63 protein-coding genes (2 of these 63 running past the window's edge) are annotated in these 54,869 nt (G+C 71.0%); 54 read left to right on the forward strand and 9 right to left on the reverse strand.

Translation table 11 applies throughout. The annotated features are described in order from the left end of the window. From rpoB to K353_RS19705, 10 genes are all read left to right on the forward strand, one after another. A protein-coding gene (gene rpoB / locus K353_RS19660; RefSeq protein WP_100837803.1) for a DNA-directed RNA polymerase subunit beta crosses the window boundary here: on the forward strand, positions 1-246 show its final stretch. 3,228 nt of this gene lie to the left of the window's left edge; 246 of the gene's 3,474 nt are visible here — the last part of the coding sequence; its start codon lies off the left edge, out of view; it ends in the stop codon at positions 244-246. Positions 247-345: 99 nt separating this feature from the next. Further along, the gene (locus K353_RS19665) at positions 346-4,239 is read left to right on the forward strand and encodes a DNA-directed RNA polymerase subunit beta' (protein WP_111554899.1); all 3,894 of its coding nucleotides are present in this window, start codon (positions 346-348) and stop codon (positions 4,237-4,239) included. 167 nt (positions 4,240-4,406) lie between these two features. Next, positions 4,407-5,075 carry a hypothetical protein gene (locus K353_RS19670; protein ID WP_111554900.1) on the forward strand — a complete coding sequence of 223 codons (669 nt, stop codon included), beginning with the start codon at positions 4,407-4,409 and terminating at the stop codon, positions 5,073-5,075. Between the two features lie 103 nt (positions 5,076-5,178). Further along, the gene (locus tag K353_RS19675; protein ID WP_111554901.1) at positions 5,179-6,633 is read left to right on the forward strand and encodes a WGR domain-containing protein; all 1,455 of its coding nucleotides are present in this window, start codon (positions 5,179-5,181) and stop codon (positions 6,631-6,633) included. A gap of 92 nt (positions 6,634-6,725) precedes the next feature. Further along, entirely contained in the window at positions 6,726-7,913 is a 1,188-nt protein-coding gene (locus tag K353_RS19680; RefSeq protein ID WP_111554902.1) for a sensor histidine kinase, read from the forward strand. A gap of 56 nt (positions 7,914-7,969) precedes the next feature. Then, on the forward strand, positions 7,970-8,644 hold the full coding sequence (locus K353_RS19685) for a response regulator transcription factor (protein ID WP_111554903.1): 675 nt from the start codon (positions 7,970-7,972) through the stop codon (positions 8,642-8,644). Between the two features lie 135 nt (positions 8,645-8,779). Further along, entirely contained in the window at positions 8,780-9,361 is a 582-nt protein-coding gene (locus K353_RS34425; RefSeq protein WP_111554904.1) for a hypothetical protein, read from the forward strand. Beyond that, positions 9,358-10,107: a Sir2 family NAD-dependent protein deacetylase gene (locus K353_RS19695; protein ID WP_111554905.1), complete on the forward strand. Its 750-nt coding sequence runs from the start codon at positions 9,358-9,360 to the stop codon at positions 10,105-10,107. Before K353_RS34425 ends, K353_RS19695 begins: the two co-directional genes overlap by 4 nt. An 80-nt stretch (positions 10,108-10,187) precedes the next feature. Then, on the forward strand, positions 10,188-11,426 hold the full coding sequence (locus tag K353_RS19700; protein WP_233533691.1) for a cytochrome P450: 1,239 nt from the start codon (positions 10,188-10,190) through the stop codon (positions 11,424-11,426). Between the two features lie 69 nt (positions 11,427-11,495). Then, complete coding sequence (locus K353_RS19705; RefSeq protein ID WP_111554993.1) at positions 11,496-12,470, forward strand: ADP-ribosylglycohydrolase family protein; 975 nt, start codon at positions 11,496-11,498, stop codon at positions 12,468-12,470. Between the two features lie 40 nt (positions 12,471-12,510). Here K353_RS19705 and K353_RS19710 read toward each other — a convergent pair whose 3' ends face one another. The 4 genes from K353_RS19710 to K353_RS19725 all read right to left on the reverse strand — a co-directional run bounded on the left by K353_RS19710 (position 12,511) and on the right by K353_RS19725 (position 17,549). Further along, positions 12,511-13,668 (reverse strand): ADP-ribosylglycohydrolase family protein, encoded by a 1,158-nt coding sequence (locus K353_RS19710; RefSeq protein ID WP_111554906.1) that lies wholly within the window; start codon positions 13,666-13,668, stop codon positions 12,511-12,513. A 34-nt stretch (positions 13,669-13,702) separates the two neighbouring features. Next, positions 13,703-15,019 carry a DUF2786 domain-containing protein gene (locus K353_RS19715; RefSeq protein WP_111554907.1) on the reverse strand — a complete coding sequence of 439 codons (1,317 nt, stop codon included), beginning with the start codon at positions 15,017-15,019 and terminating at the stop codon, positions 13,703-13,705. 113 nt (positions 15,020-15,132) lie between these two features. Beyond that, positions 15,133-16,773, reverse strand: a complete 1,641-nt coding sequence (locus tag K353_RS19720) for a transporter (RefSeq protein ID WP_233533692.1) — start codon at positions 16,771-16,773, stop codon at positions 15,133-15,135. After that, positions 16,770-17,549 (reverse strand): ABC transporter ATP-binding protein, encoded by a 780-nt coding sequence (locus tag K353_RS19725; RefSeq protein ID WP_111554908.1) that lies wholly within the window; start codon positions 17,547-17,549, stop codon positions 16,770-16,772. Before K353_RS19725 ends, K353_RS19720 begins: the two co-directional genes overlap by 4 nt. Positions 17,550-17,894: 345 nt before the next feature. Here K353_RS19725 and K353_RS19730 point away from each other — a divergent pair, with 345 nt between their 5' ends. From K353_RS19730 to tuf, 5 genes are all read left to right on the forward strand, one after another. Continuing rightward, on the forward strand, positions 17,895-18,371 hold the full coding sequence (locus tag K353_RS19730) for a DUF1707 and DUF4190 domain-containing protein (protein WP_111554909.1): 477 nt from the start codon (positions 17,895-17,897) through the stop codon (positions 18,369-18,371). Positions 18,372-18,724: 353 nt separating this feature from the next. Next, entirely contained in the window at positions 18,725-19,096 is a 372-nt protein-coding gene (rpsL, locus tag K353_RS19735) for a 30S ribosomal protein S12 (protein ID WP_014144289.1), read from the forward strand. Positions 19,097-19,098: 2 nt separating this feature from the next. Continuing rightward, positions 19,099-19,569 carry a 30S ribosomal protein S7 gene (gene rpsG, locus K353_RS19740; protein ID WP_030457432.1) on the forward strand — a complete coding sequence of 157 codons (471 nt, stop codon included), beginning with the start codon at positions 19,099-19,101 and terminating at the stop codon, positions 19,567-19,569. A gap of 39 nt (positions 19,570-19,608) precedes the next feature. Next, the gene (fusA, locus tag K353_RS19745) at positions 19,609-21,714 is read left to right on the forward strand and encodes an elongation factor G (RefSeq protein WP_111554910.1); all 2,106 of its coding nucleotides are present in this window, start codon (positions 19,609-19,611) and stop codon (positions 21,712-21,714) included. Positions 21,715-21,919: 205 nt separating this feature from the next. Then, positions 21,920-23,113: an elongation factor Tu gene (gene tuf / locus K353_RS19750; protein ID WP_100837820.1), complete on the forward strand. Its 1,194-nt coding sequence runs from the start codon at positions 21,920-21,922 to the stop codon at positions 23,111-23,113. Between the two features lie 283 nt (positions 23,114-23,396). Here the strand turns inward: tuf and K353_RS19755 are convergent, their stop codons facing one another. The 5 genes from K353_RS19755 to rfbA all read right to left on the reverse strand — a co-directional run bounded on the left by K353_RS19755 (position 23,397) and on the right by rfbA (position 28,121). Next, positions 23,397-24,653: an acyltransferase gene (locus tag K353_RS19755; RefSeq protein WP_111554911.1), complete on the reverse strand. Its 1,257-nt coding sequence runs from the start codon at positions 24,651-24,653 to the stop codon at positions 23,397-23,399. 77 nt (positions 24,654-24,730) lie between these two features. Beyond that, positions 24,731-25,678 (reverse strand): NAD(P)-dependent oxidoreductase, encoded by a 948-nt coding sequence (locus K353_RS19760; RefSeq protein WP_111554912.1) that lies wholly within the window; start codon positions 25,676-25,678, stop codon positions 24,731-24,733. Positions 25,679-25,714: 36 nt separating this feature from the next. Then, a complete protein-coding gene (locus tag K353_RS19765) occupies positions 25,715-26,611 on the reverse strand; it encodes a glycosyltransferase family 2 protein (RefSeq protein WP_111554913.1) in 897 nt (298 codons plus the stop codon). A 38-nt stretch (positions 26,612-26,649) separates the two neighbouring features. Beyond that, positions 26,650-27,249 (reverse strand): dTDP-4-dehydrorhamnose 3,5-epimerase family protein, encoded by a 600-nt coding sequence (locus K353_RS19770; RefSeq protein ID WP_111554914.1) that lies wholly within the window; start codon positions 27,247-27,249, stop codon positions 26,650-26,652. Continuing rightward, positions 27,249-28,121, reverse strand: coding sequence for a glucose-1-phosphate thymidylyltransferase RfbA (rfbA, locus tag K353_RS19775; RefSeq protein ID WP_111554915.1), 873 nt, complete (start codon positions 28,119-28,121; stop codon positions 27,249-27,251). The genes K353_RS19770 and rfbA overlap by 1 nt, the downstream gene beginning before the upstream one ends. A gap of 113 nt (positions 28,122-28,234) precedes the next feature. Between rfbA and rfbB the strand changes: the two genes are divergently transcribed. The 39 genes from rfbB to K353_RS19970 all read left to right on the forward strand — a co-directional run. Beyond that, complete coding sequence (gene rfbB, locus K353_RS19780; RefSeq protein WP_111554916.1) at positions 28,235-29,212, forward strand: dTDP-glucose 4,6-dehydratase; 978 nt, start codon at positions 28,235-28,237, stop codon at positions 29,210-29,212. Positions 29,213-29,340: 128 nt separating this feature from the next. Beyond that, positions 29,341-30,549: a lipopolysaccharide biosynthesis protein gene (locus tag K353_RS19785; protein ID WP_199528175.1), complete on the forward strand. Its 1,209-nt coding sequence runs from the start codon at positions 29,341-29,343 to the stop codon at positions 30,547-30,549. Positions 30,550-30,624: 75 nt separating this feature from the next. Then, positions 30,625-31,314 (forward strand): glycosyltransferase family 2 protein, encoded by a 690-nt coding sequence (locus tag K353_RS19790; protein ID WP_111554917.1) that lies wholly within the window; start codon positions 30,625-30,627, stop codon positions 31,312-31,314. Then, positions 31,311-31,700 (forward strand): DUF2304 domain-containing protein, encoded by a 390-nt coding sequence (locus tag K353_RS19795; protein ID WP_111554918.1) that lies wholly within the window; start codon positions 31,311-31,313, stop codon positions 31,698-31,700. Before K353_RS19790 ends, K353_RS19795 begins: the two co-directional genes overlap by 4 nt. 30 nt (positions 31,701-31,730) lie before the next feature. Next, the gene (locus K353_RS19800; RefSeq protein ID WP_146616515.1) at positions 31,731-33,386 is read left to right on the forward strand and encodes a hypothetical protein; all 1,656 of its coding nucleotides are present in this window, start codon (positions 31,731-31,733) and stop codon (positions 33,384-33,386) included. 250 nt (positions 33,387-33,636) lie between these two features. Next, positions 33,637-35,547 (forward strand): hypothetical protein, encoded by a 1,911-nt coding sequence (locus K353_RS19805; protein WP_146616516.1) that lies wholly within the window; start codon positions 33,637-33,639, stop codon positions 35,545-35,547. A 426-nt stretch (positions 35,548-35,973) separates the two neighbouring features. Then, positions 35,974-36,282, forward strand: a complete 309-nt coding sequence (gene rpsJ, locus K353_RS19810; protein ID WP_012785157.1) for a 30S ribosomal protein S10 — start codon at positions 35,974-35,976, stop codon at positions 36,280-36,282. 14 nt (positions 36,283-36,296) lie between these two features. Continuing rightward, positions 36,297-36,944 carry a 50S ribosomal protein L3 gene (rplC, locus tag K353_RS19815; RefSeq protein ID WP_111554921.1) on the forward strand — a complete coding sequence of 216 codons (648 nt, stop codon included), beginning with the start codon at positions 36,297-36,299 and terminating at the stop codon, positions 36,942-36,944. A gap of 5 nt (positions 36,945-36,949) precedes the next feature. Further along, the gene (rplD, locus tag K353_RS19820; protein WP_100837831.1) at positions 36,950-37,627 is read left to right on the forward strand and encodes a 50S ribosomal protein L4; all 678 of its coding nucleotides are present in this window, start codon (positions 36,950-36,952) and stop codon (positions 37,625-37,627) included. Further along, positions 37,627-37,944 (forward strand): 50S ribosomal protein L23, encoded by a 318-nt coding sequence (gene rplW, locus K353_RS19825; protein ID WP_099899929.1) that lies wholly within the window; start codon positions 37,627-37,629, stop codon positions 37,942-37,944. Before rplD ends, rplW begins: the two co-directional genes overlap by 1 nt. Before the next feature lie 44 nt (positions 37,945-37,988). Further along, positions 37,989-38,825 carry a 50S ribosomal protein L2 gene (gene rplB / locus K353_RS19830; protein ID WP_111554922.1) on the forward strand — a complete coding sequence of 279 codons (837 nt, stop codon included), beginning with the start codon at positions 37,989-37,991 and terminating at the stop codon, positions 38,823-38,825. Positions 38,826-38,836: 11 nt separating this feature from the next. Continuing rightward, positions 38,837-39,118, forward strand: a complete 282-nt coding sequence (gene rpsS / locus K353_RS19835; RefSeq protein WP_014136283.1) for a 30S ribosomal protein S19 — start codon at positions 38,837-38,839, stop codon at positions 39,116-39,118. A 59-nt stretch (positions 39,119-39,177) separates the two neighbouring features. Then, positions 39,178-39,525: a 50S ribosomal protein L22 gene (gene rplV / locus K353_RS19840; RefSeq protein ID WP_099899927.1), complete on the forward strand. Its 348-nt coding sequence runs from the start codon at positions 39,178-39,180 to the stop codon at positions 39,523-39,525. Further along, positions 39,525-40,361 (forward strand): 30S ribosomal protein S3, encoded by an 837-nt coding sequence (gene rpsC, locus K353_RS19845; protein ID WP_100837833.1) that lies wholly within the window; start codon positions 39,525-39,527, stop codon positions 40,359-40,361. The genes rplV and rpsC overlap by 1 nt, the downstream gene beginning before the upstream one ends. Positions 40,362-40,366: 5 nt before the next feature. Further along, positions 40,367-40,786: a 50S ribosomal protein L16 gene (gene rplP, locus K353_RS19850; protein ID WP_030457415.1), complete on the forward strand. Its 420-nt coding sequence runs from the start codon at positions 40,367-40,369 to the stop codon at positions 40,784-40,786. Continuing rightward, on the forward strand, positions 40,786-41,010 hold the full coding sequence (gene rpmC, locus K353_RS19855) for a 50S ribosomal protein L29 (protein ID WP_014136279.1): 225 nt from the start codon (positions 40,786-40,788) through the stop codon (positions 41,008-41,010). The genes rplP and rpmC overlap by 1 nt, the downstream gene beginning before the upstream one ends. Beyond that, the gene (rpsQ, locus tag K353_RS19860) at positions 41,010-41,282 is read left to right on the forward strand and encodes a 30S ribosomal protein S17 (RefSeq protein ID WP_014136278.1); all 273 of its coding nucleotides are present in this window, start codon (positions 41,010-41,012) and stop codon (positions 41,280-41,282) included. The genes rpmC and rpsQ overlap by 1 nt, the downstream gene beginning before the upstream one ends. Positions 41,283-41,384: 102 nt before the next feature. Next, positions 41,385-41,756, forward strand: coding sequence for a 50S ribosomal protein L14 (rplN, locus tag K353_RS19865; protein ID WP_030300391.1), 372 nt, complete (start codon positions 41,385-41,387; stop codon positions 41,754-41,756). 15 nt (positions 41,757-41,771) lie between these two features. After that, positions 41,772-42,083, forward strand: coding sequence for a 50S ribosomal protein L24 (gene rplX, locus K353_RS19870; protein ID WP_033214113.1), 312 nt, complete (start codon positions 41,772-41,774; stop codon positions 42,081-42,083). Beyond that, positions 42,083-42,652 carry a 50S ribosomal protein L5 gene (gene rplE, locus K353_RS19875; protein WP_030457412.1) on the forward strand — a complete coding sequence of 190 codons (570 nt, stop codon included), beginning with the start codon at positions 42,083-42,085 and terminating at the stop codon, positions 42,650-42,652. Before rplX ends, rplE begins: the two co-directional genes overlap by 1 nt. Positions 42,653-42,655: 3 nt before the next feature. After that, positions 42,656-42,841 (forward strand): type Z 30S ribosomal protein S14, encoded by a 186-nt coding sequence (locus tag K353_RS19880; RefSeq protein ID WP_008747480.1) that lies wholly within the window; start codon positions 42,656-42,658, stop codon positions 42,839-42,841. Between the two features lie 268 nt (positions 42,842-43,109). Next, complete coding sequence (gene rpsH / locus K353_RS19885) at positions 43,110-43,517, forward strand: 30S ribosomal protein S8 (RefSeq protein WP_100837834.1); 408 nt, start codon at positions 43,110-43,112, stop codon at positions 43,515-43,517. A 22-nt stretch (positions 43,518-43,539) separates the two neighbouring features. Then, positions 43,540-44,079 carry a 50S ribosomal protein L6 gene (gene rplF, locus K353_RS19890; protein WP_100837835.1) on the forward strand — a complete coding sequence of 180 codons (540 nt, stop codon included), beginning with the start codon at positions 43,540-43,542 and terminating at the stop codon, positions 44,077-44,079. A gap of 3 nt (positions 44,080-44,082) precedes the next feature. Then, complete coding sequence (rplR, locus tag K353_RS19895) at positions 44,083-44,466, forward strand: 50S ribosomal protein L18 (RefSeq protein ID WP_014136272.1); 384 nt, start codon at positions 44,083-44,085, stop codon at positions 44,464-44,466. Positions 44,467-44,514: 48 nt separating this feature from the next. Beyond that, complete coding sequence (gene rpsE, locus K353_RS19900; RefSeq protein ID WP_014136271.1) at positions 44,515-45,135, forward strand: 30S ribosomal protein S5; 621 nt, start codon at positions 44,515-44,517, stop codon at positions 45,133-45,135. Continuing rightward, a complete protein-coding gene (gene rpmD / locus K353_RS19905) occupies positions 45,135-45,317 on the forward strand; it encodes a 50S ribosomal protein L30 (RefSeq protein WP_014136270.1) in 183 nt (60 codons plus the stop codon). Before rpsE ends, rpmD begins: the two co-directional genes overlap by 1 nt. Before the next feature lie 2 nt (positions 45,318-45,319). Further along, on the forward strand, positions 45,320-45,772 hold the full coding sequence (rplO, locus tag K353_RS19910) for a 50S ribosomal protein L15 (protein WP_370447625.1): 453 nt from the start codon (positions 45,320-45,322) through the stop codon (positions 45,770-45,772). 261 nt (positions 45,773-46,033) lie between these two features. Further along, a complete protein-coding gene (secY, locus tag K353_RS19915) occupies positions 46,034-47,341 on the forward strand; it encodes a preprotein translocase subunit SecY (protein ID WP_111554924.1) in 1,308 nt (435 codons plus the stop codon). After that, positions 47,341-48,000, forward strand: coding sequence for an adenylate kinase (locus tag K353_RS19920; protein WP_111554925.1), 660 nt, complete (start codon positions 47,341-47,343; stop codon positions 47,998-48,000). The genes secY and K353_RS19920 overlap by 1 nt, the downstream gene beginning before the upstream one ends. 115 nt (positions 48,001-48,115) lie before the next feature. Then, positions 48,116-48,952: a type I methionyl aminopeptidase gene (gene map / locus K353_RS19925; RefSeq protein ID WP_111554995.1), complete on the forward strand. Its 837-nt coding sequence runs from the start codon at positions 48,116-48,118 to the stop codon at positions 48,950-48,952. 124 nt (positions 48,953-49,076) lie between these two features. After that, a complete protein-coding gene (mscL, locus tag K353_RS19930; RefSeq protein ID WP_111554926.1) occupies positions 49,077-49,511 on the forward strand; it encodes a large conductance mechanosensitive channel protein MscL in 435 nt (144 codons plus the stop codon). Between the two features lie 192 nt (positions 49,512-49,703). Next, a complete protein-coding gene (gene infA / locus K353_RS19935) occupies positions 49,704-49,925 on the forward strand; it encodes a translation initiation factor IF-1 (protein ID WP_003956442.1) in 222 nt (73 codons plus the stop codon). A 35-nt stretch (positions 49,926-49,960) separates the two neighbouring features. Then, entirely contained in the window at positions 49,961-50,074 is a 114-nt protein-coding gene (rpmJ, locus tag K353_RS19940; RefSeq protein WP_003956441.1) for a 50S ribosomal protein L36, read from the forward strand. Positions 50,075-50,252: 178 nt separating this feature from the next. Next, on the forward strand, positions 50,253-50,633 hold the full coding sequence (gene rpsM / locus K353_RS19945; RefSeq protein ID WP_033250918.1) for a 30S ribosomal protein S13: 381 nt from the start codon (positions 50,253-50,255) through the stop codon (positions 50,631-50,633). A gap of 72 nt (positions 50,634-50,705) precedes the next feature. Continuing rightward, positions 50,706-51,113 carry a 30S ribosomal protein S11 gene (rpsK, locus tag K353_RS19950; RefSeq protein WP_014136257.1) on the forward strand — a complete coding sequence of 136 codons (408 nt, stop codon included), beginning with the start codon at positions 50,706-50,708 and terminating at the stop codon, positions 51,111-51,113. Between the two features lie 133 nt (positions 51,114-51,246). Next, positions 51,247-52,269 (forward strand): DNA-directed RNA polymerase subunit alpha, encoded by a 1,023-nt coding sequence (locus K353_RS19955; protein WP_030457404.1) that lies wholly within the window; start codon positions 51,247-51,249, stop codon positions 52,267-52,269. Between the two features lie 128 nt (positions 52,270-52,397). Next, complete coding sequence (gene rplQ, locus K353_RS19960; protein ID WP_100837840.1) at positions 52,398-52,898, forward strand: 50S ribosomal protein L17; 501 nt, start codon at positions 52,398-52,400, stop codon at positions 52,896-52,898. Positions 52,899-52,988: 90 nt separating this feature from the next. Then, a complete protein-coding gene (gene truA, locus K353_RS19965; protein WP_233533693.1) occupies positions 52,989-53,963 on the forward strand; it encodes a tRNA pseudouridine(38-40) synthase TruA in 975 nt (324 codons plus the stop codon). A 41-nt stretch (positions 53,964-54,004) separates the two neighbouring features. Next, positions 54,005-54,869, forward strand: partial view of an ABC-F family ATP-binding cassette domain-containing protein gene (locus K353_RS19970; RefSeq protein WP_111554927.1) — the 5' portion only. 794 nt of this gene lie beyond the right edge of the window; only the first 865 of its 1,659 coding nucleotides appear in the window; the start codon lies at positions 54,005-54,007; its stop codon lies beyond the right edge, outside the window.

The raw sequence follows: 54,869 nt of genomic DNA on the forward strand, positions 1-54,869 counted from the left end.
GTCCTGGGCCGCGTGAAGGTCTACGAGGCGATCGTCAAGGGCGAGAACATCCCCGAGCCCGGCATTCCCGAGTCCTTCAAGGTCCTCATCAAGGAAATGCAGTCGCTCTGCCTCAACGTGGAGGTGCTGTCCTCGGACGGCCAGTCCATCGAGATGCGCGACAGCGACGAGGACGTGTTCCGCGCCGCCGAGGAGCTCGGCATTGACCTGTCCCGGCGCGAGCCGAGCAGCGTCGAAGAGGTCTGACGGAGGTCGGGCCGACCCCTAGTCCGGGTCGGCCCGCCCCCAGGCCCCCCTCAGACCAACAGACAGACTCTCGAATCACGAAAGAGGGCTTGACGACCAGTGCTTGACGTCAACTTCTTCGACGAGCTCCGCATCGGACTGGCCACCGCCGACGACATCCGCCAGTGGTCGCACGGCGAGGTGAAGAAGCCGGAGACCATCAACTACCGCACGCTGAAGCCGGAAAAGGACGGCCTCTTCTGCGAGAAGATCTTCGGTCCCACCCGGGACTGGGAGTGCTACTGCGGCAAGTACAAGCGCGTCCGCTTCAAGGGCATCATCTGTGAGCGCTGCGGCGTCGAGGTGACCCGCGCCAAGGTGCGCCGCGAGCGGATGGGCCACATCGAGCTGGCCGCCCCGGTCACCCACATCTGGTACTTCAAGGGCGTCCCGTCGCGCCTGGGCTACCTGCTCGACCTGGCGCCGAAGGACCTCGAGAAGGTCATCTACTTCGCCGCCTACATGATCACCTGGGTGGACGACGAGCGCCGCCAGCGCGACCTCCCGTCCCTGGAGGCGCACGTCTCGGTCGAGCGCCAGCAGATCGAGAACCGGCGCGACAGCGACCTGGAGGCCCGGGCCAAGAAGGCCGAGTCCGACCTGGCCGAGCTGGAGGCCGAGGGCGCCAAGGCCGACGTGCGCCGCAAGGTGCGCGAGGGCGCCGAGCGCGAGATGAAGCAGCTGCGCGACCGCACGCAGCGCGAGATCGACCGCCTCGACGAGGTCTGGACCCGGTTCAAGAACCTCAAGGTCCAGGACCTGGAGGGCGACGAGCTGCTCTACCGCGAGCTGCGCGACCGCTTCGGCACCTACTTCTCCGGCTCGATGGGCGCCGCGGCCCTCAAGGACCGCCTGGAGTCCTTCGACCTGGGCGAGGAGGCCGAGCGCCTCCGCGAGATCATCCGCACCGGCAAGGGCCAGAAGAAGACCCGCGCGCTCAAGCGCCTCAAGGTCGTCTCCGCCTTCCTGCAGACCAGCAACAAGCCCAAGGGCATGGTGCTCGACTGCGTCCCGGTGATCCCGCCGGACCTGCGCCCGATGGTCCAGCTCGACGGTGGCCGCTTCGCCACCTCCGACCTGAACGACCTGTACCGCCGCGTCATCAACCGCAACAACCGCCTGAAGCGGCTCCTCGACCTCGGCGCGCCCGAGATCATCGTGAACAACGAGAAGCGCATGCTCCAGGAGGCCGTCGACGCGCTCTTCGACAACGGCCGCCGCGGCCGCCCGGTCACGGGCCCCGGCAACCGTCCGCTGAAGTCGCTGTCCGACATGCTCAAGGGCAAGCAGGGCCGCTTCCGGCAGAACCTGCTCGGCAAGCGCGTCGACTACTCGGCCCGTTCGGTCATCGTCGTCGGCCCGCAGCTCAAGCTGCACCAGTGCGGCCTGCCCAAGGCCATGGCGCTGGAGCTCTTCAAGCCGTTCGTGATGAAGCGCCTGGTCGACCTGAACCACGCGCAGAACATCAAGTCGGCCAAGCGCATGGTCGAGCGCGCCCGCCCCGTGGTGTGGGACGTCCTCGAAGAGGTCATCGCCGAGCACCCGGTGCTGCTGAACCGCGCGCCCACCCTGCACCGCCTCGGCATCCAGGCCTTCGAGCCGCAGCTGGTCGAGGGCAAGGCCATCCAGATCCACCCGCTCGTCTGCACCGCGTTCAACGCGGACTTCGACGGCGACCAGATGGCCGTGCACCTGCCGCTGTCCGCGGAGGCGCAGGCCGAGGCCCGCATCCTGATGCTGTCCTCGAACAACATCCTGAAGCCGGCCGACGGCCGCCCCGTCACCATGCCGACCCAGGACATGGTGCTGGGCCTGTTCTTCCTCACCTCGGACCGCGAGGAGGTCAAGGGCAAGGGCCGTTCCTTCTCCTCGACCGCCGAGGCGATCATGGCCTTCGACGCCCGCGAGCTGGACGTCCAGGCCCCGATCGACCTGCGCCTGGCCGGCGGCACCGTGCCGCCGCGCGGCTGGACCCCGCCGGTGGACGAGGACGGGCAGCCCGCCTGGACCGAGGGCGAGCCGTTCCGGATCACCACCACCCTGGGCCGCGCGCTCTTCAACGAGCTGCTGCCCGAGGACTACCCGTTCGTCGACTACGAGGTCGGCAAGAAGCAGCTCTCGGCGATCGTCAACGACCTCGCCGAGCGCTACCCGAAGGTCGTCGTCGCCGCGGCGCTCGACAACCTGAAGGCGGCCGGCTTCCACTGGTCGACCCGTTCCGGTGTCACCGTCTCGATCTCGGACGTCATCGTCCCGCCGAGCAAGCCCGCCATCCTGGAGGGCTACGAGGCGCAGGCGGAGAAGGTCCAGAAGCAGTACGAGCGCGGTCTGATCACCGACAACGAGCGCAAGTCCGAGCTGGTCGGCATCTGGACCCGCGCGACCAACGAGGTCGCCGACGCGATGGCCGCGAACTTCCCGAAGACGAACCCCATCTTCATGATGGTCGACTCGGGCGCGCGCGGAAACATGATGCAGATGCGTCAGATCGCCGGTATGCGCGGTCTGGTGTCGAACGCGAAGAACGAGACCATCGCGCGTCCGATCAAGGCCTCGTTCCGTGAGGGCCTGTCCGTGCTGGAGTACTTCATCTCCACCCACGGTGCCCGTAAGGGTCTGGCCGACACCGCGCTGCGCACCGCCGACTCGGGCTACCTGACCCGTCGTCTGGTGGACGTCTCGCAGGACGTGATCATCCGCGAGGAGGACTGCGGCACCGAGCGCGGCCTCAAGCTGTCGATCGGCTCGGTCGGCGCGGACGGCGTGCTGCGCAAGGCCGACGACGTCGAGACCAGCGTCTACGCCCGCATGCTCGCCGAGGACATCACCGTCGACGGCAAGCTGATCGCCACCGCCAACACCGACCTCGGCGACGTCCTGATGGACGAGCTGATCCGGCACGGCGTGAGCTCGGTCAAGGTCCGCTCGATCCTGACCTGCGAGTCCGCGGTCGGCACCTGTGCCTTCTGCTACGGCCGCTCGCTGGCCACCGGCAAGCTGGTCGACATCGGTGAGGCGGTCGGCATCATCGCCGCCCAGTCCATCGGTGAGCCCGGCACCCAGCTGACCATGCGCACCTTCCACACCGGTGGTGTGGCCGGTGACGACATCACCCAGGGTCTGCCGCGTGTCGTCGAGCTCTTCGAGGCCCGCACCCCCAAGGGTGTGGCCCCGATCTCGGAGGCGCAGGGCCGCGTCCGGATCGAGGACACCGAGAAGACCCGCAAGGTCGTCGTCACCCCCGACGACGGCTCGGACGAGATCGCCTACCCGGTCTCCAAGCGCGTCAAGCTGCTGGTCAGCGAGGGCGAGGCGGTCGAGGTCGGCCAGAAGCTGACCGTCGGCGCCACCAACCCGCACGACGTGCTGCGCATCATGGGCCAGCGGGCCGTCCAGATCCACCTGGTCGCCGAGGTCCAGAAGGTCTACAACTCGCAGGGTGTGTCGATCCACGACAAGCACATCGAGATCATCATCCGGCAGATGCTCCGCCGCGTGACGATCATCGAGTCGGGCGACGCGGAGCTGCTGCCGGGCGAGCTGGTCGAGCGCGGCCGCTTCGAGCAGGAGAACCGCCGGGTGGTCTCCGAGGGCGGCCACCCCGCCTCCGGCCGCCCGCAGCTGATGGGCATCACCAAGGCCTCGCTGGCCACCGAGTCCTGGCTGTCGGCCGCCTCCTTCCAGGAGACGACCCGGGTGCTCACCGACGCGGCGATCCACGCCAAGTCGGACCCGCTGCTGGGCCTCAAGGAGAACGTCATCCTCGGCAAGCTCATCCCGGCCGGTACGGGTCTGCCCCGCTACCGCAACATCCGGGTCGAGCCGACCGAGGAGGCCAAGGCCGCGATGTACTCGGCCGTCGGCTACGACGACTACGACCTGTCGCCGTTCGGCGCGGGCTCCGGTCAGGCCGTCCCGCTGGACGACTACGACTACGGCCCGTACACCGGCTGATCCTCCGGTCCCGATCGCAGGGCGGTCACCCCACTCGGGGTGGCCGCCCTGCGGCGTTCCCCCCTAGGGGGATCCCCCGGGGGGAGGAGGCGCCGGAACCACTCTCCGGAGGGAGGCGGCCGGGGGCGGCGGGCCGGGAGACTGGTGGTCGGCGAGAGGAGGCCGCGGTGAAGCGGTTCGTGGGGGCGGCGGCGGTCGTGGGGCTGCTGGCGGTCGGGGCGGTCGGGTGCGGGCCGTGGGACGAGCAGCGCAAGACGGTGTCGTACGAGGTGCCCGGGCAGGTCACCGCGTTGGAGGTGACCGGGGAGGTCGGCGGGATCGAGGTGCGGGCCGGGGACGGGCCGGTGCAGGTGGTGGAGAAGCGCACCTGGCAGGACGAGGAGCCGCGGGCCGACCACGAGCTGAGCGGCGGGGTGCTGAAGCTGACGTACTCCTGCTCGCAGTGCGGGATCGGCTACCAGGTGCGGGTGCCGGCCGGGACGGTGCTGCGGCTGAAGGAGACCACCGGCGGCATCACGCTGCGCGACCTGGCGGGCGACGTCGAGGCGCGGACCGTCACCGGCGGCGTGGAGGCGACCGGGCTGCGCGGTGCGAACGTCACGCTGGAGGCCGTGACGGGCGGCGTCAGCGCCCGGTTCGCGGCGGCGCCGACCCGGGCCGAACTGCGCACCGGGACCGGCGGGGTGGAGCTGACGGTACCCGCCGGCGAGGCGTACACGGTGGACGCGCACGCCTCGGCCGGCGGCACCGAGGTGAGCGTCCCCTCGCAGGCCGGGGCCGGGCACGCGCTGGTCGCCCGGGCGGACACCGGCGGCGTGAAGGTCGCCACCGGCTGATCGCCAACTGTCGGTGCCGGGACGTAGATTGAGGGTGTCGGACGGAGGGCGCAGGCCCCGCCGGCACCCCTCCCGAACTCCGTGCCCGAAAGGGGCGTCGGCCATGTCCGCCACCGTTTCCGCCGACCCGCAGGTGACCTACCTGGAGCTCTCCGAGGACGAGGGGAGCGCCCACAAGTTCTACGAAGTCACGGTCGAGGAAGCCGAGTTGACCATCCGCTACGGCCGGATCGGCGAGCCGGGCACCACCAGGACCACGGTCTGCGCGAGCGCCGAGAAGGCCGCCGCGCAGGCCGCCCGGAAGATCGGCGAGAAGGTCCGCAAGGGCTACGCCCCGGCCGTGCGGGGCGTGCGCCAGCGCCGGTCGGTGACCCGCCGGCAGATCACCTCGACCCGCTCCACCGCCCGCCAGGCCCCGCTGCTGTGGCGCTTCCGCTCCGGCTCGCCCGCGTTCGGGGTGTACGTCGGAGAGGAGCACGCCTGGGTCGGTAACGAGCAGGGCGACGTCTACACGCTCACCACGGACGGCCGGGTCACCGGCCGGTTCGGCCTGCCCGACGGCGTCAAGTGCATCGTCGCCGACGACTGGTGGATCTACGCGGGCTGCGACGACGGCAAGGTGTACGACCTCGGCGGGAAGGTGCCGCGGGTGGCGTACGAGATCGCCCAGGACGTGGACATCTACTGGCTGGACATCCACGACGGCGTGCTCGGCGTCGCCGACGAGCGCGGCGGGCTGACCACCGTCGACCACGAGGACGAGTTCCAGTGGCGGCGCAACGCCCAGGGCTCCTCCGGCTGGATGGTGCGCTGCGACGCCGAGTCGGTCTACCACGGCTGGTCGGCGGGCGTGGCCCGGTACGCCAAGCGCGGCGGCGACCAGCTCTGGCACACCCGCACCAGGGGCGCGGTGCTGTTCGGCTGGCAGGAGCGGGACGAGGTGTTCGCCGGCACCTCGCAGGGCTGGGTGCACCGGCTGCGCAAGGCCGACGGCGCGGAGGTCGCCGCGTACAGGTGCGACGCCTCGGTGTTCTCCTGCGCGGCCTCCCCGGACGGGGAGTTCGTGTTCGCGGGCGACAACCACTCGTCCGTCTACTGCTTCGCCGCCGACGGCACCCGGCTGTGGAAGCTGGGCACCGGCTGCGGCTCGGCGTACAGCATGCAGTACCGCGACGGGCGGCTGTACCTGGTCACCACCGACGGCTCGCTGGCCTGCCTGGACGCCTCCCAGGGCGCCGTGCGGGCCGCCGAGCAGGGCACCCTGCCGGCCACCGCCGAGGTGAGCGGCGCGGGCGTCGAGCGGGTCGCGGCCGGCGCCGAGCTGGAGACCGTCAGCGCCGGCGCGGTGGCCTCCGGGTCCGGCGTCGAGGTGGAGTGCGTGGCCGAGGGCGGCCGGCTGCGGGTCCGGGTGGTCACGCCCGGCTACGACGCGGCGCTGCGGGTGCAGTTCCCCAAGGACGTCCGGGTCGCCGGGGCGCGGTACCTGGTCGCCGAGGTGCGCCGGTCCGAGTCCGGCGGGTTCTACCGCGCCCGCGGGGAGATCAAGCGACTGCTGTGACGTCCCCGGGCGATCGCCCGGGGCGCCCCCCGGCGTTCCGCGGCCGGGAGGCGCGCGCGGCGGCCGGCCGACGATGCGGGAGGATGCGCGGCATGGGGACGCGGGGGACGTGGGGGACGTGGGGGAAGCGGACGGACGGGCTGCTGGCCTGGGGGCGGGCCCGGCCCTGGGCGGTGGACGGGCCGCTGCTGGCGCTCGCCGTCGGCGTCTCGCTCTGGGGGGTGTACACCGACGGGCACCCGGCCGAACGGCAGTGGTGGGCCTACGCGCTGGCGCTGGCCGGGTCGCTGCCGCTGTGGTGGCGCCGCCGCGCCCCGTGGGCGGTGCTGCTGGCCTGCGCGGTGCCCACCTGCACGCTGTCGGTGCTCGCGCACTTCGCGATGCCGCAGATCCAGGTCGCCATGGCGGTCGCCGTCTACACCGTCGCCGACCGCGGCCGGGACTGGCAGCGCGCCGCGCTGCTGGCCTTCACGGTGGTCGGCAACGTGGTCGGCACCCGCTCCTTCGGCGGCATGCTGTTCAGCCTGGTGGTGGCGGTCGGCAGCTTCGTGCTCGGCTCGCTGGTGCGGGAGCTGCGCCGACTGGCCGGCGTCGAGGCCGAACGGGCCCGGCAGGCCGGGCTGCGGGCCGCCAGCGACGCCGCCCGCGCGGTCGCCGAGGAGCGCGCCCGGATCGCCCGCGAGATGCACGACATCCTGGCCCACGCGGTCTCGCTGATGGTCGTGCAGGCCGAGGCCGGGCCGCTGGTGGTGCGCGGCGACCCCGACCGGGCGGTCCGCGCGTTCGACGCCATCGCCGACTCCGGGCGCGACGCGATGGTCCAGCTCCGGCGCTCGCTGGGCGTGCTGAAGGAGGGCGGCGCGGCGCCCGCGCTCGCCCCGCAGCCCCGGCTGGCCGAGCTCGCGGACGTGCTGCAGCGGGTCCGCGACTCCGGGGTGGCGGTCGACGCCGAGATCGAGGAGGCCGGGCCGGCCGAGGTGCAGGCGGCGGCCTTCCGGATCGTCCAGGAGGCGCTCACCAACGTGGTCAAGCACGCCGGCGCCCGGCGGGTCGGCGTCCGGGTCGCGGTCCGCGACGGGGCGCTGCTGGCGGTCGAGGTGGTCGACGACGGCGCGGGCGCGGGGGCGGGGGCGGCGGCCGGGGTCGACGGGCGCTCCGGCGGGCGCGGCCTGCTCTCCATCCGGGAGCGGGCGGCGGCCTGCGGCGGCAGCGCCGAGACCGGGCCCCGACCCGACGGGCCCGGCTACCTGGTGGCCGCCGTGCTGCCGCTCGACGCCTGAGAGCTGCCGCTCGACGGCTGAGAGCTGTCGATCAACACCTGAGAGAGGGACGGAAGTTGACCATACGCGTGGTGATCGCCGACGACCAGGAACTGGTCCGGGCCGGGTTCGGCATGATCCTCGACGCCCAGCCCGACATCGAGGTCGTCGCCGAGGCCGGCGACGGGCGGCAGGCCGTGGAGGCCGTCCGCGCGCACGCCCCCGACGTCCTGCTGCTGGACGTCCGGATGCCCGTCATGGACGGCCTGGAGGCCGCCCGCCGGGTCTGCGCCGAGCACCCCGGCTGCCGGGTCATCATGCTCACCACCTTCGACGTCGACGACTACGTCTTCGACGCGCTGTACGCCGGGGCCAGCGGCTTCCTGCTCAAGGACGTCCGCCGCGACGACCTCGCCCACGCCGTCCGGGTCGTCCACTCCGGCGAGGCGCTGCTCGCCCCGTCCGTCACCCGCCGGGTGATCGGCGAGGTCACCGCCCGCAAGACCGGCGCCGCCCCGGCCGTCGCCCGGCCGCTGCGGCGCCTGCTGGAGTCGCTCACCGCCCGGGAGTCGGAGACCCTGCGGCTGGTCGCCCGGGGCATGTCCAACGCCGAGATCGCCGCCGAACTGGTGGTCAGCGAGCACACCGTGAAGACCCACGTCAGCAACCTGCTGCAGAAGCTCGGCCTGCGCGACCGCGTCCACGCGGTGGTCTTCGCGTACGAGGCGGGGGCGGTCACGGCGGGGGAGTGAGACCCGTCCGCCGCCGTGCCGCGCTCCCCCGGGGGAGGGAGGCCCGGGCATCGCCGTCGCGGGGGAGGCGCGGCGGCGGCCGCCACGGGAGGGTGAGGGGTGTCAGGAAGGCACTCTCACAAGGGGGTTGGGACGATGGTGACGGGACGTCGGGCGCTGGGCTGGGCGGCGGGACTGCTGGCGGTGTACGGGCTGGTGCGGCTGCTGCCGGGCTCGCGCGGGGTGGGCGCCGGCTGGACGGTGGGGCACCTGGCGCTGTTCGCCGGGCTGGCGCTGCTGGGCGCGGGGCTGCCGGAGCTGTGGCGGCTGGGCGGCCGGGACGGGGCGTGGGGCCGGGCCTGGCTCGGCCTCGGCTGGGCCGGGGTGGCGGCCGGCCTGGCGCAGGCCGGGATCGACCTGTACGCGAACGCCGTCTCGGCCGACCGGGCGGCCCGCTCGGCGCTGTTCGACCGGGTGCAGTCGGTGCCGGGCGTGCTGCCGCTGGTGTACACCGTCGTCCCGCTGCTGCTGTACGTCGGCCTGCTCGGGCTGCTGGCCCGCCTGGCGCTCCGCCGGACCGTCCCGTGGTGGAGCCCGGCGCTGGTGCTGCTGGGCACCCTGGCGGCGGGCGCGTCGCTGGACTTCCTGGCGCTCACCGCGGCGCTCTACCTGCTGGCGTTCCGGCCGGTGATAACCGGTGGCCGCGGCGGGCCGCGGGCCGTACCGTCCGGGGCATGAACGGGAAGCGGCCGCTGGTGGCGGTCTTGACGGGGGCGGGCATCTCCACGGACTCGGGCATCCCCGACTACCGGGGCCCGCAGGGCCTCTGGCAGCGGGACCCGAGCGCGCAGGAGCTGGTCACGATCGGCCCGTACCTGGCGAGCACCGAGGTGCGGCGCCGGGCCTGGCTGATGCGGCGGGACGCGGGCGCGATCGGCGCCCGGCCGAACGCCGGGCACCGGGCGCTGGCGGACCTGGAGCGGGCGGGCGTCCCGGTGCGGGTGCTCACCCAGAACGTGGACGGGCTGCACCAGGCGGCCGGCGTCTCCCCGCGCAAGGTGCTCGAACTGCACGGCACGGCCACCGGGGTGCGCTGCGCGGGCTGCGGGGAGTCCGGCCCGATGGCGGCGGCCCTGGCGCGGGTCGCCGCCGGCGAGGACGACCCGGCGTGCGCGCGCTGCGGCGGGGTGCTGCGGCCGTGCACCGTGATGTTCGGCGAGCCGCTGGACGAGCGGGTGCTGGAGCAGGCGGACGCGATCGCCCGGAACTGCCAGGTGTTCCTGGCGGTCGGCAGCTCGCTCCAGGTGCACCCGGCGGCGCTGCTGCCGCGGATCGCGCTGGAGCACGGCGCGCGGCTGATCGTGGTCAACGGCGAGCCCACGCCGTACGACGCGGAGGCGCACGAGGTGGTCCGCACGCCGATCTCGACCGCGCTGCCCGCGCTGGTGGCCCGCCTGGTGGACGGCGACCTGTCCGGGCGCTGAGCCGCCGCCCGGGGCGCCCGGCCCGCCGCGCGGCGGGCCGGGGCCCGTAGCATGGCGGCCCGACGAGCAGGGAGGACCCCGTGGACCCCGTGGACCCCGTGGACCCCGTGGCGGTCGACGCCTTCGACCCGTGGTCGGCCGCGTTCGTGGCGCACCCCTACCCGGCGTACGCCGCGCTGCGCGAGCGGGCGCCCGTCCACCACTACGAACCGACCGGCCAGTGGCTGGTCTCCCGGCACGCCGACGTCAACGCGCTGCTGCGGGACCGGCGGCTCGGCCGCACCCACACGCACCGGTTCACCCACGAGGAGTTCGGGCGGCCCGCGCCGGACCCCGCCCACGAGCCGTTCCACACCCTCAACGACCACGGGCTGCTGGACCTGGAGGGCCCCGACCACGCCCGGATCCGCCGCCTGGTCACCAAGGTCTTCACCCCGCGCACGGTCGAGTCGCTGCGCCCCGCCGTCCGCAGACTGGCCGGCGAACTCGTCGACGGCCTGCTCGCCGAGGGCGGCGGCGACCTGATCGCCCGGGTCGCCGAACCGCTGCCGGTCGCGGTGATCGCCGAGCTGCTGGGCGTCCCCGAGCCGGACCGGCACCTGCTGCGCCCCTGGTCCGCCGACATCACCGGCATGTTCGAATTCCACCCGAGCGCGGAGACGGCCCGCCGCGCCGTCACCGCCAGCATCGAATTCTCTTCCTACCTGAGGGAGTTGATCCGCCGCCGGCGCGCCGACCCGGGCCCCGACCTGATCAGCGCGCTGGCCCTGGCCGCCGAGGACGGGCAGTCGCTCAGCGAGCAGGAGGTGGTCTCCACCTGCGTGCTGCTGCTCAACGCCGGCCACGAGGCCACCGTCAACACCACCGGCAACGGCTGGCTCGCCCTGTTCCGCAACCCCGGCGAACTCGCCCGGCTGCGCGGCGCGGTGGACGCACTGCTGCCCACCGCCGTCGAGGAGCTGATGCGCTACGACACCCCGCTGCAGATGTTCGAACGCTGGGTGCTGGACGACATCGAGGTGGCCGGCACGCACATCCCGCGCGGCGCCGAGGTCGCCCTGCTGTTCGGCTCCGCCAACCACGACCCCGAGCGCTTCACCGACCCCGGACGGCTCGACCTCGGCCGCACCGACAACCCGCACCTCAGCTTCGGCGCCGGAATCCACTTCTGCCTCGGCGCCCCGCTCGCCAGAATGGAACTCACCGAGTCCTACGGCGCACTGCTCCGCAAGGCCCCCGGGCTGACGCTGCGGCGCGAGCCCGACCGGCGCCCCGGCTACGTGATCCGCGGGCTGGAGGAACTGCTGGTCGAGGTCTGAGGGAGAACCCACGGTGCAGGAGGAACCCACGGTGCAGGGGAACGCGCGGTGAAGCGGGCGACCGGGGCGATGCTGGGGCTGGCGATCGGGGACGCGCTCGGCAAGCCCACCGAGTTCCTGGACCTGGACGAGATCGGGCGGATCAGCGCCGACTGGCGCCGCCTCCCGCTCCCGACGAAGGCCGCGGTCACCGACGACACCCAGATGACGCTCGCGCTGGCCCGCGCCCTGCGCGACGCCCTCGCCGAGGGCCCGCTCGTCCCGCCGCGCCTCGAACTCCCGCTGCGCGAGGAGTTCGTGGACTGGTGGCGCTCCCCGGACAACGACCGCGCCCCCGGCATGACCTGCCTGCGCTCCTGCTCCCGGCTCTCCACCGGCCGCCCCTGGCAGGACGCCAGTGACCTCGGCTCCAAGGGCTGCGGCGCGAACATGCGGGTCGCCCCGCTCGGCCTGGTCCGCGAACTGACCGACCGCCAGGTCGCCGGCGCCGCCCGGCTGCAGTCCGGCCTCACCCACGGCCACCCCACCGCGCTGGCCGCCAGCGAGCTCACCGCGTTCACCGTCCGCTGGCTCGTCCAGGGCGTCGAGCCGGCCGAACTCCCGGCCCGGCTGCGCGCCCACGCGCACCGGCAGCGCACCCGCTACGACGAGTTCTGGCTCGGCGACCTCGCCGCCCGGGACCACACCGGCACCCCGGAGCAGTTCACCGCCCGCGGCTGGGACGACTGCCTGGACGCCCTGGACCGGCTCGACGCCGCGCTCGCCGCCCCCGACCTCGACGCCGACCCGTGCGAGCGCACCGGCGCGGGCTGGATCGCCGAGGAGGCCCTCGCCACCGCCCTGCTCTGCTTCCTGCTGCTGCCCGACGACCCGGTCGCCGCCGTCCGCCGCGCCGCGGTCTCCTCCGGCGACTCCGACTCGCTCGCCTGCCTGGCCGGCGCCTTCGCCGGGGCCCGGCACGGCGCGGACGCCTGGCCGCGCGAGTGGACCGACCGGATCGAGTACCGCCGTGAACTGCTGGCCCTCGGCGCGCTCTGGGACTGAACCGCGGGCTCCCCGGCCGCCGCCGGGGAGCGGCTCGGGCTCAGCCGCGCGGCCGGAACCGCGCCCGCTCCGGCCCGCCCGTGGGGGCGGGGGCGGGTATGGCGGCGGGGGCGGGCGCGGCAACGGCGACGGGGGCGGGCCCGGCGGCGGGACCGGGCACCGTCGCGGGCCGCGGGTAGCGGGCGTCCAGGGCCGACCGGTCGCCGCCGGTGGCGGCGGCCGTGCCGGCGGTGACGAGGTCGTCGGCGACCTGGAGGACCACCGCGCGGCCCTCCACCAGGGCGCACCAGTCGGCGGGCAGGCCGGACCGCCCGTGCAGGGCGCCGACCAGGTTGCCGCAGACCGCGCCGGTGGAGTCGCTGTCGCCGGAGTGGTTGACCGACAGCACCAGGGCGGTGCGGGCGTCCGGCCCGGCCAGGGCCGCGTACACGGCCACGGCCAGGCACTCCTCGGCGATCCAGCCCAGCCCGACCCGCTCCACGGCCTCCGCCGTGCCCGGGCCCTCCGCGGCGATCCGGACGGCCCGGCGCAGCGCGTCGCCGGTCTCCGCGCCCAGCCGGTGCGCGTCCAGCCGGGCGAGCACCGCGTCCACGGCCGGGCGCAGCGGCGTCCCGGCGGCGACCCGGTCGACCAGGGCCGCGAACGCGCCCGCCGCGAGGTAGCCGGTGGGGTGGCCGTGGGTCAGCTGCGCGGCCACCGCGGCCTGCCGGAACGCCTCCTCCGGGCCCAGCCCGAGCAGCCCGAACGGGGCCGAGCGCATCACCGCCCCGCAGCCCTTGGAGCCCGGGTTGACCGGGCCGTCCTGGCCGAACGGGGCGGCCGGCCGGTAGGCGGCGGCCACCCCGGTGGTGCAGGCGTTGCCCGGGGCCCGGGAGGCGTACAGGAAGTCCTGGGCGGCCAGCCAGCCGTCGGGGTCGCGCCCCGGCCCGGGCAGCCGCTGGGTGAGGAACCAGCGCCGGTACGCGGCGTGCAGGTCCTCCGGGCGGCCGCCGCGCAGCAGGCCCTCCGCGGTGAACAGGGTCAGCTGGGTGTCGTCGGTGACCTGCCCGCCGAGCCCGGCGTCCGCCAGGTCGGTCAGGCCGTCCGGCCCGAACCGCTCCCGGATCCGCTCCAGCCGCTGGAACTCGATCGGCCAGCCCAGGGCGTCGCCCAGCGCGCCCCCGAGCAGCGCGCCGCGCACCCGGTCGGTGAAATCCATCGGTCCTCCCCCGCCACGGGGTGCCGCCGGCCGGTCAGCGCGCGATGCGCCCCGAACCGCGGTGCAGGGAAGCCCGGTCGGCGGCGGCCCGGCCCTCGACCCAGCCCTCGCCGTCGCTCACCCGCACCCGCTGCGACACCAGTTTGGGGAACATCTTGCCCACCGCGTCGTCGACGGCCTCCGCCCGGGCCGCCAGTACCGGCAGCAGGCCGCCGTCCGGGACGGCCGGCAGCGGCGCGCGGTCCGGGTCGGCGCCGTCCGGGTGCCCGGCCGCGCCCCCGGCCGTGCGCCCGGCCGCGACGTCCTCGCCGGCCTGCGCGGTGGCCCGCTCGGTGGCCTCGGCCAGCCGCTCCCGGATCCGGGCCGCGTACGCCACCAGGAAGGACTGCCGGAACGCCTTGGTCCGGGCCGCGCCGTCCCTGTGCTTGCGGCTGCCCGCCCGGTGCATCGCCGCCGTCGCCTGCACCAGCAGCGAGGTGTACAGCAGCTCCACCGCGTCCAGGTCGGCGTCGAAGCCGACCACCGTGCAGAACCCGAACTCCTTCGCCCACACCACCCGGCACCGGTTCGCCGCCGCCACCGCGTCCAGCAGCATCGTCTTGGGGCCCTCGTACGGGTTGTCCACCCCGATCCGGACCGCCGCCGGGTCGTCCGCCGACCGGCCGCCGCCCGCCGCCAGCAGCGCCTCGTCGATCGAGTGGCGGGCCATCAGCTCCTGCGCCTTCGCGGTCAGCGCCTCCGCCTCGTCCGGGAACCCGGTCGACTCGGCCTTCGCCAGCAGCGCCCGGATCCGCCCCAGCATCCGCGGCTCGTCCGCGCGCGGCGCGCCCGCCCGCGGGGCCGACCGCCCGGGCCCCGGACCCACCGGCTGCACCGGCGGCAGCAGCGCCCAGGCCCGCAGCAGCTCCAGCGCCGCCGTCGCCAGCGCGAACCGGTCCAGCCGGTGCCGGGCCGCGAACTCCGGCAGGTACGCCTCGTCGGACGGCCACCACGGGTGGGCGTCCAGCTCCCGCAACTGCTCGCGCCAGCGCCGGTCCAGCGCCGCCGCCGGGTGCCGCCGGCCCTCCGCCGCGATCAGGTCCACCGCCAGCGCGACCTGCACCGGGCCCAGCTCCCGCCGCGCCACCCGCACCAGGTCGGCCGGCTGCCACCCGGCCGCCCAGCAGCGGCCCACCGCCCGCTCGGCGGCCCCCAGCAGCGCCCGGCTCACCCCCGGCCACCGCTCCGCCGACGCCGCCAGCAGCGACGCCGCCCCGTCCACCACGTACTCCAGCCCCCCGGCCGACGCCCCCGCCACCCGGGCCACCGCCTCCGCCACCAGCTCGTCCACGGGCTGATCGGTGCTGGCCACGGCGGTTCCTGCTTCCTACGAGGGGGCGGGGGAGGGGGAGGGGGACGCCCTCCATGATGCCGGAGCCGATGCCGCAGCCGATGCCGCAGCCGATGCCGCGGCCCGGCGGGCCGTCACCGCTCGATCACCCGGGCGAGGATCTCCGGCGCCCGCTCCACCAGCCGCCCCGAGGCCAGCCGGACGCCCAGCAGGGCCAGGCCCGCCCCGTACAGCACGCCCACCGGCAGCACCGGCCAGGCCGGGTGGTGGCCGTGCAGCAGGAGGGCGAGCAGCGTGCCGAGCGGCAGGCAGAGCACCGCCACGCCGACCATCGAGCCGAAGGCGTTGAGCAGCACCGCGCCGTTCTGGCCGGGCGCCGCGTTGCGCATCGGGTTGCCGTCGGCGGGCAGCGCGTACGGGGCGCGGACGCTGATCACGCAGCCCAGGCCGATCGCGGTGCCGAGCACGGCCAGCGCCAGCCCGAGCGCCGGGGCCAGGCCGCGCCAGTCGCCGGTGAGGGCGGCCACCGGCGGACCGAACAGCAGCAGCACCGGCACCGCGTACGCCAGGACCGCCAGCGCCCGGCCGCGCAGCTCGTCCCGGGCGTCCCGCCGGGTGGCGAGGGTGGCGGCGATCATCCAGAAGCCGGAGCCGTCCGCGCCGAACAGGTTGCCGGCCTGCAGGCCGAGCATCAGCCCGCCGATCGCGATCACGTACACCGAGCCCCAGCCCTGCACCACCGACAGGACCGAGAAGACCGCCGTCATCCCGATGCCGGTGAACACCGCGGCCTTCGCCCGCGGCTCCCGCCAGGCGTACCGCAGCTGCCGCTGGGCGACCGCGCCGACCCGGCCGGGGGGCAGCAGCCGCCACCGGCCCGCCGTCCGGGCCGAGGCGGCGGGCGAGCGCTCCAGCAGGGTCGAGGAGTCGCCGCTGACCATCAGCTCCCGCAGGCTCCGCAGCCACCAGCGCAGCAGCCCGGCCAGCAGGGCCGCGGTCAGCAGCAGCTGCCCGGCCGCGACCGGGTAGGCGCCCTCCCCGGCCGAGCGCACCGCGTCGACCGCCGCGACCGGCGGGAGCCACCGCACCACCGAGGCGTACGGGTGCAGCACCGACAGGTCGACGCCCGGGCCGGAGCCATTCAGCGAGCTCTGCAGGGCGAGGTTGCCGCCCTGCGCCAGCACCGCGAACAGCAGGCCGCCGAAGACGGCGAAGTCCTTGCCGCGCCGGCTGGACAGCATCCGGGCGTTGGCCGCCCCGACCGCCCGGATCAGCGCGACCAGCACCAGCAGGGTCAGCGGCACCGCGAGCACCGCCACCGCCGCCGAGGCCGCGCCCCGCCCGGCCGCCGCCGCGGCGCCGGCCAGCAGCAGCAGGCTGACCAGCGGCCCCGGCCCGACCAGGCCGCCCAGCAGGGTGCCGCGCAGCAGCACGGCCGGCCGCAGCGGCAGCATGGTCAGCCGGGTCGGGTCGGCGCTCTCGTCGCTGGAGAAGAAGAAGAGCGGCATCGCCGCCCAGGACGCCGTCAGCCCGGCGACCAGCACCGCGGCCGCGTCGGCCGCCCCCGCCCGGCCGTGCAGCACGGCCAGCCCGGCGGCGCCGCCCAGCCCGAACAGCAGCCCGACGACCAGGCCGAGGACGTACCCGGCGGCCAGCCCGGGCGTGCGCCGCAGCCCGTTGCGCAGCAGCCGGAGCTTGAGCCCGACGAGGGCCCGGACGGCGGCGCGGTCCCCGGCGGTGGTGGCGGCGGTGGCGGCGGTGGCGTCGGCGCTCACCGGTGGCCCCCGCCCAGCCAGTCGAGCGCCGGCCCGTCGTCCTCGCGGACGCCGACCAGCCCGAGGAACGCCTGGTGCAGCGACGTCCCGCCGCGCACCACGTCCAGCGGCCCGGCGGCGACCACCCGCCCGGCGTTCACCACCGCGACCCAGTCGCACAGCGACTCGACCAGCTCCATCACGTGGCTGGAGAACACCACCGTCGACCCGGAGACGGCGTACCGGGTGAGCACGCCGCGGATGGTCTGCGCGGAGACCGGGTCGACGCCCTCGAACGGCTCGTCCAGGAACAGCACGTCCGGGTTGTGCAGCAGCGCGGCGGCCAGGCCGATCTTCTTGCGCATGCCGGTGGAGTAGTCGGCCACCAGCTTGTCGGCGGCGCCGGTCAGGTCGAGCACCGCCAGCAGCTCCTCGGCCCGCCGGTCGGTCTCCGGGCCGTCCAGCCCGCGCAGCCGGCCGTTGAACCGCAGCAGCTCGCGCCCGCTGAGCCGCTCGAACATCCGCAGCCCCTCCGGCAGGATGCCGATCCGGGCCTTCACCGCGACCGGGTCCCGCCACACGTCCGCGCCGTGCACCAGCACCGTGCCCCGGTCGGGCCGCAGCAGCCCGGTGACCATCGACAGCGTGGTGGTCTTGCCGGCCCCGTTCGGGCCGACCAGGCCGATGAAGGACCCGGCGGGCAGGTCGAGGCTCAGCCCGGCGACGGCGGTCTGGGCGCCGAAGCGCTTCCACAGGTCGCGGATCGAGACGGCGGGCGGCGGGGTGGTCGCCTCCATGGCGGGTGGCCTCCTGGTCGAGGTCGGTCCGGACGGGTCCTGCGGTCCGGACGGATTTTTTTCCGACGCGTTCCGGCCGGGCACCCGGCCGGGCGGGGCGACGGCCGGGGGCGGGCCTGACGTGACCCTACGGCCGTTCCCCCACCCGCACATCCCCCGTTCGGCGGTACGCCGTCCCTTCTCCCGCCGGGACCGGCAACTACCCGGGCCCTCCGTTCGTCCTGCATGCTGGGAGCGCACGCGCAGCACGGGGAACGGGAGGAGGCCGCGGTGGCAGGTCAGTGGGGGTCGCCGGCGCCGTACGGGCAGCAGCCCTGGCAGCCGGCGCCGACGCCGCAGTCCGCGATGCGGGCCGCCAACTCCGACCGGGAACGCACCATCGACGTGCTGAAGGCCGCCTTCTCCGAGGGCCGGCTGACCGCCGCCGAGTACGAGCACCGGATGTCCGCGGCCCACCAGGCCGCCACCTACGGGCAGTTGGCCTCGCTGGTGGCCGACCTGCCGTCCGGGCCGATGGTGCAGCCCTTCGGCGCGCCCGTCCCGGTGGTGCCGCCGACCTTCATGCCCGCCTACCTGCCGCCGCCCTCGCGTCCCGTCCGCAACAACGGCCTGGCGGTGGCCTCCGCGACGCTCGGCTGCCTGACCGTGCTCACCTTCGGCGTCACCGGGCTGCCCGCCGTGATCACCGGCCACATGGCCCGCAACCGGATGCGCGTCACCCGCGAGGACGGCGACGGCCTGGCGGTGCTCGGCCTGGTCCTGGGCTGGCTGTCGGTGGCCGGCTGGGTGCTCTTCCTCCTGCTGGCCCTCGCCTCGGCCTGAGCCGGGGCCGCCCGGCGCGGGCCCGGCCTCGCGGGCCCGCGGCCTGTTCCCGTACCAGGTCCGCGGGCCCGCGCAACCGGGCGCACTCCATTTGTTTTGACCACCGCCTGTGCGCTAGGTACGCTCTGACCTTGTGCCTGGGGTGTGCCCGGGTCCTTGTGCGTGCCAGCAGATCGGCCGCCGCAGCGGAGACTCCACCCGCTCGGTGTGCGCCGTAGCCGCAGCGCAGCTCATGGGATTCCGCGATTCTTCCCCCGAAGAAGGCCAACACACCCGACCGCGTGGGTCGGAGGGTGCGGGCCATACCGCAGGTTAGTTCCACCAAGCCTTGGCACACAGAAAACGGAGAAACGGTGCCTACGATCCAGCAGCTGGTCCGAAAGGGCCGGCAGGACAAGGTCGAGAAGAACAAGACGCCCGCACTGAAGGGTTCGCCCCAGCGCCGCGGCGTCTGCACGCGTGTGTACACGACCACCCCGAAGAAGCCGAACTCGGCTCTCCGCAAGGTCGCCCGTGTGCGCCTCACCAGCGGGATCGAGGTCACCGCTTACATTCCGGGCGAGGGCCACAACCTGCAGGAGCACTCCATCGTGCTGGTCCGCGGTGGCCGTGTGAAGGACCTTCCTGGTGTCCGCTACAAGATCATCCGCGGCTCGCTCGACACCCAGGGTGTCAAGAACCGCAAGCAGGCTCGCAGCCGCTACGGCGCCAAGAAGGAGAAGTAAGAATGCCTCGTAAGGGCCCCGCCCCGAAGCGCCCGGTCATCATCGACCCGGTCTACGGCTCCCCGCTGGTGACCTCGCTGGTCAACAAGATCCTGCTGCACGGCAAGCGCTCCACCGCCGAGCGGATCGTCTACGGCGCCCTCGAGGGCGTCCGCGAGAAGACCGGCGCCGACCCGGTGGTCGCGCTCAAGCGCGCCCTGGAGAACGTCAAGCCGACCCTCGAGGTCAAGTCCCGCCGCGTCGGCGGCGCCACCTACCAGGTGCCGGTCGAGGTCCGTCCGGGCCGCGCCAACACCCTGGCGCTGCGCTGGCTGGTCGGCTACTCCCGCGCCCGCCGCGAGAAGACCATGACCGAGCGCCTGCTCAACGAGATCCTCGACGCCAGCAACGGTCTGGGCGCCTCCGTGAAGCGCCGCGAGGACACCCACAAGATGGCCGAGTCGAACAAGGCCTTCGCGCACTACCGCTGGTAGTCCGAACCCCGTCACTAGACAGAGAGAGAACGAGCCACCATGGCTGCAACCTCCCTTGACCTCGCCAAGGTCCGCAACATCGGGATCATGGCGCACATCGACGCGGGCAAGACCACCACCACCGAGCGGATCCTGTTCTACACCGGTGTCTCGTACAAGATCGGTGAGGTCCACGACGGCGCTGCCACGATGGACTGGATGGAGCAGGAGCAGGAGCGCGGCATCACCATCACGTCGGCCGCGACGACCTGTCACTGGACCCTCGACGGCGTCGACAACACCATCAACATCATCGACACCCCGGGCCACGTCGACTTCACCGTCGAGGTGGAGCGCTCGCTGCGCGTGCTCGACGGTGGCGTGACGGTGTTCGACGGTGTCGCCGGTGTCGAGCCCCAGTCCGAGACCGTGTGGCGGCAGGCTGACCGCTACGGCGTCCCGCGCATCTGCTTCATCAACAAGCTGGACCGCACGGGCGCCGACTTCTACTTCTGCGTGCAGACCATCGTGGACCGCCTCGGCGCCACCCCGCTGGTCATGCAGCTGCCGATCGGCGCCGAGGGTGACTTCACCGGTGTCGTCGACCTGGTGAAGATGAAGGCCCTGGTCTGGTCCGCGGACGCGCCCAAGGGCGAGATGTACGACACCGTCGACATCCCGGCCGACCTCGCCGACAAGGCCGAGGAGTACCGCGAGGCCCTGCTCGACACCGTGTCGAACGTCAGCGACGAGGTGATGGAGCTCGCCCTGGAGGGCGAGGACATCCCCGAGGAGCTGCTGGTCGCCGCGATCCGCAAGGGCACGCTGAACTCGGACTTCACCCCGATCTTCTGCGGCTCGGCCTTCAAGAACAAGGGCGTCCAGCCCCTGCTCGACGCGGTCGTGAAGTACCTGCCGTCGCCCCTCGACATCGAGGGCATCGAGGGCACGAAGCCGAACAACCCCGACGAGAAGATCGTCCGGCAGGCCTCGGACGACGAGCCGCTCGCCGCGCTCGCGTTCAAGATCATGTCCGACCCGCACCTGGGCAAGCTCACCTTCGTCCGCGTGTACTCCGGCCGCCTGGAGTCCGGCACCTCGGTGCTGAACTCCGTCAAGGGCAAGAAGGAGCGCATCGGCAAGATCTACCGCATGCACGCGAACAAGCGTGAGGAGATCGACTCGGTGGGCGCCGGCGACATCATCGCCGTGATGGGCCTCAAGCAGACCACCACCGGTGAGACGCTGTCCGACGAGAAGCAGCCGGTCATCCTGGAGTCCATGGACTTCCCGGCCCCGGTCATCCGCGTCGCGATCGAGCCCAAGTCCAAGGGCGACCAGGAGAAGCTGGGTGTCGCCATCCAGCGCCTGGCCGAGGAGGACCCGTCCTTCCAGGTCAACACCGACGAGGAGACCGGCCAGACGATCATCGCGGGCATGGGCGAGCTGCACCTCGAGGTGCTGGTCGACCGCATGCGCCGCGAGTTCAAGGTCGAGGCCAACGTCGGCAAGCCGCAGGTCGCGTACCGCGAGACGATCCGCAAGGCCGTCGAGCGCATCGACTACACGCACAAGAAGCAGACCGGTGGTTCCGGCCAGTTCGCGAAGATCCAGATCGCGATCGAGCCGCTGGAGTCCGGCGAGGGCTACGAGTTCGTGAACAAGGTCACCGGTGGCCGCGTTCCGAAGGAGTACATCCCCTCGGTCGACGCCGGCTGCCAGGAGGCCATGGAGTTCGGCGTGCTCGCCGGCTACCCGCTCCAGGGCGTCCGCGTGAGCCTGCTCGACGGTGCGTCGCACGACGTCGACTCGTCCGAGCTCGCGTTCAAGATCGCCGGTTCCATGGCGTTCAAGGAAGGTGCCAAGAAGGCGTCGCCGGCTCTGCTGGAGCCGATGATGGCCGTCGAGGTCACCACCCCCGAGGACTACATGGGCGACGTGATCGGCGACATCAACTCCCGCCGTGGCCAGATCCGGGCCATGGAGGAGCGTCACGGTGCCCGCGTCGTCAAGGCGCTGGTGCCGCTCTCCGAGATGTTCGGCTACGTCGGTGACCTGCGCAGCAAGACCTCTGGTCGCGCAAGCTACTCGATGCAGTTCGACTCGTACGCCGAGGTTCCGCGGAACGTGGCGGACGACATCATCGCCAAGGCCAAGGGCGAGTGACGTCCCGGTAATCGGGATGATTCAGACCCTTTAGGCTAGAAGGAGGGCACCCGGACGCTTGCCCGTCCGGGTTCCGCCCGGGAGCCCTCCGGCACCCCCACCCGCGGGACGGCAATGGGGCGCGACACCAGCGCCCCGTTCCAACAACCCGATCCAGACCAACTGACGTCGTACGGCGTACAGAACTGTCCTCAGGAGGACTGCAGTGGCGAAGGCGAAGTTCGAGCGGACGAAGCCCCACGTCAACATCGGCACCATCGGTCACATCGACCACGGTAAGACCACGCTGACCGCGGCCATCACCAAGGTGCTGCACGACGCGTACCCGGACATCAACCCCTTCACGCCGTTCGACCAGATCGACAAGGCGCCGGAGGAGCGTCAGCGCGGTATCACCATCTCCATCGCGCACGTCGAGTACCAGACCGAGGCGCGTCACTACGCCCACGTCGACTGCCCGGGTCACGCGGACTACATCAAGAACATGATCACCGGTGCGGCCCAGATGGACGGTGCGATCCTCGTCGTCGCCGCCACCGACGGCCCGATGCCGCAGACCAAGGAGCACGTCCTCCTGGCCCGCCAGGTCGGCGTCCCCTACATCGTCGTCGCCCTGAACAAGGCCGACATGGTGGACGACGAGGAGATCCTGGAGCTCGTCGAGCTCGAGGTCCGCGAGCTCCTCTCCGAGTACGAGTTCCCGGGCGACGACCTGCCGGTCGTCCGCGTCTCGGCGCTGAAGGCGCTCGAGGGCGACAAGGAGTGGGGCGAGAAGCTCCTCGGCCTGATGCACGCCGTCGACGAGGCCATCCCGACCCCGGAGCGCCTGGTCGACCAGCCGTTCCTGATGCCGATCGAGGACGTCTTCACGATCACCGGTCGTGGCACCGTCGTCACCGGCCGCATCGAGCGCGGCATCCTCAAGGTCAACGAGACCGTCGACATCATCGGCATCAAGACCACCAAGACCACCACCACGGTCACCGGTATCGAGATGTTCCGCAAGCTGCTCGACGAGGGCCAGGCCGGTGAGAACGTCGGTCTGCTGCTCCGCGGCATCAAGCGCGAGGACGTCGAGCGCGGCCAGGTCATCATCAAGCCGGGTTCGGTCACGCCGCACACCGACTTCGAGGCCCAGTCCTACATCCTGTCGAAGGACGAGGGTGGCCGTCACACCCCCTTCTTCAACAACTACCGCCCGCAGTTCTACTTCCGCACCACGGACGTGACCGGCGTCGTGACCCTCCCCGAGGGCACCGAGATGGTCATGCCGGGCGACAACACCGCCATGACCGTCGCGCTGATCCAGCCCGTCGCCATGGAGGAGGGCCTGAAGTTCGCCATCCGTGAGGGTGGCCGCACCGTCGGCGCCGGCCAGGTCACCAAGATCCTCAAGTAATTGTCGATCCGACCTCCGGTCAACCGCGAGGGCCCGGCCCCGTCCCGCAAGGGAGGGGGCCGGGCCCTCCGGCGTTCCCGGGGAGGGTGTTGGCGCCCAGTCCCTTCCGCTCTCGTCCTGCGCCCCTCACCACCCGTCTCGCGCCCTCCGCGCCCGGCCGGTCGGCGCCCCTGTCCGCGCTCCCGGTCCGGCGGGCGGGGACAGCAGAGTGCCCCGCCGGGCCGGTGGGCTCGACGGGGCACTCTGGGAGGGGAAGTGGCCGGGGGCGGGACCCCCGACGGGTTCAGGCGGAGACGGTGGGGGAGGAGTTGTCCTGCCGGGGTGACCCGGCGGGGGGAGAGGGCGGCGCCGGGGGCGTGGAACGGCCCTTCAGCCGACGGACGAACCACGGGGTCCAGTTCTTCAGCTTCATCACCGGCGACTCGAGCAGGTGCCAGGAGAGGACCGCCAGCACGAAGGTGCCGGCCATCGCGAGCGCCAGGTAGACGGGCTTGCCGTACTTCGCGTAGCCGAGCATGGCCAGTGCCTGCTCCACGGTGAAGCCGTAGATGTAGATGCCGTACGAGTAGTCGCGCTTGCGGCCGACCTTCTGGAACGGGCGCGGCAGGCGGATCGCCAGCCAGAGCAGCAGGTAGGCGAAGGCGGGGTAGCCGAACACGAAGAGGCCGCCGAAGTGCAGCGTGAGGCCCAGCACCACGGCCGAGAGCAGGGCCAGGCCGTCGTGGATCGGCAGCCGCTCCCGGTACAGGTTGAAGGTCGCGCCGATCAGGAACACGAAGCCCAGGTGGATCAGGAAGTGGGTCGACATGGCACCGAGGAACGGCACGTTGACCGCGGAACCCATGTCACCGGGGATGCCCCGCCAGCCGGGGGCGTCCAGCCAGTCGTTGATGATCAGCACGCCGAGCGCGCCGGCCAGCAGCGGGACGAACTTCCGGGCCCGGGTCAGTACGCCGGCGACCGCGAACAGGCCGACCATCACGTAGCAGAGGATCTCGTACTTCAGCGACCACAGGGCACCGTTCACACCGGGGTCGAAGTTGGTGCCGCGGTCGCGGCCCTCGGCCATCACACCGGAGATGTCCCAGCCGTTGCTGATCGAGGTGTTCCAGGTGCCTTCGAGGTACGGGACCGGGCCGTCGGCGTGGTGCAGGTAGCCGTGGATCGTGCCGTGCAGGTAGTAGTACAGCGCGGGCACGATCAGGAGGGCGGAGACCAGCAGCGAGCCCCAGAGGCCGGGCAGGATGCGCAGCGCGCGGTGCCAGGAGTAGCGGCCGATGCTGGTGCGGGCGCCGCTGCCGCTGATCATGAAGCCGGACAGCACGAAGAAGCCGACGACGGCCATCTTGCCGATGTCGGTCTGCAGGCCGCTGTGCTTCCACAGCGGGTCGAGGTGGCCCCAGGCGATCGGGTACATGTGCGAGACGACGACCGAGGAGGCCAGTACGAGGCGCAGGATGCCGAAACTGTTGGCGCGCGACGAGTACAGCCCGGCGAGTGTCCCGCGGTACCCGGGCAGGGCGCGCAGTCTGCGATTCATAGGGGTTCTTCAGGCTTCCTGCGAGGGGGGCGCACGGGATTCGCTCCGGCGTACGGGCCGCCGAGATTATAGGAGTTTCAGGCCGGCAGGACAGCCGCGGCCCAGAGCGCGGCGACCGCCTCGCGCGGGGTGCGCCGCGGCTGCCAACCGAGCGAGTGCCGGACCGCCGTGATGTCGAGTTGCTGCCACTCGGTCTCCGGGCCGCTGCCGGCCGGGGCGGCCACCTCGGTCACCACGGTCGGAACACCGCTGACCTCGATCAGCAGCTCGACCAGCTCGCGGGCCGACGTGGCCCGGCCGAGGCCCACGTTGAGCACCGGCGGGGTGGCGGCGGCCGGGGAGAGCGCGGCGACGATCGCGTCCACGGTGTCCTGGAGGTCCACGAAGTCGCGCTGGGCGGTCAGCGGCTGGAGCGCGAGCTCCGCCGTCGTCCCGGCGGTCCGCGCCTCGACCAGCTTGGCGGCCATCACGCCGAGCAGGCTGTGTCCGGGCTGGCCGGCCCCGACCACGTTGCCGAGTCGGAGCACCACGGCGTCCAGTCCCTGGTCGCGGACCGTCTCCGTGATCAGCTCGGTGGCCTGCAGCTTCAGCCGGCCGTACACCATGGAGGGGGCCGGGACGTGGTCCTCGCCGAGGCTGACGCCGATCGGGCAGAGCCCGTACTCGTGCACGGTGCCCAGGTGCACCAGCCGGGGGGCGCGGTCCATCGACCCCAGCGCCTCCAGGAGCCGGGAGACCATGCCGACGTTGGCACCGACCATCTGTTCGTCGGTGAGGCCCCACATGCCGCCGGCCGCGTTCACCACCACGTCGACCCGCTCGGCGGTCAGCAGCTTCGCCAGGTCCTCCGGCGCGCCCTCGGTGAGGTCGAAGCGGGCGAAGTCGCCGGGCAGCTCGGCCTCGGGCCGGTTGCGGGCGACGGTCAGCAGGCCGTGGCCGCGTTCCGAGAGGGTGGCGAGGATCGCCCGCCCGACGAAGCCGGTACCGCCGAGGACGGCGACGCGGGGCAGGGGGGTGACGGTCATCGGAGGGCTCCGGTGGGGCTCGGGAGTGGCGGGGGACTACCGGGGGTCGTTGCCGGCGACGTGACGCAGCAGCGTGCGGGCGCCCTGGCTCTGCCGGTTCTTCAACGCGCCCGGGACCATGGTGAGCGCGTGGATGCGCGAGGAGAGGTGCAGCCGGGCCGCCTTCGCGGCCTTGGACCAGCCGTGCTGGTCGAGCCGGTCCGCGACCTCCGTGAAGAAGCGGTTGGCCTCGGTGAAGCGGGCGCCGGTGAACGCCTGCTTGGAGGAGATGGACACCGCGTGCCGGCGGTACTGGAAGCACACGGTGCCGGAGATCAGCATCCGCTCGCCGGCCTGCAGCAGGTCGATCACCAGGGCGAGGTCCTGGGTGACCTCCAGGTTGTCGCGGAAGCCGACGGCGCGCAGCGCCTCGGTGCGCCAGCAGATGGAGGGGAAGAACAGCCAGTTGCCGCGCAGCAGGTTGGTGGCCAGTTCCTCGCCGCCCATCACCCGGGTGCCGTCCACCTTCGGCGCGTAGATCCGGCGCTTCGCCTGGTCGACCAGGCCCTCGGTGGGGGTCCCCGCGCCGTCGATCACCTGCACGCCGGGCTGGACCATGCCGATGCCGGGGTGGGCGGCGAGCGCGGCCCGCACGGTGGCGACGTAGTCGGGCAGCATGGCGTCGTCGGTGCCCATCATCACGAAGTGCTCTTCGCGGACCAGTCCCAGGCACTTGCGGTAGTTGCCGGTGACGCCGAGGTTCCGTTCGTTGCGCTGGTACGAGACCCGGTCGTCGCCGAGCTGCTCGAACCAGCCCGGGACGTCCGGTTCCTTGCCGTCGTCCACCACGGTGAGGCGCCAGTTCGGGTCGCTCTGGGCCAGGACGCTGCGGACGGCGGTCTGCATCAGGGCGACGTCGCCGTAGTAGGGCAGCATGATGTCGAGGGTCGTCATGAACGGAACACCCGGATTTCGAGGTGGACGGGGCAGGGTCAGCTGTCGATCAGCGCCTGACGGTACCGCAGGCACGCCTGGTAGTCCGGCAGCAGCCCGCGCTCACGGGCCTCGGCCAGGGTGGGGGCGGCGGCGTCCCGGTCGGACAGCTGGGGGGTGCCGGTCGGCCAGTCGATCGCCAGGTCCGGGTCGAGCGGGTGCACCGCGTGCTCGCCGGTCGGGTTGTACGTCTCGGAGCAGACGTACGAAAGGGTGGCGTCGTCCGTGAGGGCGCAGAAGCCGTGGCCGAGTCCCTCGGAGATGTACACCGCGCGCCGGTCGACGTCGTCGAGCCGGACGAACTCCGAGCGGCCGAAGGTCGGAGAGCCCACCCGGAGGTCGACCACCACGTCGAGCACCGCGCCGCGCACGCAGGTCACGTACTTGGCCTGCCCGGGCGGCACGTCGGCGAAGTGGATGCCGCGCACGACGTCCTTGGCGGAGACCGAGAGGTTCGCCTGGGCCATCCGCAGCGGGTGGCCGACCGCGGCGGCGAGGTGGTCGAAGCGGTACCACTCCATGAACAGGCCGCGCGGGTCGCCGTGCTGCTGCGGCGTGACCTCCCAGGCGCCGCCGATGGAGAGTTCGCGGAACTTCATCAGATGTTCTCCTCGTCGAGCAGGGCCTCCAGGTACTGCCCGTAGCCGCTCTTCTTCAACGGCTGGGCCAGGGCCCGGAGCTGGTCGTCGTTCAGGAAGCCGGCCCGCCACGCGGTCTCCTCGACACAGCCGACCTTGAAGCCCTGGCGTTCCTCGATGACCCGGACGAATTCGGAAGCCTGCACCATCGACACGAAGGTGCCGGTGTCGAGCCAGGCGGTGCCGCGGTCCAGAACCGTCACCTGGAGCTCTCCGGTCCGCAGGTACGCCTCGTTCACGGCGGTGATCTCCAGCTCGCCGCGGGCGCTGGGAGTGATGGTGCGGGCGATCTCGACCACGCGGTTGTCGTAGAAGTAGAGCCCGGGCACCGCGTAGCGGGACTTCGGCTTCTCCGGCTTCTCCTCGATCGATATGACCTGGCCGGCCTGGTCGAACTCGACCACGCCGTACGCGGTGGGGTCGGCGACCGGGTAGGCGAAGACCATGCCGCCCTTGGGGTCGGTGCGCTGCGCGAGCCGGGTGCCGAGGCCGCTGCCGTGGAAGATGTTGTCACCGAGGATGAGCGCGACCGGCTCGTCGCCGATGAAGTCCGCGGCCAGCAGGAAGGCCTGCGCGATGCCCTCCGGCCGCTCCTGGACGGCGTACCGCAGGTCCAGGCCGAGCTGGGAGCCGTCACCCAGGAGGCGCTGGAACTGCTCCTGGTCCTGGGGAGTGGTGATGATCATGATCTCGCGGATCCCGGCCATCACCAGGGTCGAGAGCGGGTAGTAGACCATCGGCTTGTCGAAGACCGGGAGCAGCTGCTTCGAGACTGCCCTTGTCAGCGGCCACAGGCGGGAGCCGGTCCCGCCGGCAAGGAGGATGCCACGCATAGGGCTCACCATACGTGGCGGGGGTACGTCGCCCCAACACGGTGCGCGGCACGCCGGTGCGGCCGAGAGGTCAGGATCGGGGCTTCGTACGTGGTAGTAGAATCCGCACTACTATGCGCATCCTCGTGACCGGCGGCGCCGGCTTCATTGGTTCAGAGTTCGTCCGTCAGCAGTTGGGTGCGGACGCCACGGCTCAGATCACGGTCCTCGACAAGCTGACGTACTCGGGCGTGGAGGCCAACCTCGCACCGGTGGCCGGGCACGCGGGCTACGTCTTCGTCCAGGGCGACATCTCCGACCCGGAGACCGTCGACCAGGTGATGCCCGGTCACGACGTGGTGGTGCACTTCGCCGCCGAGTCGCACGTCGACCGCTCGATCGCCGGTGCCGGCCCGTTCGTGGTGACCAACGTGCTCGGCACCCAGGTCCTGCTCGACGCCGCCCGCAAGCACGGCGTGGCCCGATTCGTGCACGTCTCCACCGACGAGGTCTACGGCTCGATCGACGAGGGCTCCTGGACCGAGGAGTGGCCGCTGGCGCCGAACTCCCCGTACTCCGCCTCCAAGGCGGGCTCGGACCTGCTCGCGCTGGCCTACCACCGCACCCACGGGATGGACGTCGTCGTCACCCGCTGCTCCAACAACTACGGGCACTACCAGTTCCCGGAGAAGGTCATCCCGCTGTTCGTCACCAACCTGATGGACGGCAAGAAGGTTCCGCTCTACGGCAGCGGCGGCAACATCCGCGACTGGCTGCACGTCTCCGACCACTGCCGGGGCATCGACCTGGCGATGCGCAAGGGCCGCTCCGGCGAGGTCTACAACATCGGCGGCGGGACGGAGCTCACCAACAAGGAGCTCACCGGGCTGCTGCTGGAGGCCGCCGGCCTGGGCTGGGACATGGTCGAGCCGGTGGCCGACCGCAAGGGCCACGACCTGCGCTACTCGCTGGACATCGGCAAGATCCGGGCCGAGCTCGGCTACGAGCCCCAGGTTCGCTTCGAGGACGGCATCGCCGAGACCATCACCTGGTACCGCGAGAACCGTGCCTGGTGGGAGCCGCTCAAGGTGAGGGCCGCCCAGCAACTGTGACCGGGAAAAGCAGCGCGGCACCCGCGAAGCGTTCGCCGCTGGCAGCCCTCCTGAACTCCCTGCCGCCGGGCACCACTTCGGTGATCGGCGGCACGGTCGTACTCGGCGCGGCTTCATACGTACACCTGATGGCGGCGGGGCACAGCCTCGACACCAAGGACATGGCCTCGGTCTCCGTGCTGTGGACGATCCTGATGTCGGTGGGACTCGGCCTGTTCTTCCCGGTCGAGCAGGAACTGACCCGGATCGTCGCCGCCGAACGGGTCGAGGGGCACGGCATCGCCGGCGTGGTGCGGCGGATCGCCGCGCTGGCGACGGTGCTGGTCGCCCTGCTGGCCGTCGCCATGGGCGTCTGGGGCCGCCAGGTCGCCGACGCCTTCTTCAACGGCCGCCTCGACATGGTGGCCGCCCTGGTGGTCTCCTTCGCCGCGATGGCGGCGAGCAACGTCACCCGCGGCGTGCTGGCCGGCCTGGGCCGCTTCGGACCGTACGGCCTCCAGCTGGGTATCGACGGCGGCCTGCGGATCGGTCTCGCCGTGGTGCTCGCCCTGGCCGGTGTCCGGTCCCCGCTCGCCTTCGCGCTGATCCTCGCCGTCGCGCCGGTCGTCTCGGTGCTGGCCACCCTCCGCCCGGTGCTCCAGGGCGTCGACCGGGGGCCGGAGCCGCGCTGGCGGACGCTGCTGTCCGGGCTGGGTCCGCTGGTGGTGTCCACCCTGCTCTCGCAGATCGTGGTGAACGCGGCCGTCGTCAGTACCAAGCTCCTCGCGCCCGAGGACGCCGCACTGACGGCCGGTCTGCTGAACGCCATCGTGCTGGCCCGGGTGCCGCTCTTCGTCTTCGGCTCGCTCCAGGCCTCGCTGCTGTCCGGCCTGTCCACCGCGGCCGCGGCCGGGGACCGCACCGGTTTCACCCGGTTGCTCGCCAAGACCTGCCTCGTCGTCACCACGTTGGGCGTGGCGGGCGGTGTGCCTGCGACCATTCTCGGACCATGGCTCATCCGGGTACTCTTCGGTGCCCAGGACGTACTGGGTCGGGTGGACTTCCTGTGGATGTCGGTCGGAACCCTGAGCTACATGCTGGCGATGGTGCTCGGACAGGCGCTCATGGTGATCCACCGGCACCGGCTCCAGCTGCTCTGCTGGGCCTTCGCGACCCTGGTCCTGATCGGCACCACCCTGCTCCCCGGAGCGGTCGCCACCCGGGTCTGCCTGGCCTACACGCTGGGCTCGCTCGCCGCGGTGGTGTCCATGGCGGTGGCGGTCCGACTGGCCTTCCCGCGCACCTCCCGGACGGAGGGCGGCGAGGCCAGCCGCCCCACCCTCGTGGACTCCGCATGACCTGGCGCGCGTACCCGCAGCACCACCCTTCCCACATCACGACCTCGCGGCCAGAGGCTGCAGCATGGAGCACCGATGTCCGACTATGACGATGTGTGGCTGGTCATCCCGGCCTACAACGAGGGCACCGTCATCGCTGACGTTGTCGAGAACGCGCGCAAGGTATTCCCGAACATCGTCGTGGTGGACGACGGCAGCTCGGACGACTCCGCGGAGTCGATCCTGACCACCGGCGCGCACCTGGTCCGGCACCCCGTCAACCTCGGCCAGGGCGCCGCCCTCCAGACCGGTCTCTCCTACGCGCTGAAGCAGCCCGGTGCCGAGTACTTCGCCACCTTCGACGCCGACGGCCAGCACCAGACGCCCGATGTGGAGAAGATGGTCGAACTGCTGCGCGCCGACGCCGCCGACGTGGTGCTCGGCTCCCGGTTCATCGAGCAGACCGGCGAAGTGCCGTGGATCAAGCGGGTCGTGCTGCGCACCGCGGCCACGGTCAGCCCCACCGCCCGCAAGCTCAACCTGACCGACTCGCACAACGGTCTGCGGGTGCTCAACCGCAAGGCCGCAGCCCAACTGCGGATCACCATGAACGGGATGGCGCACGCCTCCGAGATCGTGGCCTTCCTGGCCTCCTCCGGCCTGCGGGTCACCGAGGTGCCGGTCGACATCCTGTACACCGAGTACTCCCGCGCCAAGGGCCAGTCCCTGATCAACGGCGTCAACATCCTCTTCGACATCTCGCTCCGGGAGCGTGCGCGCAAATGAAGTACATCTGGATCCAGCTGCTCCTGCTACTGGGCACCGGCACCCTGGTGCTGACCTTCGTCCGGCGCTGGGACCGTGCACACACCCGGGCCTGGAAGCGGATGGCGTTCGCCGCGTTCATCATCGCCAACGTCTACGCGGTCTTCCGCCCGCAGGACGTCACCTGGGTCGCCAACCAGCTCGGCGTCGGCCGCGGCACCGACCTGGTGCTCTACCTGCTGGTCATCGCCATGGCGTTCATGACGCTCAACAGCTTCATGCGCTTCCGGTCGCTGGAGGCCAAGCTGACCGACCTCGCCCGGGCGATCGCCGTCAACGACGGCCAGCGCGTGAACGACGACCGGTTCGCGGAGACCGCAGACCAGTCCGAGACGGCCAGCCGGTAACGTCCGACCGACTTTCGAAGGATGCACGTGATGCCCGTGAGCCCCGTGACGGCCGATCCGGCACCGGACAGCCGCCGGGAAGCCGACTCCGGCCACCCCCCCAGACGCAGTGCCCCGGCCCGATCGCGCCGCACCGCGGCGGGACTCGTCGCGGCGGAGGCGGTGGCCGGTGTCCTCGCGGCGTTCGGCTTCCTGGTGCTCAGCATGGCGATCAAGGTCAACCCGACGACTCGGGTGGGCCAGGTCAGCGGGCTCGCCGCGCTGCAACTCCGGTTCCTCCTGGTGGCCATCGTGATCGCCTTCGGGTGGTGGACGATCAGCCGTCGGGTCTCCCCCGCAGTCGGCCTCCGGCTTGCCTGCGCCTCGGTCGCGGGCCTGGCGACCGGCCTGTACGCCGGCGGCGTCGCGGTGGCGCTGCGCGGCACCCCCTGGCCGCTCAACGGCTTCTACGGCGACTCCGCCCAGCTCCAGAACTGGGCTTTCCTGATAAGTGACGGCAAGTCGATACCCGGGGTCTACCCGCCGCTCTTCCCGCACCTGCTCGCCTACTGGACCGAGCTGTTCAACCCGGGCCACCCCGGGGCCGCGCTGAAGATCCTCACCCTGCTGCTCACCGCACTGGCCGGACCGGTCCTCTACCTGGCCTGGCGCCTGCTACTGCCCCCGCTGTGGTCGCTGGCCATCGGCGTGGTCTGCGTCTTCCCGCTGTTCACCGCGGCCAAGCCGTACGTGGACATCATCCTGCTGGTGCTGCTGCCGGTGTTCGCGCACTTCCTCGGCCGACTGCTCGAGTCCGGACGGCGCACCACCAAGCGCGCACTGCTGGTCGGAGCCGCCTACGGCGCGGTCTTCGCCCTGTTCTTCCTCTGGTACTCCGGCTGGTTCGTCTGGTCCGCGCCCGGCGTGCTGGCCTGTGCCGCCGTCACCCTGGCTAGGGTGCGTCGCGACGGCCGGCCCGCGCTGCTGCGGGCACTGCTCACCACGGGCACCACCGGCGTGGTCTTCCTGGCGCTGGCCGGCACCTACCTGGTCCGACTGCTGCAGGGCTCGGGCACCCCCGACTCGTACATGTACTTCGACACCCAGACCGACCCGGCGTACTTCGTGATGTGGATGGGCGACCTGCCCGGCGGCTACACCCACGCGAACTGGCCGATCCCCGGGGAGCTCGGCGGCGTCGGGGTCTTCACGCTGCTCCTGCTGGTCGGCCTCGGGGTGGCCCTGTGGTTGGGCGCGGAGCTGCCGATCGTCCAGGTGGCGGGCTTCTTCCTGGTCGGGACCTTCTTGCTGCGCTACTGGTTCGCCTCGCACATGGAGCGCGACCAACTGGTGCAGCTCTACCCGCGCACCTCGTCCGAACTGCTCTACTGCTGCCTGATCATGGTCGGCATGGCCGTCCACCTCGCGGTCCGCCGGATCTCGGAGCGGCGCCGGAGCGAGGACCGGCCCACCCGCCTCCCCGGCAGCCCGATGCGGGCCGGTGGCGCCGCGCTGTGCGCCCTCACACTGTTCTTCGGCCTGGCGGGCTCGGCGACGGTGGACCGCTTCATGCCGTCCGACGACCCGGCCTCCCTCGGCCGACTGGCCTGGTCGGCCCACAACAGCCAGACCCCCAAGGGGCCCTGCCCCAAGTTCGCCCACGGTGGCAGGTGCGAACCGTACTCCGAGGAGCAGTTGCGGAAGTGACGGGGATCCTGGTGCGACCGCTCCCGGGCCGGGTGCGGTCCGATCCGGACGGCAGGTGGAAGTATGCTCGCGGGGCTGGCACGTCGTTCGGGCGAACCCGACCAGCGGCCGGGGGCTCCGTCACGAAGGCCAATCCCCGGGTCCTCCGTGCCCGCCGGGCTGCCCGGCAGGTCAGGCCACGAACAGACGGGACGACGTCACGCGTCGTCCGAGCGGGTGTCGGCGGCACCCGCGAGACCGAAGGAACTCGATGACGAATCTGGTCTCCGATCCGACCGGTGGAACGTTGGAGGACGCGTCCACCAGGAGTGGCGACGACAGCCCGCGTTGGTGGCAGCGGCGCTGGGTGGCACCGGCGGCAGAAGCGGCCGTGAGCGTGGGCGCCGCAGGCGTTTACACGCTGCTGTGCACCCGGATCGTCGTCAACCCGATCAACCGGATCGGCCAGGTCAGCGGTCTCGCCAAGCTGCAGGAGTACGTGGCGGTCCTCGGACTGCCGGTGCTGGCCGTGCTGCTCTTCACCGCCTACCGCGGCAGCGCACTCCGCCACCAACTGGTCAAGCGCCTGGTCTGCGCTGTTCTCGCGGGTCTGGCCACCGGCGTGGTGGCCGGCGGCGTGGTGATCGCGCTGCGCGGTACCCCGTGGCCGCTCGGCGGCCAGGAGGGCGACCCGGGCGTGATCATGGCGATGGCCACCACGATCATGGACGGCAAGGGACTGCCGGGCGTCTACCCGCCCGGCTTCCCGATGGCGATGGCCCTCTGGTCGGAGCTGTTCTACGGCGGCCGCACCGGAGCCGGCTTCGCCCTGCACGACCTGCAGATCCTGTTCACCGCGCTGTTCGGCCCGATGGCGTACCTGTCCTGGCGGCTGGTGCTGCGCCCGTTCTGGGCGCTGCTGATCGCGCTGCCCGCCTCGGTGGTCTTCCTCGACCCGATCCGCCCGTACAGCCACATCGTGATGGTCATGCTCGTCCCGGTGCTGGTGGCGTTCTTCCGCGCGATGGGCCGGGCCCCCGCACGCCGGCCGCGCACGGCGCTGCTGCTCGGTCTGGCCTTCGGCGCGGTGTTCGGCGCGCTGTTCCTCTGGTACTCCGGCTGGTTCCTCTGGGCGGCGCCTGGCGTGCTGGTGCTGGCGCTGTTCTGCTTCCCCTGGCGCCGGGGCCGGACGGCCCGTCTGCGGACCGCGCTGTACCTGGCCGGGGCCGCCGCCGGCTTCGCCGTGGTCGGCTCCCCGCTGCTCTACGAACTGGCCAAGGCGAGCGGCTCGGTCCCCGACCGGTACGCCTTCCTGGCGGTCTACGCCGACCCGTCCTACGTGCTGAACTTCGTCTCCGACCGCAGCGGCGACCTGACGTACGACACCTGGCCCGGCACCGGCGACCTCGCCGGCCAGAGCGGCATCTCGGTGCTGCTGCTGTTCGGCACCGGCCTGGCCCTGGGCCTGGCGCTGCGTCAGCTGACCGTCCGGGTGGCGGCCGCGGTGCTGATCGGCTCCTGGCTGCTGCGCTTCTACTACGCGGGGAAGATGTCGCACGACCGGGCGGTGCAGCTGTACCCGCGGACCACCTGGATCATCATGTACTGCCTGATGATCATGGCGGTCCTCGGCCTGATGGCTCTGGTCAACCGGGGGAGCAACTGGGGCGACCGGGTGCTCGCCGTGCGGGACGCGGCGACCGGGGCGATCCCGCGCCGGGTGGTCAGGCAGGTCGCGGCCGGCATGGTCTGCGTGATCGCGGTGTTCGGCGCGATGGGCGCCGGCTGGTCGATCAACCGGTACATGCCGGAGGACCCGGCCAAGAACACCATGGGCATGGACGCCTGGCGCGCCCACCTGCTGCAGAAGCCGGACGGCAAGTGCCCGAAGTACGCCCCGAACGGGGACTGCGTGGTGCACGAGGTCAAGGACCGCAGCCAGTACCCGGACGACGGCGTGCTCTGGTGCGCCGGGATCGTCGCGGCCGAGTGGCCCACGATCTGCGGCCGCAAGGCCCCCTTCGACGACCTGTCGACCAAGCCGGCCCCGGCGCCCGAGCCCTCGGAGTCGCCGAGCCCGTCGGGGCCCGCAGCCGGGACGGAGGGCTCCGCGAAGCCCTCTGAGCCGGCCGGGTCCGCGGAGTCCGCCAAGCCGTCCGCGACGAAGTCCGGCACCCGGTAGGCCCGGACCGCCGGCCGATCGGCCCCCGACCAGGTGACCCGGTCGGGGGCCGATTGGCGTACGGCCCGCTTTCTGTGGCAGGATGTCCGGGTTGCTCGGTTGAGTACCGATGCTGCGCGCCTCCCGCCGGGAGGACCGGAAGCGAGTCCCATGTACTCGTCGTTCCCGTGAATGGCCGTTCATGTGCCCACGTGCTGTGTGTGGGTGCAGTGGTGTGTAAGCGACACCGCGGCAGCTGCGGGGCGAAAGTACGGGAATCTTCCGGGAAGCGTGTGCGGGGTACCGGCCCGGCTCACCCCACCCCAGCAGTTCGGACCGACGAGATGTCTCGCCGGTTTTTGCAGGCGCAAGGGCGACACGCCCGAGCGCGGGGGTCGGAGGAGAGGCCGTGCGGCAACGTACGACACAAAGGACTACGAAGTAGCCATGGCGGGACAGAAGATCCGCATCCGGCTCAAGGCCTACGACCACGAGGTCATCGACTCTTCGGCGAAGAAGATCGTCGAGACGGTGATCCGTACTGGTGCGCAGGTCGCGGGCCCGGTGCCGCTGCCCACTGAGAAGAACGTGTACTGCGTCATCCGCTCGCCGCACAAGTACAAGGACTCGCGCGAGCACTTCGAGATGCGCACTCACAAGCGTCTGATCGACATCCTCGACCCCACGCCGAAGACGGTTGACTCGCTGATGCGTCTCGACCTGCCGGCGGGCGTCGACATCGAGATCAAGCTCTGAGAGGCGCACCGAAGATGGCTAAGCAGATGAAGGGCATCCTGGGCGAGAAGCTCGGCATGACCCAGGTCTGGGACGAGAACAACCGGGTCGTCCCGGTGACCGTCGTCAAGGCTGGGCCCAATGTCGTGACCCAGGTCCACACCGCCGACAGCCCGGCCGGCTACGACGCCGTCCAGATCGGCTTCGGCGAGATCGACCCCCGCAAGGTGAACAAGCCCCTCCAGGGCCACTTCGCCAAGGCCGGTGTCACCCCCCGCCGCCACCTGGTCGAGCTCCGTACCGCGGACGCGTCCGAGTACACCCTGGGCCAGGAGATCACCGCCGAGCTGTTCGAGGCGGGTGTCAAGGTCGACGTGACCGGCACCTCCAAGGGCAAGGGCTTCGCCGGTGTCATGAAGCGTCACAACTTCAAGGGCCTCGGCGCCGGTCACGGCACCCAGCGCAAGCACCGCTCGCCCGGCTCGATCGGTGGCTGTGCCACCCCGGGCCGCGTGTTCAAGGGCATGCGCATGGCGGGTCGGATGGGTCACGAGCGCGTGACCACCCAGAACCTGACCGTGCACGCGGTCGACGCGGAGAAGGGTCTGCTGCTCATCAAGGGCGCGATCCCGGGTCCGAACGGCGGCCTCGTCCTCGTCCGCACCGCGGCGAAGGGGCTGTGAAGGATATGAGCACCATTGACATCCTGTCGCCGGCCGGCGACAAGGCCGGCAGCGTCGAGCTGCCCGCCGAGATCTTCGACGCCAAGGTCAGCGTCCCGCTGATGCACCAGGTCGTCGTGGCGCAGCTCGCCGCGGCTCGCCAGGGCACCCACAAGGTCAAGCGTCGTGGCGAGGTCCGCGGTGGCGGCAAGAAGCCGTACCGCCAGAAGGGCACCGGCCGCGCCCGCCAGGGCTCGACCCGCGCCCCGCAGTTCGCCGGTGGTGGCGTCGTGCACGGTCCCGTGCCGCGCGACTACTCGCAGCGGACCCCGAAGAAGATGATCGCCGCCGCCCTGCGCAGCGCGCTCACCGACCGGGCCCGCCACGAGCGCATCCACGTCGTGACCGGCGTGACCGCGACCGAGGCTCCGTCGACCAAGGCCGCCAAGGTCCTGTTCGGCAAGATCTCCGAGCGCAAGAACCTCCTCCTGGTGGTCGAGCGCGAGGACGAGCTGGGCATCCTGTCCGCTCGCAACCTGCCGAACGTGCACATCCTGGACGCCGGCCAGCTGAACACCTACGACGTGCTCGTCTCCGACGATGTGGTCTTCACCCAGGCCGCCTTCGAGCGTTTCGTGGCCGGTCCGGCCGCGTCCGCCAAGGCCGTTGCTGCTGAGGGCGAGCTCGAAGGGACTGCCGCCTGATGAGCGAGATCACCTCCAAGACGTTCACGGACCCCCGTGACGTCCTGATCAAGCCGGTCATCTCCGAGAAGAGCTACTCGCTCCTCGACGAGAACAAGTACACGTTCGTCGTGGCTCCCGGTGCCAACAAGACCCAGATCAAGCAGGCCGTCGAGGCGGTCTTCTCGGTCAAGGTCGAGGCCGTGAACACGCTGAACCGCCAGGGCAAGCGCAAGCGCTCCCGCACCGGTTTCGGCAAGCGCAAGGACACCAAGCGCGCGATCGTGACGCTGGCCGAGGGCAACCGCATCGACATCTTCGGTGGTCCGGTCTCCTGACGTTGCGTCAGGGACCGCGATCGTCGTAAAGGACGAGGACAGAAATGGGTATCCGCAAGTACAAGCCGACTACGCCGGGCCGTCGTGGCTCCAGCGTGGCCGACTTCGTCGAAATCACGCGGTCCACGCCGGAGAAGTCGCTGGTTCGCCCGCTGCACAGCAAGGGCGGCCGTAACAACGCCGGTCGTGTCACCGCTCGCCACCAGGGTGGCGGTCACAAGCGCGCCTACCGTCTGATCGACTTCCGTCGTCACGACAAGGACGGCGTGCCGGCCAAGGTCGCGCACATCGAGTACGACCCGAACCGCACCGCGCGCATCGCGCTCCTGCACTACGCGGACGGCGAGAAGCGCTACATCATCGCCCCCCGCGGCGTCGCGCAGGGTGACCGGATCGAGAACGGCGCGGGCGCCGACATCAAGCCGGGCAACAACCTGCCGCTGCGCAACATCCCGGTCGGTACCACCATCCACGCGGTGGAGCTCCGTCCCGGCGGTGGCGCCAAGCTGGCCCGCTCCGCGGGTGCCGGCATTCAGCTGCTCGCCCGTGAGGGCCGCATGGCGCACCTGCGCATGCCCTCCGGTGAGATCCGCCTGGTGGACGCGCGCTGCCGCGCGACCGTCGGCGAGGTCGGCAACGCCGAGCAGTCGAACATCAACTGGGGCAAGGCCGGCCGTATGCGCTGGAAGGGCGTCCGCCCGACCGTGCGTGGTGTGGCCATGAACCCGATCGACCACCCGCACGGTGGTGGTGAGGGTAAGACCTCCGGTGGTCGCCACCCGGTCTCGCCGTGGGGCAAGCCCGAGGGCCGCACCCGTCGCCCGAACAAGGCGTCGGACAAGCTCATCGTGCGCCGCCGCAAGACCAACAAGAAGCGCTAGGAGCAGGTCAGATGCCGCGCAGTCTCAAGAAGGGCCCCTTCATCGACGACCACCTTCAGAAGAAGGTGGACGTGCAGAACGAGGCGGGCACGCAGAACGTCATCAAGACCTGGTCCCGTCGTTCCGTGATCTCGCCGGCCATGCTCGGCCACACGATCGCGGTTCACGATGGCCGCAAGCACGTCCCGGTGTTCGTCACCGAGTCGATGGTCGGCCACAAGCTCGGCGAGTTCGCCCCCACGCGCACCTTCAAGGGGCACGTGAAGGAAGACCGCAAGTCGAAGCGTCGCTAATCGCTTCCGAGCTGTAGCGCCAGAACGACAAAGTGACTTACTCCATTAAGGGGACAACCATGGAAGCCAGGGCCCAGGCGCGGTACATCCGCGTCACGCCCATGAAGGCCCGCCGCGTGGTGGACCTCATCCGTGGCCTGCCGGCCACGGAGGCCCAGGCGGTCCTGCGTTTCGCTCCGCAGGCCGCCACCGTGCCGGTCGGCAAGGTGCTCAACAGCGCCATCGCCAACGCCGCGCACAACTACAACCACTCCAACACGGACGACCTCTACATCTCCGAGGCGTACGTTGACGAGGGCCCGACCCTGAAGCGGTTCCGTCCGCGCGCCCAGGGCCGTGCCTACCGGATCCGCAAGCGGACCAGCCACATCACCGTGGTCGTCAGCAGCAAGGAAGGGACCCGGTAATGGGCCAGAAGGTTAACCCGCACGGGTTCCGCCTCGGCATCAGCACGGACTTCAAGTCCCGCTGGTACGCCGACAAGCTGTACAAGGACTACGTCAAGGAAGACGTCGCCATCCGGCGTCTCATGACGCAGGGCATGGAGCGCGCCGGCATCTCGAAGGTGGAGATCGAGCGCACCCGTGACCGCGTCCGCGTGGACATCCACACCGCCCGCCCGGGCATCGTGATCGGCCGCCGTGGCACGGAGGCCGACAAGATCCGCGGCAAGCTGGAGAAGCTGACCGGCAAGCAGGTCCAGCTGAACATCCTCGAGGTCCGCAACCCCGAGATGGACGCCCAGCTCGTGGCCCAGGGCGTCGCGGAGCAGCTGTCCTCCCGCGTCTCCTTCCGTCGCGCCATGCGCAAGAGCATGCAGTCGACCATGAAGGCCGGCGCCAAGGGCATCAAGGTCCAGTGCTCCGGTCGTCTCGGCGGCGCCGAGATGAGCCGTTCGGAGTTCTACCGCGAGGGCCGTGTGCCGCTGCACACCCTGCGCGCGAACGTCGACTACGGCTTCTTCGAGGCCAAGACCACCTTCGGCCGCATCGGCGTGAAGGTCTGGATCTACAAGGGCGACGTCAAGAACATCGCCGAGGTCCGCGCTGAGAACGCCGCCGCCCGCTCCGGCAACCGCCCGGCCCGTCCCGAGGGCGGCCGTCCCGCCCGCGGTGGCGAGCGCGGTGGCCGTGGTGGCGAGCGCGGTGGCCGTGGCCGTCGTCCCGCCGCTGCCGAGGCCCAGGCCCCGGCCGCCGCGGTGGAGGCTCCGGCCGCCGCTGAGAACACCGGAACGGAGGCCTGACCGCAATGCTGATCCCCCGTCGGGTCAAGCACCGCAAGCAGCACCACCCGAAGCGCCGCGGCGCGGCCAAGGGTGGCACCGAGCTGGCGTTCGGCCAGTTCGGCATCCAGGCCGTGACCCCGGCCTACGTGACGAACCGCCAGATCGAGTCCGCTCGTATCGCGATCACCCGTCACATCCGTCGTGGCGGCAAGGTCTGGATCAACATCTACCCGGACCGCCCGCTCACCAAGAAGCCGGCCGAGACCCGCATGGGTTCCGGTAAGGGTTCGCCGGAGTGGTGGATCGCGAACGTGCACCCGGGTCGGGTCATGTTCGAACTGTCGTACCCGAACGAGAAGATTGCTCGCGAGGCGCTCACCCGCGCCGCGCACAAGCTTCCGATGAAGTGCCGGATCGTTCGGCGCGAGGACGGTGAGAGCTGATGTCGGCCGCTACCAAGGCTGCTGAGCTTCGCGAACTGGACAACGAGGGCCTCGTTGCCAAGCTCCGTGAGGCCAAGGAGGAGCTGTTCAACCTCCGCTTCCAGGCGGCGACCGGGCAGCTCGACAACCACGGACGGCTCCGGCTGGTCCGTAAGGACATCGCGCGGATCTACACCCTGATGCGCGAGCGCGAGCTGGGCATCGAGACGGTGGAGAACGCCTGATGACTGAGAACACCAACGAGACGCGCGGCTTCCGCAAGACCCGTGAGGGTCTCGTCGTCAGCGACAAGATGGACAAGACCGTCGTCGTCGCCGTCGAGGACCGCGTCAAGCACGCGCTGTACGGCAAGGTCATCCGCCGTACCAACAAGCTGAAGGCGCACGACGAGCAGAACGCGTGCGGTGTCGGCGACCGTGTCCTCCTGATGGAGACCCGGCCGCTGTCCGCGACGAAGCGCTGGCGCGTCGTCGAGATCCTCGAGAAGGCCAAGTAACAAGGTTGTTCGCGGTACGGCCGTATGTGCACCAGGCCCCCAGGGGCGCGGGTGTGAGCAGCGGCCGGCCCGTCAACACTTGTTGACGATCAGGAGAAAGCTGTGATCCAGCAGGAGTCGCGACTGCGCGTCGCCGACAACACGGGTGCCAAGGAGATTCTCTGCATCCGCGTTCTCGGTGGCTCCGGTCGCCGCTACGCCGGTATCGGGGACGTCATCGTCGCCACCGTCAAGGACGCGATCCCCGGCGGTTCGGTGAAGAAGGGCGACGTCGTCAAGTGCGTCGTCGTTCGCACCGTCAAGGAGCGCCGTCGTCCGGACGGTTCGTACATCCGCTTCGACGAGAACGCCGCGGTGGTTCTCAAGAACACCGATGGCGACCCCCGCGGTACCCGCATCTTCGGCCCGGTGGGCCGCGAGCTGCGCGACAAGAAGTTCATGAAGATCATCTCGCTGGCGCCGGAGGTGCTCTGACCCATGGCGAACAGCATGAAGATCAAGAAGGGTGACCTGGTCCAGGTCATCACCGGCAAGGACAAGGGCAAGCAGGGCAAGGTCATCCAGGCCATCCCCGCCGAGAACAAGGTCCTGGTCGAGGGTGTCAACCGGGTCAAGAAGCACACCAAGCCGGGCCCCGGCACCCAGGGTGGCATCGTGACCGTCGAGGCCCCGGTGCACGTCTCCAACGTCCAGCTGGTCGTGGAGAAGGACGGCAAGAAGGTCGTCACCCGCGTCGGCTACCGCTTTGACGACCAGGGCAACAAGATCCGCGTTGCCAAGCGGACCGGTGAGGACATCTGATGTCTGAGACGACTGTTGAGAAGGTGACCCCCCGCCTCAAGGAGAAGTACCTCTCCGAGGTCAAGGGTCAGCTGCACGAGCAGTTCTCGTACGAGAACGTCATGCTGATCCCCGGCCTGGTCAAGGTCGTGGTCAACATGGGTGTCGGCGAGGCCGCCCGTGACAGCAAGCTGATCGAGGGTGCCATCAAGGACCTGACCGCGATCACCGGTCAGAAGCCGGCCGTCACCAAGGCCCGCAAGTCCATCGCGCAGTTCAAGCTGCGCGAGGGTCAGCCGATCGGCGCCCACGTCACCCTCCGCGGTGACCGCATGTGGGAGTTCGTGGACCGTCTGGTGTCGCTGGCGCTGCCGCGTATCCGTGACTTCCGCGGCCTCTCGCCCAAGCAGTTCGACGGCCGTGGCAACTACACCTTCGGTCTGACCGAGCAGGTCATGTTCCACGAGATCGACCAGGACAAGGTCGACCGTCAGCGCGGTATGGACATCACCGTCGTGACCACCGCTCAGACCGACGATGAGGGCCGGGCGCTCCTGCGCGCTCTGGGCTTCCCGTTCAAGGAGGCGTGAGCCATGGCGAAGAAGGCCCTGATCGCTAAGTCCGAGCGCAAGCCGAAGTTCGGCGTCCGGGCGTACACCCGGTGCCAGCGCTGCGGCCGTCCGCACTCGGTGTACCGCAAGTTCGGCCTCTGCCGTGTCTGCCTCCGTGAGATGGCGCACCGCGGCGAGCTGCCGGGCGTGACCAAGAGCTCCTGGTAGTCACTACCGGTCGTTCTGACATCGGCGAGCAGCGTGCCCGACCTCGACGCTTTTGGGTTCCCGCAGGGGATCCCGTAAGGTGTTGGGGTCGGGCCCCTGCTGCGGCGTCCCCTCCGGGGCGATCCGCGGCCCTCATCCGAGGGTCCGCACACACCCAGTCTTACTACGTCGCAGGTCCCCTGCGCTTGTGCCCCTTTCGCACTCCAGCGAGTGCGCGGAGGGGGACCTGGCGCGGAGAAACCACGGCGGGAGAGGCCTGAGGCCATCCATGACCATGACCGACCCCATCGCAGACATGCTCACTCGTCTGCGTAACGCGAACTCGGCGTACCACGACTCCGTGGCGATGCCGGCCAGCAAGATCAAGGCGCACGTCGCCGAGATCCTGCAGCAGGAGGGGTACATCTCCTCCTACAAGGTTGAGGAGCCCGCCGAGAACGAGGTCGGCAAGAAGCTGACCATCGAGCTCAAGTTCGGCCCCAACCGCGAGCGTTCCATCGCCGGCATCAAGCGCATCAGCAAGCCGGGTCTGCGTGTGTACGCAAAGTCCACCAACCTGCCGAAGGTGCTCGGCGGCCTGGGCGTGGCGATCATCTCCACGTCCTCCGGCCTCCTCACCGACAAGCAGGCCGCCAAGAAGGGCGTAGGCGGAGAAGTTCTCGCCTACGTCTGGTAATTCGGGAAACGGAGGTACAGCAATGTCGCGCATTGGACGGCTGCCCATCCAGGTTCCCGCTGGTGTGGACGTCACCATCGACGGCCAGACGGTCTCGGTGAAGGGCCCCAAGGGTTCGCTCACCCACGTCGTCGCCGCGCCGATCGAGATCGGCAAGGGCGAGGACGGCACGCTGCTCGTCACCCGCCCCAACGACGAGCGTCAGTCGAAGGCCCTGCACGGCCTGTCGCGCACGCTGGTGGCGAACATGATCACCGGCGTGACCGCGGGCTACCGGAAGTCGCTGGAGATCAGCGGCGTCGGCTACCGAGTCACGGCGAAGGGCTCCGACATGGAGTTCGCGCTGGGCTACAGCCACCCCATCCTGGTCACCGCGCCGGAGGGGATCTCCTTCGTCGTCGAGACGCCCACCAAGTTCCACGTGGACGGCACCGACAAGCAGAAGGTCGGCGAGGTCGCCGCGAAGATCCGCAAGCTGCGCAAGCCCGACCCGTACAAGGCCAAGGGCGTCAAGTACGCGGGCGAGGTCATCCGCCGCAAGGTCGGAAAGAGTGGTAAGTAAGCGATGAGCGTCTCTGTCAAGATCGGCAAGGGCAACGCCTACAAGAACGCCGCCCGCAAGCGCCGCGCCATTCGCGTTCGCAAGCGCGTCGTCGGCACCGAGGTGCGTCCGCGCCTCGTCGTGACGCGTTCGAACCGCCACATGGTCGCCCAGGTCATCGACGACGCCAAGGGTCACACCCTGGCGTCGGCGTCCACCCTCGACGTGTCCATCAAGGGCACCGAGGGCGACAAGACCGAGCTGGCCAAGAAGGTCGGAAGCCTGGTCGCCGAGCGCGCCAAGGCCGCCGGCGTCGAGTCGGTCGTCTTCGACCGCGCGGGCAACCGGTACGCCGGCCGCATCGCCGCCCTGGCGGACGCGGCCCGCGAGTCCGGGCTCGACTTCTAAGCCGCTCGTCGACCCTGTCGACGGACGTAAACGAGAGAGGTAATTCCAATGGCTGGACCCCAGCGCCGCGGTAGCGGCGCCGGCGGCGGCACCGGTGGCGAGCGGCGCGACCGCAAGCGTGACGACCGGGGCGGCGCCCCCGTCGCCGAGAAGACCGCCTACGTCGAGCGCGTCGTCGCGATCAACCGTGTCGCCAAGGTTGTCAAGGGTGGTCGTCGTTTCAGCTTCACCGCGCTGGTCGTGGTGGGCGACGGTGACGGCACCGTGGGTGTCGGTTACGGCAAGGCGAAGGAGGTTCCGGCCGCCATCGCCAAGGGTGTTGAGGAGGCCAAGAAGAACTTCTTCAAGGTCCCCCGTATCCAGGGCACCATCCCGCACCCGATCCAGGGCGAGAAGGCCGCCGGCGTCGTGCTGCTGAAGCCGGCGTCCCCCGGTACCGGCGTCATCGCCGGTGGCCCGGTGCGCGCCGTCCTCGAGTGCGCCGGCGTTCACGACATCCTGTCGAAGTCGCTCGGCTCGGACAACGCGATCAACATCGTGCACGCCACCGTGGCCGCTCTGAAGGGCCTCGTGCGCCCCGAGGAGATCGCCGCCCGCCGTGGCCTGCCCCTGGAGGACGTGGCCCCGGCCGCGCTGCTCCGGGCCCGTGCGGCTGGGGTGAGTGCCTGATGGCTCGCCTGAAGGTCACCCAGACCAAGTCGTACATCGGTAGCAAGCAGAACCACCGTGACACCCTGCGTTCGCTCGGCCTGAAGCGGCTGAACGACACCGTGGTGAAGGAGGACCGCCCGGAGATCCGCGGCATGGTCCACACCGTTCGCCACCTCGTCACGGTCGAGGAGGTGGACTGATCATGACGGACTCGCCGATCAAGCTCCACAACCTGAAGCCCGCCCCGGGTGCCAAGAAGGACAAGATCCGTGTTGGTCGCGGTGAGGGCTCCAAGGGCAAGACTGCAGGTCGTGGCACCAAGGGCACCAAGGCCCGCTACCAGGTTCCGCAGCGCTTCGAGGGTGGCCAGATGCCCCTCCACATGCGCCTGCCGAAGCTGAAGGGCTTCAAGAACCCGGCCCACAAGCAGTTCCAGGTCGTGAACCTGGACAAGCTGGCCGAGCTCTACCCGAACGGTGGCGAGGTCACCGTGGCCGACCTGATCGAGAAGGGCGCCGTTCGCAAGAACGAGCTCGTCAAGGTCCTCGGCCAGGGCGACATCGCGGTGGCGCTGCAGGTGACGGTCGACGCCGTCTCCGGCTCCGCGGCCGAGAAGATCGCCGCGGCCGGCGGTTCGGTCACCGAACTGCTCTGACGCGGTAGATCCGACGCACGGAACGACACCGGGCCCCGCGCCCCTCTTGCGAAAGGGGGGCCGGGGCCCGGTGCCGTTCCGGCCGGAGCCCCGGCTCCGTATTTGTGTGTCAAACCCGGGCAAGCCGTACCCCGTGAGTGGGGGAGCGGCCGCACGCGCTTCTTTCCGGGACCCGGGCACTGTTAGAGTCCGTGAAGTTCCCTTTCCCCACATCAGGACCGACCCTTCCGCCGACGACGCGCGGGAGGCGCAGGAGGCACCGTGCTCAGTGCGTTCGCGCGGGCGTTCCAGACGCCCGACCTGCGCAAGAAGCTGCTGTTCACGCTGGGCATCATGGTGCTGTTCCGGCTGGGCGCCCACGTCCCCATGCCCGGAATCAACTTCCAGGCCGTCCACGCGTGCGTCAACGGGCAGAAGGAAGGCCTGTTCGGGCTGGTCAACCTGTTCAGCGGCAACGCGCTGCTGCAGCTGACCATCTTCGCGCTCGGCATCATGCCGTACATCACGGCCAGCATCATCCTGCAGCTCCTCACCGTGGTCATCCCGCGGCTGGAGGCCCTGAAGAAGGAGGGGCAGGCCGGCACCGCGAAGATCACCCAGTACACCCGCTACCTGACGATCGCCCTCGCCGTGCTCCAGGGCACCGGCATCCTGGCGACCGCCTCCAGCGGCGCGCTGTTCTCCGGCTGCGCCGAGGGCAACAACATCGTGCCGGACCAGTCGATCTTCCGGATCGCCACCATGGTCATCATCATGACCGCCGGCACCACCGTGATCATGTGGCTGGGCGAGCTGATCACCGACCGCGGCATCGGCAACGGCATGTCGATCCTGATCTTCACCTCGATCGCGGCGGGCTTCCCCGGCTCGATGTGGGCGATCAAGCAGTCCGGCAAGCTGCTGGACGGCTGGGGCGAGTTCGCCTCGGTCATCGCGGTCGGCATCATCGTGGTCTGCCTGGTCATCTTCGTCGAGCAGGCCCAGCGCCGGATCCCGGTGCAGTACGCGAAGCGGATGGTGGGCCGCCGGTCCTTCGGCGGCACCTCGACCTACATCCCGCTGAAGGTCAACCAGGCTGGCGTCATCCCGGTCATCTTCGCCTCCTCGCTGCTGTACATCCCGGCGCTGGTGGTGCAGCTGACCAACTCCCAGGCGGGCTGGGCGATCTGGATCCGGAGCCACTTCGTCAAGGGCGACCACCCGGTCTACATGGCGACCTACTTCGTGCTGATCGTCTTCTTCGCCTTCTTCTACGTCGCGATCTCCTTCAACCCCGAAGAAGTTGCGGACAACATGAAGAAGTATGGTGGCTTCATCCCGGGCATCCGGGCCGGCCGACCGACGGCCGAGTACCTGAACTACGTGCTCACCCGCATCACGTGGCCGGGTTCCCTCTACCTGGGCCTCATCGCGTTGATCCCGATGGTCGCCCTGGTCGCCTTCGGACAGCAGACCAACTTCCCGTTCGGCGGCACCTCCGTGCTCATCGTCGTCGGTGTCGGACTCGAAACTGTGAAGCAGATCGAGAGCCAACTCCAGCAGCGCAATTACGAAGGGTTCCTCCGCTGATGCGAATCGTCCTCGTCGGACCCCCCGGGGCCGGGAAGGGTACTCAGGCGCACGTCCTGGCCAAGACCCTGTCCATTCCCCACATCTCCACCGGTGACCTGTTCCGTGCCAACATCAGCCAGGGCACCCCCCTGGGTGTCGAGGCGAAGTCCTACATGGACGCCGGGCGCCTGGTGCCCGACGAGGTCACCATCGGGATGGCCAAGGACCGCATGCTCCAGCCGGACGCCGCCAAGGGCTTCCTGCTGGACGGCTTCCCGCGCAACCTGGGCCAGGCGGAGGCGCTCGACGCCTTCCTGGCCGAGCAGGGCATCGCGCTGGACGGCGTGCTGGACCTGGAGGTCTCCGAGGACGAGGTCGTCAAGCGGATCGCCGGCCGCCGGCTGTGCCGCAACGACGGCGCCCACGTGTTCCACGTGGTGTACAACCCGCCGAAGACCGAGGGCGTCTGCGACGAGTGCGGCGGCGAGCTGTACCAGCGCTCGGACGACACCGAGGAGGCCGTGCGGGTCCGGCTGGAGGAGTACCACTCCAAGACCGAGCCGATCATCGGCTACTACCAGGAGCAGGGCCTGCTGGTCACCATCCCCGCCCTCGGCAAGGTGGACGAGGTGACCGAGCGCGCGGTCGCCGCCCTGGAGCAGAAGAAGAGCGCCTGACGCCGCACGGCGTCGCGCGAGACGGCCGGGTCGCCCCGAAGCGGGCGGCCCGGCCGTCTCGTGCGTCGTACGGTGGAGGGCAGTCCGAATTCAGAACGTGGAAGGCGTGGACCAGATGGTGGAGATCAAGACCCCCGAGCAGATCGCCAGGATGCGGGCGGCCGGGCTGGTCGTCGCCGAGGCGCTGAAGGCCTGCCGCGAGGCGGTCGCCCCCGGGGTGACCACCGGCGAGCTGAACGAGGTCGCCGACGCGGTCATCGCCAAGCACGGCGCCACCTCCAACTTCCGCGCCGACCACGGCGGTCTCTGGTTCCCGGGCGTGATCTGCGCCTCGGTGAACGAGGAGGTCGTGCACGGCATCCCCGGCGAGCGGGTGCTGAAGGCCGGCGACCTGATCTCGATCGACTGCGGCGCGATCCTGGACGGCTGGCACGGCGACGCGGCGATCACCGTCGCGGTCGGCGCGACCGCCGCCGAGAACGCGATGCTGTCGAAGGTCACCGAGGGCTCGATGTGGGCCGGCATCGCCCAGATGAAGAAGGGCAACCGGCTGGTCGACGTCTCCCGGGCGATCGAGGGCTTCATCCGCCGCCAGCCGCTGCCGCCCAAGGGCAAGTGGGGCATCACCGAGGGCTACGGCGGCCACGGCATCGGCACCGCGATGCACATGGAGCCGCACGTGCTGAACTACGTCGCGGGCCGCGGCAAGGGCATGAAGCTGGTGCCCGGCACGGTGCTGGCGATCGAGCCGATGGTCTCGCTGGGCACCCCGCACACCGCGGTGCTGGAGGACGACTGGACGGTCGTCACCACCGACGGCACCTGGGCCTCGCACTGGGAGCACTCGGTGGCCGTCACCGAGCAGGGCCCGCTGGTGCTGACCGCCTTCGACGGCGGCCGGGCCGAGCTGGCCAAGCTGGGCGTCACCGCGGCGCCGGACCCGCTGGGCTGAACCGGATCGATCTGAGGCGCTTCTCTCACCGCGGCCGGATCGGGGCCCGGGGGTTTGGTCCTCCGGGCCCCCTGTCCTATTTTCGTCAGCTGACACCCGCAGCAACCCCAGGGGAGAGAAGACAGTGCTCAAGGGCTTCCGCGACTTCATGATGCGCGGCAACGTCATCGACATGGCCGTCGGCGTGGTCATCGGTGCCGCGTTCACCGGCGTGGTGACCGGCTTCGTCAGCGCGTTCCTGACCCCGGTGCTCGGCGTGGTGGTCGGCGCGGCCGGCGACTTCAGCGCCTACAAGTTCCATGTCGCGGGCGTCATCTTCCCGTACGGCCAGTTCCTGAACGTGCTGATCGCGTTCGTGCTGACCGCCGCGGTGCTGTACTTCTGCGTGGTGCTGCCGGTCTCCAAGGCCACCGCCCGGTACCTGCCGAAGAAGCCCTCGGTGCCCAAGCGCCCCTGCCCCGAGTGCCTGACCGAGATCCCGGAGGCGGCCCGCCGCTGCTCGGCGTGCACCGCGGTGGTCGAGCCGGTCGTCCCGGTCCAGGTCGCCGCGAAGCGCTGAGCCGGTGCGCGGCGCCGCCGGGCGCTGATTTCGCTCCGGCGCGGTGCTTGGTTTACGATGGTGCGTCGGCTCTCTCGTAGCGTGTTCCCGCACGCCCTCAGCCCAGGGGAATCCCCCGCGCGGAGGTGAAGCCTGGTTCGCACGAGCGTTCCGCATACGGTAGCCGGACCCGAAGGGTGGATCTCGCAGTTCATGGCTAAGAAGCAAGGCGCCATTGAGATCGAGGGCACCGTGATCGAGTCTCTTCCGAACGCGATGTTCAAGGTCGAGCTGCAGAACGGTCACAAGGTCCTCGCGCACATCAGCGGCAAGATGCGCATGCACTACATCCGCATCCTCCCGGATGACCGGGTCGTGGTGGAGCTCAGCCCCTACGACCTGACCCGCGGCCGGATCGTCTACCGCTACAAGTAACAACCGCCAGATCTAGACCCCGGAGAACCTGAATCATGAAGGTCAAGCCGAGCGTCAAGAAGATCTGCGACAAGTGCAAGGTGATCCGCCGCCACGGCCGGGTCATGGTGATCTGCGACAACCTGCGCCACAAGCAGCGCCAGGGCTGACGCCACCCCCCAGCATTTCTCGTAGGACCTTCGCGCGACGCGCACCAACGTCATACGCGGGCCGCCCGATCCGTCCGATGGACGGACTGCCACCCCCGGTCAGAGGCCGGGGCTCCCTGTCGAGAGACAGCGAGTAGGCGGCGCGTCAGACCTCTGAAAAGAACCACAGGAGCCTTGAATGGCACGCCTTTCCGGCGTTGATCTCCCCCGCGAGAAGCGGATCGAGATCGCCCTCACCTACGTCTACGGCATCGGCAAGACCCGCGCCCAGCAGGCGCTCGCCGAGACCGGCGTGAGCGGTGACATCCGCGTCCGCGACATCAGCGAGGACGACCTCGTCAAGCTGCAGAAGTTCGTGGACGCGAACTTCGAGGTCGAGGGTGACCTCCGCCGCCAGGTCGCCGCCGACATCCGCCGCAAGGTCGAGATCGGCTGCTACGAGGGCCTGCGCCACCGTCGCGGTCTGCCCGTCCGCGGCCAGCGCACCCACACCAACGCGCGTACCCGCAAGGGCCCGCGTCGCGCGATCGCCGGCAAGAAGAAGCCGGGCAAGAAGTAGTCCGTCCCGTCACCGGACATCCCTCCGGCCCGCGGGTCAGCGGACCGACCACCTCAGTAGGAGAACAGACTTATGCCCCCCAAGGGTCGTCAGGCTGCCGGCGCGAAGAAGATCCGCCGCAAGGAGAAGAAGAACGTCGCCCACGGGCACGCTCACATCAAGAGCACGTTCAACAACACCATCGTTTCGATCACCGACCCCTCGGGCAACGTGATCTCCTGGGCCTCGGCCGGCCACGTCGGTTTCAAGGGCTCGCGCAAGTCCACCCCGTTCGCCGCGCAGATGGCCGCCGAGGCCGCTGCCCGTCGCGCGCAGGAGCACGGCATGCGCAAGGTCGACGTCTTCGTCAAGGGTCCGGGCTCCGGCCGTGAGACCGCGATCCGCTCGCTCCAGGCCACCGGCCTGGAGGTGGGCTCGATCCAGGACGTCACCCCCACCCCGCACAACGGCTGCCGTCCGCCGAAGCGCCGCCGCGTCTGACGCGACGCCTGGGGTCACCAGGCGGTCGGTGTTTCAAACCTGGTACGGGGTCCCGTTCTGCGCGGGACCCCGTACGCTTGAGTTCTGTCGGCATCAAATAGTGGGTGCCGAAGACAACTGGAGGATCCAGAACATGCTGATCGCTCAGCGTCCGTCGCTGACCGAAGAGGTCGTCGACGAGTTCCGCTCGCGGTTCGTGATCGAGCCGCTCGAGCCGGGCTTCGGCTACACCCTCGGCAACTCGCTCCGCCGCACGCTCCTCTCCTCGATCCCCGGTGCCGCCGTCACCAGCATCCGGATCGACGGGGTCCTGCACGAGTTCACCACCGTGCCGGGCGTCAAGGAGGACGTCACCGACCTCATCCTGAACATCAAGCAGCTGGTCGTCTCCTCGGAGCACGACGAGCCGGTCGTGATGTACCTGCGCAAGCAGGGCCCGGGTGTGGTCACCGCCGCCGACATCGCGCCCCCGGCCGGTGTCGAGGTGCACAACCCCGAGCTGGTCCTCGCCACCCTGAACGGCAAGGGCAAGCTGGAGATGGAGCTGACCGTCGAGCGCGGTCGCGGCTACGTCTCCGCCGTGCAGAACAAGGCCTCGGGCCAGGAGATCGGCCGCATCCCGGTCGACTCCATCTACAGCCCGGTGCTCAAGGTCACCTACAAGGTCGAGGCGACCCGCGTCGAGCAGCGCACCGACTTCGACAAGCTGATCGTCGACGTCGAGACCAAGCCGGCCATGCGTCCGCGCGACGCGATGGCCTCGGCCGGCAAGACCCTGGTCGAGCTGTTCGGCCTGGCCCGCGAGCTGAACGTCGACGCCGAGGGCATCGACATGGGCCCGTCCCCGACGGACGCCGCCCTGGCCGCGGACCTGGCGCTGCCGATCGAGGAGCTGGAACTCACCGTCCGCTCCTACAACTGCCTCAAGCGCGAGGGCATCCACACCGTGGGTGAGCTCGTCGCCCGCTCGGAGGCCGACCTGCTCGACATCCGCAACTTCGGTGCGAAGTCGATCGACGAGGTCAAGGCGAAGCTGGCCGGCATGGGCCTGGCCCTCAAGGACAGCCCGCCCGGGTTCGACCCGACCGCCGCCGCCGACGCCTTCGGCGCCGACGACCTGGACGACCAGGGCTACGCGGAGACCGAACAGTACTGAGTTTCGGCACCGGAGGCGGCCCGCTGAGGACCGCCTCCGGTGGCGTGAGAAAGTCGTGCGGACGCGGTGTCCGCACGCCCGCCGCGGTACCTGGTACGGCCGCGGTCGGAGATTCGAGGAGCTAAGTCATGCCCCGTCCCACCAAGGGCGCCCGCCTCGGCGGCGGCCCGCACCACGAGCCGCTGCTGCTGGCCGGCCTGGCCCGCGAGCTGTTCCAGTACGGCCGCATCACCACCACCGAGGCCAAGGCCCGCCGCCTGCGCCCGCTGGCGGAGAAGCTGATCACCAAGGCGAAGAAGGGCGACATCCACAACCGTCGCCTGGTGCGCAAGACCATCACCGACGTGTCGGTCCTGCACACCCTCTTCACCGAGATCGCCCCGCGGTTCGAGAACCGCCCCGGCGGCTACACCCGCATCACCAAGATCGGCGGCCGCCGCGGCGACAACGCGCCGATGGCCGTGATCGAGCTGGTCGAGGGCGAGATCGCCACCAAGGCGACCGTCGCCGAGGCCGAGGCCGCCACCAAGCGCTCCGTCAAGGAGGCCGAGACCAAGGCCGCCGAGACCAAGGCCGCCGAGGCCGAGGAGACCAAGGCCGACGAGGCCGCCGAGACCACCGAGGCCTGAGCCTCCCGGTCGTCTCCGTCCGGGCCCGCCCTCCCGCTCGCCGGGGGAGCGGGCCCGTTCGCTTTCCGCTTGTCAGACAGGGGAGTTGGAGTGGTGAACGACTGCGCCGAGCTGCCGCCGGTGAAGGACGGCCCGGCGGACGGGCACACCCGGGTCCGGCTGGACCTCGCCTACCACGGCGCGGAGTTCTCCGGCTGGGCCCGGCAGCGCGAACGGCGCACCGTGCAGGGCGAGTTGGAGGACGCGCTGCGGATCGTGCTGCGCAGCGAGGAGAACTTCCCGCTGACCGTGGCCGGCCGCACCGACGCCGGGGTGCACGCCCGCGGCCAGGTCGCCCACGTCGACCTCCCCGACGGGCTGTGGGCCCAGCACGGCGCCAAGCTGCTGCGCCGGCTGGCCGGCCGGCTGCCGGCCGACGTCCGGGTGTACCGGGTCGCCGAGGCGCCGCACGGCTTCGACGCCCGGTTCGCGGCGGTCTGGCGGCGCTACGCGTACCGGGTGGCCGACCACCCCGGCGGGGTCGACCCGCTGCTGCGCGGCCACGTCCTCTGGCACGACCGGCCGCTGGACCTGGAGCGGATGAACGAGGCGGCGGCGCTGCTGGTCGGCGAGCACGACTTCGCGGCGTACTGCAAGAAGCGCGAGGGCGCGACCACCATCCGCACCCTGCTGGAGCTGCGCTGGGACCGGGTGCCGATCGACCCGTACGCGGCCCAGGAGGGCTCGCTGGCGGTGGCCACGGTGCGGGCGGACGCCTTCTGCCACAACATGGTGCGCGCCCTGGTCGGGGCGATGCTGCTGGTCGGCGACGGGCACCGGCCGGTGGAGTTCCCGGGCGAGGTGCTGGCCGGCGGGGTGCGCAACTCCGCGGTCAACGTGATCCGGCCGCACGGGCTGACCCTGGAGGAGGTCGGCTACCCGGCCGACGAACTGCTCGCGGAGCGCAACCGCGTCTCGCGCCGGCTGCGGACGCTGGGCGAACCGGCCGGGGGTGCGACCGGGGCCGCCGCCGGGGACGCGACCGGGTCCGCCGCCGCGCGGACGCCGGGCGAACCGGCCGGGTAATCCGTTTTGTCGCGGGGTGGGGGCTTGGCACAATTCCCGGCATGGGACACGTCGAGATTTCGCACCTGGAGTACTACCTGCCGGACGGGCGGGTGCTGTTCGACGACGCGTCCTTCCGGGTCGGCGAGGGCGCGGCCGTCGCGCTGGTCGGCGCGAACGGCGCGGGCAAGACCACGCTGCTGCGGATGATCGCGGGCGACGTCCAGCCGCACGGCGGCTCGGTGACGGTCACCGGCGGCCTGGGCGTGATGCGCCAGTTCGTCGGCACCACCGGCCGGGAGAGCGCCGAGGACGCCCCGGGCGCGCTGCCCGCCGACGCCTCGGTGCGCGACCTGCTGGTCTCCGTCGCCCCGAAGCGGATCGCCGACGCGGCCCGCGCGGTGGACGCCGCCGAGCTGGCGATGATCGCGCAGGACGACGAGAAGTCGCAGATGGCCTACGCCCAGGCGCTGTCCGACTGGTCGGACGCCGGCGGCTACGAGTACGAGGCCGACTGGGACGTGTGCACCACGGCCGCGCTCGGCATGCCCTTCGACCGGGCGCAGTGGCGCGGCCTGAACACCCTCTCCGGCGGCGAGCAGAAGCGCCTCGTCCTGGAGGCCCTGCTGCGCGGCCCCGACGAGGTGCTGCTGCTCGACGAGCCGGACAACTACCTGGACGTGCCGGGCAAGCGCTGGCTGGAGGAGGCGATCCGGGCCACCCCCAAGACGGTGCTGTACATCTCGCACGACCGCGAACTGCTCTCCCGCACCGCCGAGAAGATCATCGCGGTGGAGTCCGGCGCGGCCGGCTCCGGCGTCTGGGTGCACGGCGGCGGCTTCGAGTCCTTCCACCAGGCCCGCCAGGACCGCTTCGCGCGCTTCGAGGAGCTCGGCCGCCGCTGGGACGAGGAGCACGCCAAGCTGA

The organism is Kitasatospora sp. SolWspMP-SS2h (genome assembly GCF_003259315.1).
Classification (GTDB): Bacteria; Actinomycetota; Actinomycetes; order Streptomycetales; family Streptomycetaceae; genus Kitasatospora; species Kitasatospora fiedleri.

What these genes read in the sequence shown, in the direction of transcription:
- rpmD (WP_014136270.1), top strand. Translation starts at nt 45,135, where the DNA reads ATGGCTCGCCTGAAGGTCACCCAGACCAAGTCGTACATCGGTAGCAAG.
- fusA (WP_111554910.1), top strand. Translation starts at nt 19,609, where the DNA reads ATGGCTGCAACCTCCCTTGACCTCGCCAAGGTCCGCAACATCGGGATC.
- K353_RS19805 (WP_146616516.1), top strand. Translation starts at nt 33,637, where the DNA reads ATGACGAATCTGGTCTCCGATCCGACCGGTGGAACGTTGGAGGACGCG.
- K353_RS19795 (WP_111554918.1), top strand. Translation starts at nt 31,311, where the DNA reads ATGAAGTACATCTGGATCCAGCTGCTCCTGCTACTGGGCACCGGCACC.
- rplW (WP_099899929.1), top strand. Translation starts at nt 37,627, where the DNA reads ATGAGCGAGATCACCTCCAAGACGTTCACGGACCCCCGTGACGTCCTG.
- K353_RS19760 (WP_111554912.1), bottom strand. Translation starts at nt 25,678, where the DNA reads ATGACCGTCACCCCCCTGCCCCGCGTCGCCGTCCTCGGCGGTACCGGC.
- K353_RS19790 (WP_111554917.1), top strand. Translation starts at nt 30,625, where the DNA reads ATGTCCGACTATGACGATGTGTGGCTGGTCATCCCGGCCTACAACGAG.
- rpsM (WP_033250918.1), top strand. Translation starts at nt 50,253, where the DNA reads ATGGCACGCCTTTCCGGCGTTGATCTCCCCCGCGAGAAGCGGATCGAG.
- rplC (WP_111554921.1), top strand. Translation starts at nt 36,297, where the DNA reads ATGGCTAAGCAGATGAAGGGCATCCTGGGCGAGAAGCTCGGCATGACC.
- rplO (WP_370447625.1), top strand. Translation starts at nt 45,320, where the DNA reads ATGACGGACTCGCCGATCAAGCTCCACAACCTGAAGCCCGCCCCGGGT.
- rpsE (WP_014136271.1), top strand. Translation starts at nt 44,515, where the DNA reads ATGGCTGGACCCCAGCGCCGCGGTAGCGGCGCCGGCGGCGGCACCGGT.
- K353_RS19725 (WP_111554908.1), bottom strand. Translation starts at nt 17,549, where the DNA reads ATGGAGGCGACCACCCCGCCGCCCGCCGTCTCGATCCGCGACCTGTGG.
- rplB (WP_111554922.1), top strand. Translation starts at nt 37,989, where the DNA reads ATGGGTATCCGCAAGTACAAGCCGACTACGCCGGGCCGTCGTGGCTCC.
- rplF (WP_100837835.1), top strand. Translation starts at nt 43,540, where the DNA reads ATGTCGCGCATTGGACGGCTGCCCATCCAGGTTCCCGCTGGTGTGGAC.
- K353_RS19770 (WP_111554914.1), bottom strand. Translation starts at nt 27,249, where the DNA reads ATGAAGTTCCGCGAACTCTCCATCGGCGGCGCCTGGGAGGTCACGCCG.
- rpsH (WP_100837834.1), top strand. Translation starts at nt 43,110, where the DNA reads ATGACCATGACCGACCCCATCGCAGACATGCTCACTCGTCTGCGTAAC.
- K353_RS34425 (WP_111554904.1), top strand. Translation starts at nt 8,780, where the DNA reads ATGGTGACGGGACGTCGGGCGCTGGGCTGGGCGGCGGGACTGCTGGCG.
- map (WP_111554995.1), top strand. Translation starts at nt 48,116, where the DNA reads ATGGTGGAGATCAAGACCCCCGAGCAGATCGCCAGGATGCGGGCGGCC.
- K353_RS19730 (WP_111554909.1), top strand. Translation starts at nt 17,895, where the DNA reads ATGCGGGCCGCCAACTCCGACCGGGAACGCACCATCGACGTGCTGAAG.
- K353_RS19880 (WP_008747480.1), top strand. Translation starts at nt 42,656, where the DNA reads ATGGCGAAGAAGGCCCTGATCGCTAAGTCCGAGCGCAAGCCGAAGTTC.
- rpsJ (WP_012785157.1), top strand. Translation starts at nt 35,974, where the DNA reads ATGGCGGGACAGAAGATCCGCATCCGGCTCAAGGCCTACGACCACGAG.
- K353_RS19765 (WP_111554913.1), bottom strand. Translation starts at nt 26,611, where the DNA reads ATGACGACCCTCGACATCATGCTGCCCTACTACGGCGACGTCGCCCTG.
- K353_RS19920 (WP_111554925.1), top strand. Translation starts at nt 47,341, where the DNA reads ATGCGAATCGTCCTCGTCGGACCCCCCGGGGCCGGGAAGGGTACTCAG.
- rplP (WP_030457415.1), top strand. Translation starts at nt 40,367, where the DNA reads ATGCTGATCCCCCGTCGGGTCAAGCACCGCAAGCAGCACCACCCGAAG.
- infA (WP_003956442.1), top strand. Translation starts at nt 49,704, where the DNA reads ATGGCTAAGAAGCAAGGCGCCATTGAGATCGAGGGCACCGTGATCGAG.
- K353_RS19800 (WP_146616515.1), top strand. Translation starts at nt 31,731, where the DNA reads ATGCCCGTGAGCCCCGTGACGGCCGATCCGGCACCGGACAGCCGCCGG.
- rpmJ (WP_003956441.1), top strand. Translation starts at nt 49,961, where the DNA reads ATGAAGGTCAAGCCGAGCGTCAAGAAGATCTGCGACAAGTGCAAGGTG.
- rfbA (WP_111554915.1), bottom strand. Translation starts at nt 28,121, where the DNA reads ATGCGTGGCATCCTCCTTGCCGGCGGGACCGGCTCCCGCCTGTGGCCG.
- K353_RS19955 (WP_030457404.1), top strand. Translation starts at nt 51,247, where the DNA reads ATGCTGATCGCTCAGCGTCCGTCGCTGACCGAAGAGGTCGTCGACGAG.
- rpsC (WP_100837833.1), top strand. Translation starts at nt 39,525, where the DNA reads ATGGGCCAGAAGGTTAACCCGCACGGGTTCCGCCTCGGCATCAGCACG.
- rfbB (WP_111554916.1), top strand. Translation starts at nt 28,235, where the DNA reads ATGCGCATCCTCGTGACCGGCGGCGCCGGCTTCATTGGTTCAGAGTTC.
- rplV (WP_099899927.1), top strand. Translation starts at nt 39,178, where the DNA reads ATGGAAGCCAGGGCCCAGGCGCGGTACATCCGCGTCACGCCCATGAAG.
- K353_RS19755 (WP_111554911.1), bottom strand. Translation starts at nt 24,653, where the DNA reads ATGAATCGCAGACTGCGCGCCCTGCCCGGGTACCGCGGGACACTCGCC.
- K353_RS19680 (WP_111554902.1), top strand. Translation starts at nt 6,726, where the DNA reads ATGGGGACGCGGGGGACGTGGGGGACGTGGGGGAAGCGGACGGACGGG.
- rpsS (WP_014136283.1), top strand. Translation starts at nt 38,837, where the DNA reads ATGCCGCGCAGTCTCAAGAAGGGCCCCTTCATCGACGACCACCTTCAG.
- rplQ (WP_100837840.1), top strand. Translation starts at nt 52,398, where the DNA reads ATGCCCCGTCCCACCAAGGGCGCCCGCCTCGGCGGCGGCCCGCACCAC.
- rplD (WP_100837831.1), top strand. Translation starts at nt 36,950, where the DNA reads ATGAGCACCATTGACATCCTGTCGCCGGCCGGCGACAAGGCCGGCAGC.
- K353_RS19785 (WP_199528175.1), top strand. Translation starts at nt 29,341, where the DNA reads ATGGCGGCGGGGCACAGCCTCGACACCAAGGACATGGCCTCGGTCTCC.
- rpsQ (WP_014136278.1), top strand. Translation starts at nt 41,010, where the DNA reads ATGACTGAGAACACCAACGAGACGCGCGGCTTCCGCAAGACCCGTGAG.
- rplR (WP_014136272.1), top strand. Translation starts at nt 44,083, where the DNA reads ATGAGCGTCTCTGTCAAGATCGGCAAGGGCAACGCCTACAAGAACGCC.
- rpsG (WP_030457432.1), top strand. Translation starts at nt 19,099, where the DNA reads ATGCCTCGTAAGGGCCCCGCCCCGAAGCGCCCGGTCATCATCGACCCG.
- rplE (WP_030457412.1), top strand. Translation starts at nt 42,083, where the DNA reads ATGTCTGAGACGACTGTTGAGAAGGTGACCCCCCGCCTCAAGGAGAAG.
- K353_RS19705 (WP_111554993.1), top strand. Translation starts at nt 11,496, where the DNA reads ATGCTGGGGCTGGCGATCGGGGACGCGCTCGGCAAGCCCACCGAGTTC.
- K353_RS19675 (WP_111554901.1), top strand. Translation starts at nt 5,179, where the DNA reads ATGTCCGCCACCGTTTCCGCCGACCCGCAGGTGACCTACCTGGAGCTC.
- rpmC (WP_014136279.1), top strand. Translation starts at nt 40,786, where the DNA reads ATGTCGGCCGCTACCAAGGCTGCTGAGCTTCGCGAACTGGACAACGAG.
- rplX (WP_033214113.1), top strand. Translation starts at nt 41,772, where the DNA reads ATGAAGATCAAGAAGGGTGACCTGGTCCAGGTCATCACCGGCAAGGAC.
- rpsK (WP_014136257.1), top strand. Translation starts at nt 50,706, where the DNA reads ATGCCCCCCAAGGGTCGTCAGGCTGCCGGCGCGAAGAAGATCCGCCGC.
- K353_RS19710 (WP_111554906.1), bottom strand. Translation starts at nt 13,668, where the DNA reads ATGGATTTCACCGACCGGGTGCGCGGCGCGCTGCTCGGGGGCGCGCTG.
- K353_RS19695 (WP_111554905.1), top strand. Translation starts at nt 9,358, where the DNA reads ATGAACGGGAAGCGGCCGCTGGTGGCGGTCTTGACGGGGGCGGGCATC.